Annotated in this window: 45 protein-coding genes and 1 pseudogene; 23 read left to right on the forward strand and 23 right to left on the reverse strand. The window is 32.5% G+C overall.

Annotation, left to right across the window (positions count from 1 at the left end; translation table 11 throughout):
- From hutI to NBRC110019_RS13860, 11 genes are all read right to left on the reverse strand, one after another.
- Positions 1–1,231 (reverse strand): imidazolonepropionase (gene hutI, locus NBRC110019_RS13810; protein WP_281755798.1); only part of this gene is annotated, 1,231 nt, incomplete at its 3' end.
- Between the two features lie 71 nt (positions 1,232–1,302).
- A complete protein-coding gene (gene lpdA / locus NBRC110019_RS13815; protein ID WP_281755800.1) occupies positions 1,303–2,709 on the reverse strand; it encodes a dihydrolipoyl dehydrogenase in 1,407 nt (468 codons plus the stop codon).
- Positions 2,710–2,839: 130 nt separating this feature from the next.
- The gene (locus NBRC110019_RS13820; protein WP_281755802.1) at positions 2,840–3,409 is read right to left on the reverse strand and encodes a TolC family protein; all 570 of its coding nucleotides are present in this window, start codon (positions 3,407–3,409) and stop codon (positions 2,840–2,842) included.
- Between the two features lie 150 nt (positions 3,410–3,559).
- A complete protein-coding gene (locus NBRC110019_RS13825) occupies positions 3,560–3,925 on the reverse strand; it encodes a hypothetical protein (protein ID WP_281755804.1) in 366 nt (121 codons plus the stop codon).
- 107 nt (positions 3,926–4,032) lie between these two features.
- Entirely contained in the window at positions 4,033–5,127 is a 1,095-nt protein-coding gene (locus NBRC110019_RS13830; protein ID WP_281755806.1) for an AMP-binding protein, read from the reverse strand.
- Positions 5,128–5,130: 3 nt separating this feature from the next.
- On the reverse strand, positions 5,131–6,072 hold the full coding sequence (locus NBRC110019_RS13835) for a CPBP family intramembrane glutamic endopeptidase (protein ID WP_281755808.1): 942 nt from the start codon (positions 6,070–6,072) through the stop codon (positions 5,131–5,133).
- 9 nt (positions 6,073–6,081) lie between these two features.
- The gene (locus tag NBRC110019_RS13840; protein WP_281755810.1) at positions 6,082–7,116 is read right to left on the reverse strand and encodes an o-succinylbenzoate synthase; all 1,035 of its coding nucleotides are present in this window, start codon (positions 7,114–7,116) and stop codon (positions 6,082–6,084) included.
- A 252-nt stretch (positions 7,117–7,368) separates the two neighbouring features.
- Positions 7,369–8,049, reverse strand: a complete 681-nt coding sequence (locus NBRC110019_RS13845) for a metal-dependent hydrolase (protein ID WP_281755812.1) — start codon at positions 8,047–8,049, stop codon at positions 7,369–7,371.
- A gap of 214 nt (positions 8,050–8,263) precedes the next feature.
- Entirely contained in the window at positions 8,264–10,258 is a 1,995-nt protein-coding gene (locus NBRC110019_RS13850; protein ID WP_281755814.1) for a tetratricopeptide repeat protein, read from the reverse strand.
- A gap of 70 nt (positions 10,259–10,328) precedes the next feature.
- On the reverse strand, positions 10,329–11,219 hold the full coding sequence (gene menA, locus NBRC110019_RS13855) for a 1,4-dihydroxy-2-naphthoate octaprenyltransferase (protein WP_281755816.1): 891 nt from the start codon (positions 11,217–11,219) through the stop codon (positions 10,329–10,331).
- A gap of 10 nt (positions 11,220–11,229) precedes the next feature.
- The gene (locus NBRC110019_RS13860; protein WP_281755818.1) at positions 11,230–12,069 is read right to left on the reverse strand and encodes a 1,4-dihydroxy-2-naphthoyl-CoA synthase; all 840 of its coding nucleotides are present in this window, start codon (positions 12,067–12,069) and stop codon (positions 11,230–11,232) included.
- Positions 12,070–12,128: 59 nt separating this feature from the next.
- On the opposite strand from NBRC110019_RS13860, the gene NBRC110019_RS13865 reads away from it, so the two are divergent.
- Both NBRC110019_RS13865 and NBRC110019_RS13870 read left to right on the forward strand, forming a co-directional pair.
- Positions 12,129–13,247, forward strand: coding sequence for a C1 family peptidase (locus NBRC110019_RS13865; protein ID WP_281755820.1), 1,119 nt, complete (start codon positions 12,129–12,131; stop codon positions 13,245–13,247).
- A 281-nt stretch (positions 13,248–13,528) separates the two neighbouring features.
- A complete protein-coding gene (locus NBRC110019_RS13870; RefSeq protein WP_281755822.1) occupies positions 13,529–14,353 on the forward strand; it encodes an IS5 family transposase in 825 nt (274 codons plus the stop codon).
- A 32-nt stretch (positions 14,354–14,385) separates the two neighbouring features.
- On the opposite strand, the gene NBRC110019_RS13875 is transcribed toward NBRC110019_RS13870, so the two are convergent.
- Entirely contained in the window at positions 14,386–15,846 is a 1,461-nt protein-coding gene (locus NBRC110019_RS13875) for an aminoacyl-histidine dipeptidase (RefSeq protein WP_281755824.1), read from the reverse strand.
- A gap of 85 nt (positions 15,847–15,931) precedes the next feature.
- Between NBRC110019_RS13875 and NBRC110019_RS13880 the strand changes: the two genes are divergently transcribed.
- The 16 genes and pseudogenes from NBRC110019_RS13880 (at position 15,932) to NBRC110019_RS13955 (ending at position 36,235) form a co-directional block, all read left to right on the forward strand.
- Positions 15,932–16,987 carry a DUF3810 domain-containing protein gene (locus NBRC110019_RS13880; protein WP_281755826.1) on the forward strand — a complete coding sequence of 352 codons (1,056 nt, stop codon included), beginning with the start codon at positions 15,932–15,934 and terminating at the stop codon, positions 16,985–16,987.
- A gap of 69 nt (positions 16,988–17,056) precedes the next feature.
- A pseudogene (locus tag NBRC110019_RS13885) lies at positions 17,057–17,389 on the forward strand (amidohydrolase family protein); the annotation flags it as partial.
- On the forward strand, positions 17,390–18,817 hold the full coding sequence (locus NBRC110019_RS13890; protein WP_281755828.1) for a hypothetical protein: 1,428 nt from the start codon (positions 17,390–17,392) through the stop codon (positions 18,815–18,817).
- A gap of 6 nt (positions 18,818–18,823) precedes the next feature.
- Positions 18,824–20,449 carry a TlpA family protein disulfide reductase gene (locus NBRC110019_RS13895; protein ID WP_281755830.1) on the forward strand — a complete coding sequence of 542 codons (1,626 nt, stop codon included), beginning with the start codon at positions 18,824–18,826 and terminating at the stop codon, positions 20,447–20,449.
- A gap of 46 nt (positions 20,450–20,495) precedes the next feature.
- The gene (locus tag NBRC110019_RS13900; protein WP_281755832.1) at positions 20,496–21,299 is read left to right on the forward strand and encodes a TrmH family RNA methyltransferase; all 804 of its coding nucleotides are present in this window, start codon (positions 20,496–20,498) and stop codon (positions 21,297–21,299) included.
- Between the two features lie 30 nt (positions 21,300–21,329).
- Positions 21,330–22,562 carry a M48 family metallopeptidase gene (locus NBRC110019_RS13905; RefSeq protein ID WP_281755834.1) on the forward strand — a complete coding sequence of 411 codons (1,233 nt, stop codon included), beginning with the start codon at positions 21,330–21,332 and terminating at the stop codon, positions 22,560–22,562.
- Positions 22,563–22,597: 35 nt separating this feature from the next.
- Positions 22,598–24,805 carry a RelA/SpoT family protein gene (locus NBRC110019_RS13910; RefSeq protein WP_281755836.1) on the forward strand — a complete coding sequence of 736 codons (2,208 nt, stop codon included), beginning with the start codon at positions 22,598–22,600 and terminating at the stop codon, positions 24,803–24,805.
- Positions 24,806–24,870: 65 nt separating this feature from the next.
- A complete protein-coding gene (locus NBRC110019_RS13915; RefSeq protein ID WP_281755837.1) occupies positions 24,871–25,317 on the forward strand; it encodes a Fur family transcriptional regulator in 447 nt (148 codons plus the stop codon).
- A 19-nt stretch (positions 25,318–25,336) separates the two neighbouring features.
- Positions 25,337–26,608 carry an adenylosuccinate synthase gene (locus tag NBRC110019_RS13920; RefSeq protein ID WP_281755839.1) on the forward strand — a complete coding sequence of 424 codons (1,272 nt, stop codon included), beginning with the start codon at positions 25,337–25,339 and terminating at the stop codon, positions 26,606–26,608.
- Between the two features lie 157 nt (positions 26,609–26,765).
- Positions 26,766–28,550 carry an OstA-like protein gene (locus tag NBRC110019_RS13925; protein ID WP_281755841.1) on the forward strand — a complete coding sequence of 595 codons (1,785 nt, stop codon included), beginning with the start codon at positions 26,766–26,768 and terminating at the stop codon, positions 28,548–28,550.
- Between the two features lie 208 nt (positions 28,551–28,758).
- On the forward strand, positions 28,759–29,937 hold the full coding sequence (locus NBRC110019_RS13930; RefSeq protein WP_281755843.1) for an aspartate aminotransferase family protein: 1,179 nt from the start codon (positions 28,759–28,761) through the stop codon (positions 29,935–29,937).
- Between the two features lie 101 nt (positions 29,938–30,038).
- Positions 30,039–31,439: a tetratricopeptide repeat protein gene (locus NBRC110019_RS13935; RefSeq protein ID WP_281755845.1), complete on the forward strand. Its 1,401-nt coding sequence runs from the start codon at positions 30,039–30,041 to the stop codon at positions 31,437–31,439.
- A 40-nt stretch (positions 31,440–31,479) separates the two neighbouring features.
- A complete protein-coding gene (locus tag NBRC110019_RS13940; protein ID WP_281755847.1) occupies positions 31,480–32,403 on the forward strand; it encodes a polyprenyl-phosphate transporter in 924 nt (307 codons plus the stop codon).
- Positions 32,404–33,426, forward strand: a complete 1,023-nt coding sequence (locus tag NBRC110019_RS13945) for a DUF368 domain-containing protein (protein WP_281755849.1) — start codon at positions 32,404–32,406, stop codon at positions 33,424–33,426. It begins immediately after the preceding gene.
- Complete coding sequence (locus tag NBRC110019_RS13950) at positions 33,398–34,168, forward strand: shikimate dehydrogenase family protein (RefSeq protein ID WP_281755851.1); 771 nt, start codon at positions 33,398–33,400, stop codon at positions 34,166–34,168. The genes NBRC110019_RS13945 and NBRC110019_RS13950 overlap by 29 nt, the downstream gene beginning before the upstream one ends.
- Before the next feature lie 105 nt (positions 34,169–34,273).
- A complete protein-coding gene (locus NBRC110019_RS13955; protein WP_281755853.1) occupies positions 34,274–36,235 on the forward strand; it encodes a DUF349 domain-containing protein in 1,962 nt (653 codons plus the stop codon).
- Positions 36,236–36,310: 75 nt separating this feature from the next.
- On the opposite strand, the gene yajC is transcribed toward NBRC110019_RS13955, so the two are convergent.
- The 3 genes from yajC to nusB are packed head-to-tail and all read right to left on the reverse strand — an operon-like array spanning position 36,311 to position 38,086.
- The gene (gene yajC, locus NBRC110019_RS13960) at positions 36,311–36,598 is read right to left on the reverse strand and encodes a preprotein translocase subunit YajC (protein ID WP_281755855.1); all 288 of its coding nucleotides are present in this window, start codon (positions 36,596–36,598) and stop codon (positions 36,311–36,313) included.
- 27 nt (positions 36,599–36,625) lie between these two features.
- Positions 36,626–37,096, reverse strand: a complete 471-nt coding sequence (locus NBRC110019_RS13965) for a DUF1573 domain-containing protein (protein WP_281755858.1) — start codon at positions 37,094–37,096, stop codon at positions 36,626–36,628.
- A gap of 42 nt (positions 37,097–37,138) precedes the next feature.
- Positions 37,139–38,086, reverse strand: a complete 948-nt coding sequence (nusB, locus tag NBRC110019_RS13970) for a transcription antitermination factor NusB (RefSeq protein WP_281755860.1) — start codon at positions 38,084–38,086, stop codon at positions 37,139–37,141.
- 199 nt (positions 38,087–38,285) lie between these two features.
- Between nusB and NBRC110019_RS13975 the strand changes: the two genes are divergently transcribed.
- The gene (locus tag NBRC110019_RS13975; protein ID WP_281755862.1) at positions 38,286–40,043 is read left to right on the forward strand and encodes an ABC transporter ATP-binding protein; all 1,758 of its coding nucleotides are present in this window, start codon (positions 38,286–38,288) and stop codon (positions 40,041–40,043) included.
- A 73-nt stretch (positions 40,044–40,116) separates the two neighbouring features.
- A complete protein-coding gene (locus NBRC110019_RS13980) occupies positions 40,117–40,491 on the forward strand; it encodes a PUR family DNA/RNA-binding protein (protein WP_281755864.1) in 375 nt (124 codons plus the stop codon).
- A gap of 95 nt (positions 40,492–40,586) precedes the next feature.
- Here the strand turns inward: NBRC110019_RS13980 and NBRC110019_RS13985 are convergent, their stop codons facing one another.
- Positions 40,587–40,937 carry a tRNA-binding protein gene (locus NBRC110019_RS13985; RefSeq protein WP_281755866.1) on the reverse strand — a complete coding sequence of 117 codons (351 nt, stop codon included), beginning with the start codon at positions 40,935–40,937 and terminating at the stop codon, positions 40,587–40,589.
- 195 nt (positions 40,938–41,132) lie between these two features.
- The gene (locus NBRC110019_RS13990) at positions 41,133–41,591 is read right to left on the reverse strand and encodes an Mpo1 family 2-hydroxy fatty acid dioxygenase (protein WP_281755868.1); all 459 of its coding nucleotides are present in this window, start codon (positions 41,589–41,591) and stop codon (positions 41,133–41,135) included.
- 91 nt (positions 41,592–41,682) lie between these two features.
- Between NBRC110019_RS13990 and NBRC110019_RS13995 the strand changes: the two genes are divergently transcribed.
- Complete coding sequence (locus NBRC110019_RS13995; RefSeq protein ID WP_281755870.1) at positions 41,683–42,240, forward strand: thioredoxin family protein; 558 nt, start codon at positions 41,683–41,685, stop codon at positions 42,238–42,240.
- A 76-nt stretch (positions 42,241–42,316) separates the two neighbouring features.
- Positions 42,317–42,958: a peroxiredoxin gene (locus NBRC110019_RS14000; RefSeq protein WP_281755872.1), complete on the forward strand. Its 642-nt coding sequence runs from the start codon at positions 42,317–42,319 to the stop codon at positions 42,956–42,958.
- A 540-nt stretch (positions 42,959–43,498) separates the two neighbouring features.
- Here NBRC110019_RS14000 and NBRC110019_RS14005 read toward each other — a convergent pair.
- The 3 genes from NBRC110019_RS14005 to NBRC110019_RS14015 all read right to left on the reverse strand — a co-directional run bounded on the left by NBRC110019_RS14005 (position 43,499) and on the right by NBRC110019_RS14015 (position 45,489).
- Entirely contained in the window at positions 43,499–43,867 is a 369-nt protein-coding gene (locus NBRC110019_RS14005; RefSeq protein WP_281755874.1) for a hypothetical protein, read from the reverse strand.
- A 76-nt stretch (positions 43,868–43,943) separates the two neighbouring features.
- Complete coding sequence (locus NBRC110019_RS14010) at positions 43,944–44,486, reverse strand: YfiT family bacillithiol transferase (RefSeq protein WP_281755876.1); 543 nt, start codon at positions 44,484–44,486, stop codon at positions 43,944–43,946.
- 70 nt (positions 44,487–44,556) lie between these two features.
- Positions 44,557–45,489 (reverse strand): peptidylprolyl isomerase, encoded by a 933-nt coding sequence (locus NBRC110019_RS14015; protein ID WP_281755878.1) that lies wholly within the window; start codon positions 45,487–45,489, stop codon positions 44,557–44,559.
- 187 nt (positions 45,490–45,676) lie between these two features.
- Here NBRC110019_RS14015 and lpdA (NBRC110019_RS14020) point away from each other — a divergent pair, with 187 nt between their 5' ends.
- The gene (gene lpdA, locus NBRC110019_RS14020; protein WP_281755880.1) at positions 45,677–47,068 is read left to right on the forward strand and encodes a dihydrolipoyl dehydrogenase; all 1,392 of its coding nucleotides are present in this window, start codon (positions 45,677–45,679) and stop codon (positions 47,066–47,068) included.
- An 81-nt stretch (positions 47,069–47,149) separates the two neighbouring features.
- Here lpdA (NBRC110019_RS14020) and NBRC110019_RS14025 read toward each other — a convergent pair whose 3' ends face one another.
- The 3 genes from NBRC110019_RS14025 to NBRC110019_RS14035 form a co-directional block, all read right to left on the reverse strand.
- Positions 47,150–47,680, reverse strand: coding sequence for a porin family protein (locus tag NBRC110019_RS14025; RefSeq protein ID WP_281755882.1), 531 nt, complete (start codon positions 47,678–47,680; stop codon positions 47,150–47,152).
- A 13-nt stretch (positions 47,681–47,693) separates the two neighbouring features.
- Positions 47,694–48,113, reverse strand: coding sequence for a type II 3-dehydroquinate dehydratase (aroQ, locus tag NBRC110019_RS14030; protein ID WP_281755884.1), 420 nt, complete (start codon positions 48,111–48,113; stop codon positions 47,694–47,696).
- Between the two features lie 295 nt (positions 48,114–48,408).
- On the reverse strand, positions 48,409–48,573 hold the full coding sequence (locus NBRC110019_RS14035; RefSeq protein WP_281755885.1) for a hypothetical protein: 165 nt from the start codon (positions 48,571–48,573) through the stop codon (positions 48,409–48,411).
- Positions 48,574–48,690 lie beyond the last annotated feature (117 nt).

Genomic DNA, 48,690 nt, shown 5'->3' on the forward strand with positions numbered 1-48,690 from the left:
TAAAGTTTCCTTGTATCATTACTTTATCTATAAGTTGCTCACCAAACGAATACGGCAAGTAATAAAATGAAGGTACAGGTTTAGTAATCATTACATTTGCTTTTTTACCCTTTGTAATACTACCATACTCCCTTGATAAATTCATTGCATAAGCACCATTTATAGTAGCCGCATTAATGGCCTCTTCGGGTGTTATTTTCATCTTTATGCATGCAGTAGCTACCACAAAATTCATATTTCCACTTGGCGTAGTCCCCGGATTATAATCTGAAGCCAACGCCAATGGTAATCCATTATCAATTAACTTACGAGCTGGTGTATACGGTATGCTTATAAAATAAGAACAACTTGGCAATGCTACCGGCATAGTACCCGAACCTTTTAATACCTCAACATCTGCATCATTCAATACCTCTAAATGATCTACCGATAATGCCTTGCAATCAACAGCCATCTCAATTCCATTAATCATAGTAAATTGATTCACATGAATCTTAGGCACTAAACCATATTGCTTTGCCGCTTCTACTATCTTACGGGTTTGTGCTACCGAAAAATAACCTGTTTCACAAAAGGCATCTACAAATTCGGCTAAATTTTCGGCTGCTACTTTAGGCAACATTTCATTAATTAACACATCAATATATCCTTCATGATTATTTTTATATTCAGCCGGAAAAGCATGAGCTCCTAAAAAAGTAGCCTTTATAGGTAAGGAGAACTCTTCTTTCAGGCGCTTTATAACCCTAAGCATTTTAAGTTCTGCCTCGGTAGTTAATCCGTATCCCGATTTTATTTCAACACCACCAGTTCCCATTTTCATAACCTCCATCAAGCGTAATTTAGACTGCTCATACAAATCATCCTCTGAGGTTTCTTGTAGCTTTTTAGCAGAGTTTAAAATACCTCCTCCTCTATTAGCTATTTCTTCATAACTCAATCCATTAATTCGGTCCACAAACTCCAACTCTCTATTCCCGGCGTACACAATATGAGTATGGCTATCATACCAAGTAGGTAATACAATTTTACCGGCACAATCTTCAATAGTATCCGCCTCTATAAAGGGCAAATCGCTCATTTCCCCAAAATCCTTAATTTCATCACCTTCAATCAGTAAGTAAGCATTTTTAATAGATGGTAAAATCTTCATATCAGCTCCTGCTACAAATGCTATATCTGAATCTCTAACCTGAAGTAACTCTTGTATATTTACAAATAAAGTAGTCATAATTTAGTATTTTTTATAAGACAAAAGGCTGTCTATAGACAGCCTTTTAAAATATATTTTCACAAAAAACATTACGAATGTAATGCTCTGTTATCTGTTGCAGCCAATGCAGCTTCCTTAACCGCCTCTGCGTACGTAGGGTGCGCATGGCTCATTCTAGAAATATCCTCTGCAGATGCTCTAAACTCCATAGCCGTAACTGCCTCAGCAATTAAATCGGCTACACGCGCTCCAATCATATGCACTCCTAATACCTCATCGGTAGCTTCATCAGCAAGTACCTTAATAAATCCGTCGATATCCGTACTTGCTCTAGATCTACCTAAAGCTCTCATAGGAAACTGACCTGATTTATATTTTACACCAGCCTCTTTTAATTGCTCCTCTGTTTTACCAACAGCAGCAACTTCTGGCCAAGTATAAACAACTCCAGGAATTAAGTTATAATCAATATGTGGTTTTTGACCCGCTAATATCTCTGCAACCATTACTCCTTCTTCTTCCGCTTTATGCGCTAGCATAGCACCTTTAACTACATCTCCAATAGCATAAATATTAGAAACAGATGTTTGTAAATGATCGTTTGTTTCTATTTGCCCTCTTTCTGTAAGCTTAACACCAGCAGCTTCTGCATTTAAACCATCTGTGTACGGACGTCTACCTACCGATACTAAACAGTAATCCCCTTCAAAAACAACTTCATTTCCTTTTTTATCATCTGCTTTCACAGTAACGGTATCACCCTCTCTGGTAACATCTTTTACTTTATGAGATGTATAAAATTTAAAGCCTTGTTTTTTAAGCACCTTAGTAAGCTCTTTAGACAGCGCACCATCCATACCCGGAATAATTCTATCCATAAACTCAACTACAGATACCTTTGCTCCTAAACGGCTATACACCTGTCCTAATTCAAGACCAATAACTCCCCCACCAATAATTACTAAGTGCTTCGGTATTTCTTTAAGCTTTAATGCCTCTGTAGAAGTAATTACACGCTCTTTATCTACTGAAATAAATGGTAAAGACGAAGGCTTAGAACCTGTAGCAATAATGGTATTTTTTGCCTCAATAGTTTCTGTTTCACCTTCTGCTTTCGCTATACTAATATGTGTAGCGTCTTCAAAACTACCTACTCCGCGAAAAACATCAATTTTATTCTTATCCATTAAAAAATCGATTCCCTTAGTTGTCTGATCAACAACTCCTTGTTTACGGGCAATCATTTTTTCAAGGTTCGCTTTTACCTCACCAGAAATTTCAATTCCGTGTTCTTCAAAATGCTTAATGGCATCATGATAATGGTGCGTAGAATCTAACAACGCTTTAGATGGGATACACCCAACATTTAAACATGTTCCACCAAGGGTAGCATACTTTTCTATTATTGCAGTTTTCATTCCCAGCTGAGCGCAACGAATTGCTGCTACATAACCACCGGGACCCGAGCCTATAACGGCTACATCATATTGAGTCATAATACGTTTTATTTGAAGTCTAATTTTTAACCAATCATAACAAATGTACAAATGTTTTAAAACTTATTGCAATTCCTTTCATAGGTTTCTGCTAAAAAGTTGTAGATATTACAATATTAAATTGATAACATTAGTTTTCTTCCAAAGAATCTGTTCTATATAGGTATAATACCTCTTTATTTTTAAAATTTGCATAGGCATTCACCAAGCTACTTGCTGCCTGTTGTTGAATACGTTGTGCATCTAATAACTCGGTTAATCCTGACAGTCCTGCCGCATAATTATCGGTATTCACTTCTAAATTTTCTGTAGCTTGTTGGTTATTAATTTCTGCAAAATGAATTTGCTCATACGCATTGGTAACGTTATACCAACTTTGCATAATAGCCAATTGTAACTTATCTTTTACATCATCCAAATTATTTTTAGCAATAGCAACATCCAATTTTTTCTGTTTTACTTTTTGTCTTCCGGCTCCCCACCAATCAGAAATAGGAATGGTTAATGTTCCCATAGCTACTGGTACAACCCGACTGTTGAACGTATTGTTAAAACTACCTAACTGGGTACCTGCCATACCTACTGTAAATGTAGGTAACAGGTCGGCTTTACTAAGTTTAGTTTGTAATTCTTTAGCAGTTACCGATTTTTCCATCAACTTATAATTACTATTAGAAGTTACCACAGTATCTACTGTCATATAAGTCAATTCAGGATTTTTAATAAAATAGCCCCAAAACTTCACTAAAATTAACTTCCGTATGCTTTGAGACTATTTTCTCCCGAACCCTTATTTTTGTATGCTACTATCTTAAAACAATTTTCTTGCCAAGAATCTGCAATTATATTTTTAACGATATCTGCCAACGGTATTTACCCCACTAGGCATTAAAACAATACTTTCAATATTTGAAGGGTTTAACGCTTTTAGCATTTCCATAGAACTTCTAACCCCATCTATATAAACCACATGTTCCTCTTGATTTCGCATACAAAGCTTTTGAAGTTGATAGAACTGATCATACCTTATACCTATTCCCGGTACCGTTGCATACAATGCATTGTATACATCTTGCCAACTGTTTAAAATAAACTTATCTGAAGATACTGTATAACAAGTTACAGAACCATTACAATCTTCCGTTTTCTTCTTTATCTGTTGCGCATTTACACTTATAATACCCATAAATACAAATACAAAAAAAATTGACTTCATAGTTTTGTTGTTTTAATTTTTAACTAAACTATAAAGTCAATCAATATTATTCAATACTAAATGAGTAAACCCCTATTACCAAAGAGTAAACTAGTAATATCATTTAGTTAACTCTTTTCTATCAAGGCCAATGTTTCTGTACGTATGATTTTATCATTTAATGTACGTACAAATTTTTGTAATGCTATAACCTCTTTAGGCTTTTCATATTTTTCTAAACCAGCTTCTTCTATTTGTTTTTTTACCAAAGCAACCACTTCCTCTTTAGCACACTCTACTATCAAAACAACTTTTTCTCCTAAATTTTCATCTGGCATACCAGTAACAAAATATGGCTTTTTAATAGTATCTAATTTCGCCTCAATTCTTTCTGGAAATAACTTAATACCTCCAGAGTTAATAGCATTATCAATACGTCCTAACCATTCAAATTTACGTTTAGAAAGTAGATTTACTACATCATTGGTTACCACCTTTTCATCTGAAACATTTGGTGCATCAATTACCAAGCAACTACGATCATCTGTACTTATATTTACACCCGACATGACTTTAAAGTACGTATACTCCTTACCTTTTTTAAACTTGTTTACTTTTCTTGAGGCAATATGTGTTATGGTCTCAGTCATTCCATAGGTTTCATAAATATAAGACGGAATGCTTTGTAACTCGGCTTTTAATCCTGGTGTTAATGGTGCTCCACCCACTATAATTTTTTTAACTCTGTGAAGTTCTTCTAGCGAATACTTTACCTGCATAGGTACCATGGCACAAAAATCGTATTCTTTCTCATTATATAACAAAGGATACTTATCCGGTGGCACAATATCAATCTCCAACCCTAAAATCATTGCTCTCACTAACATCATTTTACCTGCTATATAATTAGCAGATAAACAATGTAAAGCTCTATCTCCTACTTCCAATTTAAAATGGTTTCCTGTAGCAATTGCAGAATTTACCATTTTATTTTTATCCAAACGAATTCTTTTAGGAGCACCCGTAGACCCAGAAGTCTGCACCTCTACATAATCTTTTTGATCTAACCAATCCAATAAAAAGTTTCCAATCTCTCTTTCATGAGGTTTACCTTCCTTAATAAAAGTATAAGCAACATCATTCAGGTTTTCTCTTGAAAAATGGTATCCGTTTAATTTAAATCTGTTATGAATATTTTTAAAACCGGGTACTTGCATTTCCATGGTCTAATATTTTTTGTTAGTAGTTTCTTCTTTTAAAGTATGCAATTTACCAAACAATTTCTCCTTCCAACCATTCCATTTATAAATTTTAGAAAAAATAAATAAAATTAATATTTGAATAACAATAGGGATAAAGATCTCTATCCCCACTTTAGGATCTCCAATATTTTTAAATACCGAATCTGTTTGAATAACCGTCCAGTCTGCAGTCACCAATAAGGCACCAATCATATTATTAGCGGCATGAAAACCTAGGGCGAGTTCCATCCCCTCATCCATTAACGTCATTATACCCAAAGTAAACCCCGTTCCAATATAAAACACCAATACAACATCCCCCATTTGGGCAATCTCTGGGTTTCCCAAATGCATAATTCCAAATAATACAGATGTACCTATAAAAGGAATCCATTTACACATACTACTTACCCCTAAACCTTGCATTAGATATCCTCTAAATATATATTCTTCTAAACTTGTCTGAATTGGAAGTAAAAGTACCACCAAAAACAACATGACAAATTTCTCCAAATCAAAGTTAAGTATAAACACCTCAGGGTATATTTTATAGCTGATGTATACAGTTAATAAACTAGCAAGTGAGATGGTGAAAAAACTCATAAAAAACCGATTCCAGTCAAATTTAGAACGACTTGTAGTTAATTTAAGTATTGTGAATTTATGCAGGTTCTGAACCACAACAAATAATGTAAACAGTCCAATGGCAAAGCTTACAATATATAATACCAGATAAGTATTATTACCCAAAAGATTTATAATCTCATTTAAACTATGAGCCTCAACACCTAGAGTGTTTTTTTTATAAGCTATCAATAGCTGCATTGGTAGTCTACCTATAATTAGCCAAGCCACAATTACAATGACAAAACCTATTAAGTATCGCCACCATTCATGTTTGCTTTTAAGCGCTTGTTCTATATACATACTAGTATTTTATAAATTGAAGTTCCACTTACCTGAATTGGAATATATAAGTTTGCCTGATTTAACTATTAATGGACTATCAAAATTATTGGTATACAAAGCTCCCGTACCTAGCCCTTGTGGCATATTGTTATCTAAAGTAAACGTAAACTGAGCAATTGCATTTAAACCTATATTACTCTCTAAAGCACTGGTTATCCACCATTCTACTCTATTTTTTTCTGCTAATTGTATCCATTCCAAGCTTCCTTTAATTCCACCAACTAAACTAGGTTTTAAAATAATATATTGAGGCTTAATAGTTTCTATTAGCTCTTGCTTTCTTTTAAATGTAGTAATACCAATTAATTCTTCATCCAATGCTATTGGCAGTGGAGTCACCTCACATAAACTAGCCATAACATCCCAACTTCCTGCCCTAATAGGTTGTTCTATTGAGTGTAGTTTAAATGCTGATAGTCGCTTCAAATTTTCTAATGCCCTATCATGACTAAATGCACCATTAGCATCTACCCTAATTTCTATATCATCCTCAGAAAACTGTTCTCTTATATACTTAAGTAAATCTAATTCCGTTTCAAAATCAATCGCACCTATCTTTAATTTAATACAGGTAAATCCGGCATTAAGCTTATCTATAATTTGAGACTTCATATATTCCTTCTCTCCCATCCAAATTAATCCATTTATGGCTATTGGAGCCTCTTTTGAAGTAAAATCGGATGGATACAAAACATACGGATTTTCAGCATACAACGAATCAAAAGCCTGCTCTAACCCAAACTGTATAGATGGAAAATCGGACAATTCTTTATACAACACATCCAATCCTAAATGAATATTGTTACAAACCCATTGTAGCTTTTCCTCATAATCTGGTCTGTCATCAAAACTCAATGCTCTTAAAATTCCGCATTCACCAATTCCAATAGAATCTTTATCTTCTAATAAAATAAACCAGGTTTCTTTTTTAAGCAAAACACCCCTAGAGGTTCCACTGGGGCGTTTAAAATCTAATATGTATTTTTTATAAGTAGCCTTCATATTTTAAAAGCTATAAGGTACATTATTATTCAAAGTAATTACTAACTATATAGTTTATAAATATTGTATTACGTGGCTTATTTTTAAAACCATTTACTAATGATATCTTCACCTACAATTTCATCTGAAGTACACCCCTTTATTGCTATTAAGTATAATTCTATAATCATTTGAGCCTTTATCTTAACAAAGATATTATGTTAGAGACAAAGCCCATTGCAAAATGTAAATTTTCAATAATCCAATTACATTTTACACATTAATACTTGCTCCTATATTTAATAAAATCAATTCTTTCCCTTTTTGTTCAAAGGTTGATTTCGCATAATCATGGTCTATTTTAATGTATCCAAAAGTATCGTAATGACATCCTAAAATCTTATCACATTCAACAAACTCAGCAGCCACAACAGCTTCGTCTACTCCCATTGTAAAGTTATCTCCAATTGGTAATATCGCTAAGTCTAGTTTAAAAAACATAGGGATTAACTTCATATCTAACGTTAGGGAAGTATCTCCGGCTATATACACAGTTTTACCACATGAAACCAATACAAAACCTCCTGGTAAACCACCGCTTTTTCCATCAGGAAAGGTAGAAGAATGTATGGCTGTAACGTATTTTAAGCTTCCAAAATCAAATTCCCAGGTACCACCATGATTCATTGGATGTGTTTGAAACCCTTTTTCTCCATAATAAGATGCTATCTCCGCATTAGAAACAATAACAGCGTTAGTTCTTTTCGCAATGGTCTCAACATCATATACATGGTCTTGATGTGCATGTGTAACAAGTATATAATCTACCTCTAATGTATTGATATCTACTATACCATGAGTAGCTTCATTAGGTGAAATAAACGGATCTACTAATAGTTTTTTTCCTTCCGTTTCTATATATAATGAGTTTTGACCGTAAAATGTGACTTTCATTTTAAAATAGTTTATAATTAGTTCTATTCAAAAATATACATTAATAGCCATAACTTTAAAGTATCTATTTATATAATTTTGTTAATTATAAACCCCTAATTACTATTACAAAATCATAAATTTCTTTTCCTTTAGGCCTTCTTCACCCATCATAATAAAACGATTGTTCTTATGTACACCATACTGAAGCGGATAATAGATTGGCTTAATCTTTTCAGTTGTCGAACATTAATTCAAATAGAAATATTTTGTTCGAACTAAATTTATGATATCCTTTAAGTTCTTTTGTAATTACTCTTACTAGCTCTTGTCTGTGACTATTAGAATTATATGACTCCTTATTTTCTATTCCTGAATTAATAGTATAAACAAGTTGTTTACAATTATCTAATTGTGAAATCGATATTTGAATTTCAGCACCGTTATTTTTAGCTAACGCTAAAGTACTTTTGTATAGTTCATAAATTAACAGAGATAATGCCAAAACATCCTTTCCTTTAAGATACATATCTTTCACAATTATTTGAGGGCGCATCTCTGCATCTATAAAACTAGGTACTACTTTTTTTAAAAAGTCATTTAAAGAAATCGTATCCATACGTTGTTCCTCCAAAATTTTTCTATTTAAAAGTAATAAGAAATTTACATCCTGAATAAAATCGTTTACCTCTACTGTTACTTTTGACTTTTCCGAATAAGCTTCCTGATTAGGAAAATCCCAAATAATAGAAATCAATCGTTCTGTAAGATTATTAATCTCAATATAATTCTGTTTCTCGTTTTCTGCTAAACTCTCAATTTCAGATTGATTGTCTACAATAATTTCCTTTGAGGCTTCTAATTGTTTAATATTACTATTCTTTCTCCTTAATAGAAATATGATACCTATTAGTATAAACAATACTACACTACAAAAAAGGACTGTTATCTGTTGAGAAGATTGTAATTTTGAAATTTTTTCAAGTGCTACAGCCTCATTTTCTTTACTTTTCTCTAATAATCGTTTCTTTACTTTTATTTCATTTTCTTTTGTAGAAATAACAAAAGCTAGTTTAGATTGTAAAAAGGCATCAGAGGTTAGTGAATTGTATATACTATCTTTAATAAGGTTAGATTCTGTAAGAAATTCATACGATTCTTTAAAATCATGAATAGCATATTTATATTCGGAATATACTTCTAAATATTCCTGAATTATGGACTTATAAACTACACGATCAAACTCTAACGTTTCAAATAAATTTAAATACTCCTTAACCTTTTTTAAATCATTTTTTTTTAGAAAACACTTAGCCAAGAATATAACCGATTTAGCCACGCTAGAAGGCATATAATATTCATGATAATTTACTTCTTCTTCTAAAAACCGTATGGCCACATCTAAATCTCCTTGATAATAATAAGCCTCTCCTAAATTACCCTTCAACAAGGCCATTAGATGTAAAGACTTCCTATCATCATCTGCCGAAAGTTTATTATAATGACTTAAAGCTCTTCTAAAAAAAATGGTAGCACTATCAATCTTTTTTTCTTTTAAATAATACAGCCCAAGATTATTTGCATAGCTAATCAAAAGATATTCATCAGGACTCTCGTTTATGTATTCTTCAAAATACTTAGGTCGCAACATATTAATAGCCTTCTTATACATGCCCAATTTATAGAAAACATCTTCTTCTGTAATGTGGTAATTAACTAAATGATAATAAGTAGAAGATTTAGAATCTAATGTATCTCTAATCCTTTTTAGTCTTTCAAGATAATAAATACTACCTCCATAGTTAAGAGTCTTTTGATATCCATTAAATAATTCAGAATAGAGTTTAACCAATTCTTTAGAGCTAAAATAAGAGGAATCCGCTACAGCTTTTTCAAAAAATTTTAACGACGAATTAAGATTTTCTATGTTCTTATAAAAATGTCCTTTTGCAAAATTAAAGTAACGAAACTCATCGGTACCTGGCTGAATTTTCTTTTCTACTCCATTAAGAAATTCCTCTATCTCATCTTGATTAGCTTTATAGTCTAATTTACTTAAATCAAGTAACTTTTTTAATTTATCTGTAGTTGTCTTTGCATTAAGATAGGCCTCATAATCCTTAGAAGCACTTAACTTAATAGCACTTTGCCCAACAATAATTTGACTTGTAAAAAAGATACAAATTAAAATTTGATACCCATACGATATTAAACTACTTTTCGGCTTCATTAATCACAAGTTCTACTTTCTATTAAAGCTAAAACAACCTTTCTTAAAACAAATACTTCTTAAATCACTTTTATAAAAATTTACCTATCAAAAACAATAGTGACATAAAGAAAGTACTCAATGCTACTTTCTTTAATTCTTTATCTAACATTGCTGGCACTTTGTTCTTTTTAACTATAATAAGATGCGCTATTAAAGGCATAAAAGAAATCAAATATACAATTTCCCATCTACTTTCAAAAGAAATGATTGAATATAACATCATTGAAAGCATTGCCATGACAATCAGATAATAATGATAATATTTAGCAAACTGTGGTCCTATTTTTACAACAATCGTTTTTTTACCTGCTTTAATGTCATTTTCTCTATCTCTCATATTATTTAAATTAAGTACTGCTATACTTAAAAAACCAACTGACAACGCAGGTAAAATTACTTTCCAATAAAAAACATGCGTGTATAAAAAGAAAGATCCTATTACACTAACAAGTCCAAAAAAGATAAAAACAAAGAGATCTCCAAAACCTGAATACCCATATGCAGATTTTCCTACCGTATATTTTATGGCCGCAACAATACTGGAAACTCCTAAAACAAAGAACAAAGCAGAATACCCAAAATTCGCTACACCAAATGCTTTATATATTAAAACTAATGCTATTACTAAGGTAATAACACTTGTAATAATCATAGCCTTTTTCATTTGCGCCGGTGTTATTACTCCAGAACCTACCAAGCGCTGTTCTCCTACCCTATCAGCATCAGTTCCTTTTACACCATCACCATAATCATTTGCAAAATTTGAAAGCACCTGAAAACCAATGGTTGTAAGCAGGGCTAAAACAAAAACGGTAATATCAAAATATCCAAAAGAAACGGCTATTGCTGTACCTACTAAAATGCCCGAAATTGACAACGGCAGGGTTCTTAACCTTGCCGCTTGTATCCAATGTTTCATATAATCTATATTATGGAATATATTTTTTATCAAAATTTGGCTTACGTTTTTCAAGAAACGCATTTCTACCTTCTTTCGCCTCTTCTGTCATATAAGCCAATCTAGTTGCTTCGCCAGCAAATACTTGTTGCCCCACCATACCATCGTCTGTTAAGTTCATAGCAAACTTTAACATTTTTATAGAGATTGGTGACTTTTCTAATATTTTTAATGCCCATTGATAGGCAGTATCTTCAAGCTCTTTATGGGGTATCACGGCATTAACCATTCCCATTTCATAAGCATCTTGCGCTGAATAATTTCTTCCTAAAAAGAAAATCTCACGAGCCTTTTTCTGGCCAACCATTTTGGCTAAATAAGCAGAACCATACCCCCCATCAAAACTGGTTACATCGGCATCGGTTTGTTTAAAAATAGCATGTTCTTTACTTGCCAGTGTTAAATCGCATACCACGTGTAAACTATGTCCGCCTCCTACTGCCCAACCTGGCACAACTGCAATAACTACTTTCGGCATAAAACGAATTAATCGTTGCACTTCTAGGATGTTTAAACGGTGATACCCATCTTCTCCTACATATCCTTTATGACCTCTTGCTTTTTGATCTCCTCCACTACAAAATGAATATACACCATCTTTTGGAGAGGGACCTTCAGCAGATAATAAAATAACTCCTATTGACGTATCTTCATTTGCGTCATAAAATGCCTCATACAACTCTTTGGTAGTTTGAGGTCTGAAAGCGTTTCGTACTTCAGGCCTGTTGAATGCTATACGGGCTACCCCTCCGCATTTTTTATAAGTTATATCGGTAAATTCTTTTACAGTTACCCAATCTATGTTACTCATATTTTGTTAATTTGGGTAAAATTAACGTATTTCTTCCGTACCTTAAAATTAATTACTCTATGAGAAAAATCTTTTTAACCTTATGTTTTTCATTATCAATAGGTTTACTACATGCCCAAGAATATATCTTTACTCCGGTAACAGATATAGAAGCTACCGAAGTCAAAAGCCAAGATATTACAGGAACCTGCTGGAGTTTTTCTGCTACTTCATTTTTAGAATCAGAAATCATTAGACTTACAGGAAAAAAAATCAATGTTTCTGAAATGTTTAACGTACGAAACACCTACTCTACAAAAGCATGGAACTATGTTATGCGCCAAGGAAAAGCACAATTTAGTCAAGGAGCCCTTGGACATGATGTTATCAATTCAGTTAGACAAAATGGATTGGTACCAGAAACTGCTTTCTCTGGTTTAGTTTTTAACGAAACAAGATATAACCATATAGAATTAGAAGGTACTTTAAAAGCTATGCTAGATAATTATATTTTGAGCAAATCGGGTAACCTTAGTCCTAAATGGAAACTAGCTGTCGAAAATGTATTAGATGTTTATATGGGTAAAAAACCAAGCGAATTTGAGTATGAAGGAAAAACATACACTCCTGAAAGTTTCTTAAAAATGACCAAACTTAATATGGACGATTATATTACTATTACTTCCTTTACTCATCAACCTTATTATCAATCTTTTATTTTAAATATCCCTGATAACTTTTCTAATGGAGCTATGCTCAATGTTCCATTAACAGATTTCACGGCAATTATAGATAATGCCCTAAAAACAGGATACACCATTGAATGGGATACTGATGTTTCAGAAAAAACATTCTCAGCTAAATACGGTATTGCATTTATTCCTGAAAATAGCGGGGATGCCTTAAAAGGTTTAAAAGAAATAGTTTCTGAAAAAGTAATTACTCCAGAATACAGACAACAAGAATTTGAAAACTATAACACTACTGATGATCACTTAATGCATATTGTGGGGAGTTTAAAAGATCAGAATGGTACCATCTATTATAAAGTTAAGAATTCATGGGGTACAAATCCTAACAGAGTTACTAATGGAGGATATGTTTACGTAAGCAAAGCATACATAGAATTAAAATCAATCTCTATTCTAATACATAAAGATGCATTACCAAAAGATATTAAGAAAAAGTTAGGGCTATAGAATACCAAATTCTGACTAGTCCTGAAATAAAGAGAGGTTTGAAAAACAAACCTCTTTTTTTATTTAAAAAACTTAAAATCAAATTTACTACCAATACATTTCCTAAAACCTATTCAGAAGCTTCTTCAAACATCACTACTTCAAAATATATATTTAATAATGCATCCAATAACTTTAAATGAATAATTACTTATTGAAGTGATTTAAACTTTTCTTAGAATAAAGAAAAGGGTTGTAGATATTTGTGTTGCTAAACATATAATTATCAAAACCAACCCTTTATGTACAGTGTACTTGACAAAGATACAATAGAATTGGAAATAGTTGCTTATATACCCAAATCTCGTCGTGGATTTGCTGTAACGGTTCCCTTGTCAGAGATTATAAATGCGATACTTTATAAACTTAAAACAGGAGTGCAATGGTTTCAGCTTCCGGTAAAGGCTCTTTTTAAAGACAAAGTTATATGCTGGCAATCGGTTTACTATCATTATCGCAAGTGGAGTCGGTGTGGTTTTTGGAAAGCTTGCTGGATTAAATTTCTTAAACGTCATCGCTCAAAACTAGACCTTTCCAGTGTGGATTTAGATGGAAGCCACACGCCTGCTATCAGAGGTGGTGAGCAGGTTGATTATCAGGGAAGGAAGAAACGGAAAACAACCAATGCACTCTACCTGACTGATAGGCAAGGCTTGCCGTTAGCTATGTCAGAGCCTATAGCTGGAAACCATAACGACCTATATAATATTGAGGTTCAGTTTGAAGAGATTACTGCGACTTTAGAAGAAGCCAATATTTCTGTAGATGGGTTATTCCTCAATGCAGACGCAGGTTTTGACTCAAAAGACTTAAGAAAAGCTTGTTCGCAAAAGAACATCCATGCCAATATTTGTTTTAACAAACGTAACAGCAACCATGAGAGAGATGAATATTTCGATAAAGAACTTTATAGGCAACGATATGCCATTGAACGTACCAACGCATGGTTGGATGGATTTAGATCACTCCTCAATAGATACGATACAACCACCGAATCTTGGAAAGGTCTTAATTACATCGCTTTTATTGTTGTAGCATCGAGAAAATTTAAAAAGAAAAAAGTTTAAACGAGTTCATTATATACATCCAAAACACAACACTATTTATGAGGTATGTTACAAATAATTTCCGTTAGATATTTCCAAAATTTTTCACTCGAAGAAATACTTGCTCTTTCATCAGGTGAATGTGCCCCTTTAATTGTTGGACCAAAACTAATCATATCCATATCAGGATAATTCTGACCTAAAATACCACATTCTAAACCTGCATGACAAGCTACCACTCCAGGCTCTTCTTCAAACAGCTCGGTATACTTGGCTTTTAAAACTTTTAAAATAGGAGATTCAACATTGGGTGTCCAGCCTGGGTAACTTCCAGAAAAACGGACTTCGCAACCTACCAATTCAAAACATGAACGTAAAGCATTAACCAAGTCTAATTTAGAAGACTCTACAGAAGATCTCGTTAAACAGCTAATCTTTATTTTACCATCTTTAATAACAACACGTGCAATGTTATTACTAGTTTCAACTAAGTCATCCATAGAGGCGCTCATTTTATACACCCCATTGTGTGCTGCATAAATAGCCCTTGTGATTCCTTCTTGCACTCCTAATTCCATCACTGCCTCAGGTGTTGTTACCACCTCAGCTGTAATATGTAAATTAGGGTCTGTATACTTTAATTCCTTCTTAATTTCTGTAGCTAATTGATTAAATTCCAAAGCAAAAGCATCATGATGTACTTTATCTACAACAACAGTCGCAAAACTTTCTCTAGGAATCGCATTTCTCAATCCACCACCTTCAACTTCTGCAATACGTAAACCAAAATTTTCGAACCCATCAAATAACAAACGATTCATAATTTTATTTGAATTTCCATATCCACAGTGAATTTCCATACCACTATGCCCCCCTTTTAATCCTTTAACGATTATCTTATAAGCTACCGTATTTTCGGGTACAACCTCTTCATTATAAAAACGTTTTGCAGTAACATCTACACCTCCTGCACATCCTATATTAATCTCATCGTCTTCCTCTGTATCTAAATTTAGAAGTATTTGTCCTTTTAACAAACCACCTTCTAGCCCCATAGCACCAGTCATTCCGGTTTCCTCATCAATTGTAAATAATGCTTCAATATCAGGGTGCGGAATATCTGTACTCTCAAGTAATGCCATAATTGCCGCAACACCTAATCCGTTATCTGCTCCTAAGGTGGTACCATTAGCTCTTACCCAATCGCCATCCACATACATTTCAATTCCTTGTTTGTCGAAATCAAAATCAGTATCGGCATTTTTTTGGTGAACCATATCTAAATGAGACTGAAGCACTACTGGTTGTCTTTTTTCCATAGCACTTGTGGCAGGTTTTCTAATAATAACATTACCAACCTTATCTCTTATAGTTTCTAACCCTAATTTTTCACCAAATTCAGTTATAAACTGAATTACTCGTTCTTCTTTTTTAGACGGACGAGGTACCGCATTTAAATCGGCAAAGTTATTCCATAAGGCTTTAGGTTCTAAATTTCGTACTTCGGAATTCATTTTTTAGTAATTTAGTTTTAGCAAAAGTAACGATTAACAGCAACTAAATAGTTATTTTAATTATTTTTGAGGCATGTCCAAAAAAATGAAAACAATATTGGCATTATCAATTATTCCTCAGGTTATAATTGTAAAGCTTTTAGGAAAATATCCAGAATTCATAGAAGAATACTACAGTACAGGTTTTTACGTATATCTTTCAAAGTTATTCAGGTATATTTTTGGTTGGGTTCCTTTTTCAGTTGGAGACATTATGTATACCCTTTTGGGTATTTTAATTGTGCGGTTCTTTATTTTAAAAGGTTCGCTATTTTTTAAAACCACCCGTGTATTTTTAAGAGAAGTCTTTATGGCATTATCGTTAGCTTACGGAATATTTCATATTCTTTGGGCTTTAAATTATTACCGTCTACCACTACATAAAAGTCTTAATTTAAAAGATGGCTACACAACAGAAGAGCTAGTTGAATTTACAACCAAACTTATACATAAAGCCAACGAGGTACATTTGCAAATTACAGGAAAGGATTCTATTAAAGTTAACTTTCCGTATTCAAAAAAAGAAATTTTTAAGATGACTAAAAATGGATACGATCATTTATCTGAAAAATATCCGCAATTTGCCTATACCCCAAAAAGCATTAAAAACTCTCTTTATAGTACAGGCCTAACATATATGGGATACAGTGGTTATTTAAACCCTTTTACCAACGAGGCTCAGGTAAATGGTCTTATTTATAATTTTAAATTCCCTACTACATCATGCCACGAAATAGCTCACCAATTGGGCTATTCTGCCGAGAATGAGGCCAATTTTATAGGATATCTTGCGGCTGTACACAACGATGATATTTACTTTAAATATTCAGCTTATATATTTGTTCTAAGATATTGCTTAGGTGAAATGAAACGTAGAGATGAACAACAATTTAAGGAATTTAATACTCAAATTAATTATGGTATTATTCTGAATTATATTGAAGTTTCAAATTTTTGGGCTAAATACCAAAACAAAGCAGAACCAGTTTTTAAAAGTACTTATAACACCTTTTTAAAAGCAAACCAGCAAAAAGAAGGACTTAAAAGCTATAACTATGTGGTTTCTCTTTTGGTTAATTATTACAGAAACAAAGTTTTATAAAATTTCCTTATATTATGATACTTCAAGACAACATTAAGGTTTATGAAAAATTATCTATTCTTTAAAGGTATCGTTTCTTTAAATCCTAATGGAGATATGGAACGTATGAGTACTAGAAATCTACCTTTCTATGCTGGTACCTGTGCAGGATACGGTTTAAGCAAAGAAGAAGCATTAAGTCTTATCTCCATAAATGCAGCCATTATTTTAGGAATTCAAGATACTATGGGAACCTTAGAAAGTGACAAGGATGCTGCCCTGTTTATTTCAGAGGGGGATGCATTAGATATGCGAACAAATAATTTATTTAAAGCATTTATTCAAGGTAGAGATATTAGTTTAGAATCACATCAAACCGAATTATACAATAGATATAATCAAAAAATAAACGGATCTAATTAAATGAATACAAAACTATATGTAATCATTATAATACTAGCGATTGGGCTTTCAGGTATTTCATGTTCTAAACACCAGAAAAATATTGCTAGCATTCCTGTAACAAATGTATTAGATTCTTCTACTGTTATCATAAAAGTAATTACAGACAATCCTAATATTAAGGATAAAATTGTAATTCTTAACGAGAAGAAATTTTATACTGCTAACCAGAAAAATTTAGTAGAAAAACTAGAAAACAACAACCAAACCATTTCGTATTCAAAGGATCAAAAAGCGGAGTTTAAAGAAATCAGAATAGGTAAAAAAAGATTCTTCGTTTACATTACTCCAGGAGACAAGCTTACTCTAAACATAAAACATGATTCTATTAACCTGTACGGAACACATACAGCAGAATATAATTTCTTTATTGAATTAAAAAGGAAAAACCTGATTCCTCCTAACTTCAATAAAAACAGTAAAGTGTACAAAACTATTCTTGACAGTATCTATGAAAAACAAATTACGTTTTTAAATAACTATCATCTAAAACATCCCGAAATCTCAAAAACCTTTTTAGATGACACCAATAACGAATTACTTTTTCAATATTATTATTATTTATGTTTCCCACGGGGAATAAAGAATTTTTTAAAAAATCAATATCTTTCACATTTAGATGGCATTTATTCTAAATATAGAAATAATAGCGCATTTGAGGCTGACGAATATTTTAATTCTATTGATGTTTCTCTTTTTAAAAATAAAAACCTTATTAACAGTCGTCACTTTAAACAAGCGCTATCATTTTTAATTAGATTTTATTTTATAAAAAACAATACAACTTACTATTCTAAAGAAAGCTTTTTAAACGAAAAAAAATATATTGACGCTAATTTTAGTGATGATTTACACTCCTATCTTATAGGCAGATTCCTGATATCTTATAGCTATAAAAAATTTCATAATTCACTAGACAACTACCAGTTATTAAAACAAACTCTTGACAACTTCAACCAAAACTCAACTGACAAAACTATCCCGAAGCTTGTTTATGAAGTATTGAGCAAGAACGATTTCAAAAAGAACAATTTCAAACTTCCGAAAGATGTTACTACAGAAAAAATTATTTCTTCAAAGGGAGACACCCTTAGCTTTGGTGATATCCTTAATTCTAAGAGAATTATAAAGATTGTATTTACTAACGATAATAGTAAAAATATTAATCTTGACAATTCCTATTCAAAAACTGAAAGCCTAATAACTGTTTACTTAAATAAACCAAATGAAAATACTTTTAAAAATAAATCAGACTTCTTTTATTTGGTAACCCCTTATAATTCAAAAATAATAAAATACTTACAAATATTTTCACTACCTTACATAATAACATTAGACAAAAATAATAGGTTACTCTCAAAAGAACCTCTTCCTTCTGTCAAAAAATAATTTTCCATGCATGCGATTAAAAAAATATTTGTTCCCCATTATGTTTATAAAATATCTCTAATACTAATTTTAACAGGCTTACTTAGTAGTTGTATTAATAACAAAAAAACTCCTCAAGAAAAAGTAACTGCTACAAACGAGACTAATACACCAACTACTGAAAAAGTAATAGACCCAGCTAATAGTGTTTACTTTAAAGGCACTTCTAATCATACGGAAAGTTTAGAGTATTTCCATATCATGAATTTCAGTTATCTTTATGGAACAAACCAACATAACTTACATAGAGAAATAAAAAATGACACTTTACAACTAGTTTACAACGAAAGCAATGGTGCTCAACTTAAAGAAATCATGTATTTTGGAAAAGATAATTTTTTAAATTTTAAAATATTTGTTACTCCAGGAGATACTCTCAATTTTAAAATCACTAATGGTAACATGATTTTTGAGGGAACACACGCATCTGATTACAATTTCTTTCCCCAACTCAACGCAAAAAACTACGACTGGCCACACTATAAAGAAGACATTAAACTTTATAAAAAAGAAGCCAAAGAAGTGTATACTAAAAAAATTACTTTTTTAGAAGAGTACCTTAAAAACCATAAAGATGTAACCGAAGGTTTTAAGAAAACAGTTAAAGAAGAACTTTACTTTGAATACTACTACAATCTTATAGCTCCAAGATCGATAAAATCTACTTGCTTATCTGCTGTACGCGGTGCTGAAATTTATTTTAATGATGTAAATAGCGTGTTTAGTACTTTAAAAGACAATGCTAAGAATGCTAGCGGCATGGAAAATGTATTTAACACCAAGGATTATTTTGATAATATTCAATTATCTACATTTAAGAAACCAGATTTAATAACCAATGATTATTATAAAAGAGCGATTGCAGATTATGTTAGGTATTATTTTGTAAACCATGATTATTTTGAATTTAACAAAGAAAACTTTTTTGATGAAAAAGAGTTTATTGAAAAGAACTTTGAAGGTAAAGTAAAAAATTATTTGTTAGCTAAGCTTATAGCCGATTATTATAAAAAAGGATTTGGAAGAAGCAAAAAAGCAAAAACAATTCTAAAAAACACCATCGAAGAATTCAGAAAAACAACTATTGATAGTTCATACCTAGCCGAAATAAAAAACATTGAAAGTAAATTAGATTTCTTTGACTTACAATTACCCAATCCTGTACTAGAAGAAAAATTATTAACCCGAAACGGAGATACCATAACTATTAAAGAAATTCTTAATAAGGAAAAAGGAAATAAAAAAGTAATAGACTTTTGGGCAAGTTGGTGTTTTCCATGTATTAAAGAATTAAAAGAAGGTAGTAATAATAGTAAAAAACTAACTAGCTCAGAAAATGTTAGCTTTATATATATTTCTACGGACACCCAAAAAGAAGCATGGGATAACATGTCTAAAACCATGCAACCCTACTTTGCAGATAAGCATCAATATCTGCTTTTAGATAGAGAACATTCTAAACTGAGTACATTTTTTAAAGTAAAATTTATTCCCAGAACGGTAGTCTTATCTAAAAACAATTCTATTGTTTATGATGATGCACCAAGACCCTCGGATTCTTTAATGTTTAATAAGCTTATTGTAAATGATTAAGGAGTTGATGACTTAAAATAGTATTTTTGCAGAAATACTCTAGCTCGTGAAAATTATTACAAGTACACAAAATGCTTTTATTAAAGAAATACTTCAGTTAAAAGAAAAATCGCGTTTACGAAAAAAAACAGGAGATTTTGTTTTAGAAGGTCTACGTGAAATAGCGTTAGCCTTTAAAGGTAATTATACCATTGAGACGCTATTATTCTACCCTGATATTTGTGATATAAACACGTTAGAGAATATACTTTCTTACACTTCTGAAACACCAGAACTCATAGAAATATCAAAAGAGGTATATCAAAAAATAGCCTACAGAGAAACCACAGAAGGTATTGTTGGAATAGCTAAAAGTAAAGAACTTACATTAGACAATCTCAACTTTAAAAGAGAACATCCACTTATACTAGTAGCAGAAGCTCCTGAGAAACCTGGTAATATTGGCGCACTTTTAAGAACTGCCGATGCTGCAAACCTAGATGCTGTTATTATAGCCAATCCTAAAACAGATATGTACAATCCGAACATTATAAGGTCTAGTGTAGGCTGCATATTCACCAATAATGTAGCTACAGGAAGTACAGAGGAAATTATTAGTTTTCTTAAAAGTAAATCTATTGCTATTAATTGCGCGGCTTTAACAGCTTCTATTCCATACCAAACACAAGACTTTACACGCCCAACAGCTATTGTAGTAGGTACTGAAGCCACCGGATTGAGTGATGATTGGTTACAAAATTCCGAACAGAACATCATTATTCCTATGCAAGGCGAAATAGATTCTATGAATGTATCTGTTGCCGCAGCTATTCTTATTTTTGAAGCCAAACGCCAAAGAAAGTTCCATTAAATTCATCATACATTATAATAAGATTTCACCATGACCGCAACCCTACTTTTTTATATCATAATAGGATTATTAATTGTAGACTTTTTAGTTGACCAATGTATAGATACCCTTAATGCTAAAAAATATGATGACCCTATTCCTGAACCGCTACAAGATGTATACGCCCCTGAGGAATATGAAAAATCTCAAGCTTACAAAAAAGCGAAACATAAATTTGGTAACCTCTCAGGGGGTATCACATTTATAGTCACTTTAGCTTTCTTTCTTTTAGGTGGTTTTCAGTTTGTAGATAGTATAGCCCGAAGCATTACACAAAATGAAATACTAATAGCCTTGTTATTCTTTGGTATCATTATGTTAGCGAGCAGCATACTATCATTACCTTTTTCTTATTACAACACCTTTGTTATTGAAGAAAAATTTGGTTTCAACAAAATGACTAAAAAGTTATTTGTTTTTGATAAAATAAAAGGACTGTTAATTGGAGCTATCATAGGAGGCGCTATTATGGCACTTATTATTTGGTTTTATCAGTTAACAGGAGAAAAATTTTGGTTGTACGCCTGGGGATTAGTGGCTGTATTCTCTTTGTTTATGAATATGTTTTATGCCAACCTTATTGTACCTATTTTTAATAAACAAACTCCTTTAGAAGATGGAGAGCTTAAAACTGCTATTACAACATACGCAAACAAAGTAGGATTTACACTAGATGCTATTTATGTGATAGACGGATCTAAAAGGTCTACAAAAGCCAATGCCTACTTCTCTGGTTTTGGAGCAACCAAAAGAATTACATTGTACGATACTTTAATCAACGACCTAAATACTGAAGAAATAGTTGCTGTTTTAGCCCACGAAGTAGGTCATTATAAAAAGAAACACATCATATTCAATCTTATTGCTTCTACGCTTCTAACAGGTTTAACTCTATTTATTTTATCATTATTTATAAATGACCCTTTGCTTTCTGAAGCATTAGGAGTTTCTATTCCAAGCTTTCATATAGGTTTAATTGCCTTTGGTATTTTATATAGTCCTATTTCGGAAATAACAGGATTGGTCATGAATTATATTTCCAGAAAATTTGAGTATCAAGCAGATAACTATGCTAAAGAAACCTACGCTGCTGAACCTTTAATAACCTCACTAAAAAAATTATCTAAAAATAGTTTGAGTAATTTAACCCCACATAAAACCTACGTATTTGTACATTACTCTCACCCTACCCTTTTACAGCGATTTAAAAATTTGAAATCTTAAAAGTTTATACTAACTTTATCTAAAGAGAGGAATTTATGGCTGTAATTGATACTGAACAGGAAAACAAGGCAATAGCGCGTGAGTATAAAGAGTTACTAAGAATTAGTTATCAGTCACTTTCCGATGACGATAAAAAACTAATACGATTAGCTTTTGACACCGCTGTGGATGCCCACATGGAGCAACGCCGTAAAAGTGGTGAAGCTTATATATTTCATCCTATTGGAGTAGCAAAAATTATTGCTTCTGAAATAGGGTTAGACGCTACTGCAATTGCATCAGCATTACTTCACGATGTTGTTGAAGATACATCATACACGTTAGAAGATATTGAACATATTTTTAACCCTACAATTGCTAAAATTGTAGATGGGTTAACTAAAATATCAAGTTTAAGTAAAGGGAACGATGTATCGCTTCAGGCTGAGAATTTTAGAAAAATGCTACTTACCATGAATGACGATGTACGCGTTATTTTGGTAAAAATTGCAGACCGTTTGCACAATATGCAAACCATGGATTCTATGCCACCTCATAAGCAAGAAAAAATTGCTTCTGAAACCCTTTACATCTATGCACCATTGGCACACCGTATTGGGTTATATAACATTAAGACAGAGCTCGAAGATTTAGGATTAAAATATACCGATCCTAAAATGTACAATGGTATTGCCAACAAAATTGAGGAAAGTAAAGAAGCCCAAAACACCTACATTCAATCGTTTACCAATATTATTAGAGAAAGCTTAGATAAAGAAGGTTTAAACTATCAAATTAAAGGTAGATCTAAATCTATTTTCTCTATTCGTCGTAAGATGAAAGCGCAAAATGTAACCTATGAAGAAGTATACGATAAGTTTGCGATACGAATCATCTACAAATCAGATACGGCTAACGAAAAATTCCTCGCTTGGAAAATTTACTCTATTGTAACCGATCACTTCCGTCCTAACCCAGTACGTTTAAGAGATTGGATTTCATCTCCTAAGTCTACAGGTTATGAGGCTTTGCACATTACCGTAATGGGCCCAAAAGGTCGTTGGGTCGAAGTACAAATACGTAGTGAACGTATGCATGAAATAGCAGAGAAAGGATATGCTGCTCACTTTAAATACAAACACGGGGAACAAAAAGAACAAGGACTAGATGTTTGGCTAAACCGTTTACAAGATGCCCTTGAAAACCCTGAATTGAGTGCGGTTGATTTTGTAGAAGAATTTAAGTTTAATCTGTACTCTAAAGAAATTTTTGTATTTACTCCTAATGGAGACTTAAAGTCGTTGCCCAAAGGAGCTACTCCTTTAGACTTTGCTTTTAGTATTCACACCGAAGTAGGCCTGCATACACGTGGTGCTAAGGTAAACGGAAAACTAGTACCCTTAAGTCATAAACTAAAAAGTGGAGATCAGGTAGAAATTATTACCTCAGACTCAGCTAAACCTACAGTAAACTGGTTAGATTATGCTACTACAGCAAGAGCTAGAACTAGAATTAAATCATCGCTCAAAGAAGAGAAAAAAGATATTGCTGAAGATGGAAAAGAAATTCTTCGTCGCAAATTAAAACAGTTGAAAATTAATTTCAACGAAAATATTGTTAACGAACTAGTAATTTTCTTTAAGCTAAAAACCAGTCTCGATTTATTTTATAGAATTGGGGTAGGTACTATAGATAATAAAATGCTTAAAGAATATTCTAATAGCCGAAGCAATATGTTTGTAAACTTCTTTAAGAATAAAATAAGAAGACCCAATCATATTTCTGAGGACTTACATAAAGATGAAATTACCGAAAAGTACGATCTACTTGTATTTGGTAAAGAAGAAGAAAAACTGGAATATAAACTTGCTAATTGTTGTAACCCAATACCTGGAGATAATGTATTTGGTTTTATAACTATTAGCGAAGGTATCAAGGTACATAAAAAATCATGTCCTAACGCCATTTCTCTGCAATCAAATTATGCCTACAGAATATTACCGGCTAAATGGATTGATTCTACGCAACAAGAATTTACTGCGGTTATTAAATTAACAGGGATAGATCACCTTGGTTTAGTAAGTGATGTTACCAAAATAATATCTGATAACATGCATGTAAACATGAGGAATATAAATTTTGATACCGATGACGGTATCTTTTCTGGTAAAATCACTTTAAATGTTAAGAACCGAACAATTCTGAAAAAACTTATCGAAAACCTGAAAAAAATCAATGGTATTGATAAAGTAATAAGAATGTAGTAGATACTTTTTCAGATACAAAATATAAACACTATTTTTGTCGTTTGGAATTTGATGCGTGTATCATGGTAAATGAAAAAAATCAAGAGATTGTAAAAAACGTATTTACAAAGTTTTTAGAAGAAAAGGGGCATCGTAAAACTCCTGAGCGTTATGCAATTCTTCAGGAAATATACGATAGTGAAGAACATTTTGATATAGAGTCTCTTTATATTAAAATGAAAAATAAAAATTACCGTGTTAGTAGAGCTACGCTATATAATACCATAGAGCTACTTTTAGAATGTAACTTGGTACGCAAACATCAGTTTGGGCAAAATCAGGCACATTACGAGAAATCTTATTTCGACAAGCAGCACGATCACGTGATTCTTACCGATACAGGAGAGGTAATGGAGTTTTGTGACCCTCGTATACAAAGCATTAAACAAACTATAGAAGAAGTATTTAATATTAAAATACACAATCATTCATTATACTTCTATGGTACCAAAGAAAACAAAACAGAATAACATATTTTAATAAAACAAAATGGCAGTAGACTTACTACTTGGACTTCAATGGGGAGATGAAGGTAAAGGTAAAATTGTAGACGTTTTAACTAAAAACTATAACATTATAGCCCGTTTTCAAGGAGGTCCTAATGCAGGACATACATTGGAATTTGATGGTATAAAACATGTATTAAGAACTATTCCTTCCGGTATATTTCACGAAGAATCTATTAATGTAATAGGTAACGGCGTGGTTATTGATCCAGTAGTGTTTATTGGCGAGCTAGAAGGTTTAAAAAAGTTTAATATAGATATTAAAAAGAAATTAATCCTTTCTAGAAAAGCTCACTTAATATTACCAACGCACCGTTTATTAGATGCCGCTTCTGAAGCTTCTAAAGGTAAAGCTAAAATTGGTTCTACTCTTAAAGGTATTGGCCCTACATATATGGATAAAACTGGACGTAACGGGTTACGTGTAGGAGACTTAGAACTAGACGATTTTAAAGATCGTTACAGAGCACTTGCTGATAAGCATGAAGAAATGATTAGCTTTTATAAAGTTGACATTCAATATAATCTTGAGGAACTTGAAGAAGAATTCTTTGCTGCAATAAAAGCTTTAAAAGAGCTTACTTTTATTGATAGTGAAGAGTTTTTAAATAAATCGCTTAAAGAAAATAAAACAATTTTAGCAGAAGGGGCTCAAGGATCTTTATTGGATATTGACTTTGGTACATATCCGTTTGTTACCTCTTCTAACACTACCGCTGCTGGTGCTTGTACTGGTTTAGGGGTTGCTCCTAATAAAATAGGAGAAGTTTTTGGTATTTTCAAAGCATATACTACACGTGTTGGTAGTGGCCCATTCCCTACAGAGCTTTTTGATGAAGTAGGTGAAAAAATGGCTAAAATTGGTAACGAGTTTGGTGCAGTAACAGGTAGACCAAGACGTTGCGGATGGTTAGACTTAATTGCTTTAAAATATGCCGTTCAGGTTAACGGAGTTACTCAGTTAATGATGATGAAGAGTGATGTTTTAAGTGGTTTTGAAACATTAAACGTATGTACTGCTTATGAATACAAAGGAGAAACTATAGATCACTTACCTTATAACATTGAGGAAGAAAATGTGACCCCTATCTATACTGAATTAAAAGGTTGGAATGCAGATTTAACTAAAATGACTTCTGCTGACCAATTACCTAAAGAACTAACAGATTACATTGAATTTTTAGAAAAAGAACTTGAGGTTCCTATTAAGATAGTTTCTGTTGGTCCGGATAGAACACAAACCATTCACAGATAGTCTGTTTATAGTCTAGTATATAAAGACTATTTAAAAAGTAGCGTTTATTAAAACTCAAATCTACTTTTTAAATAGTCTTTTTTATTTCTATTCGTCTACTGGCATATTTCTTGTAAAGGAAAAATTGTACTTTTGAACAAAATTATTATTTAATTTCATGAACTTAAAAACCTGTTTTTCTTTACTACTGTTGTGCATTACCTTCTTTACGCTAACCGCACAAGAACAAAAAAAGAAAATAGAAATAGTAGACGGACGTAATTTTCACAAGGACGAAGAAAAGTTTCCGGGTGCATCTATATTTAATGGCGATACCAAACAAGTACGATTTAAGCATGAAGGAATAGATGTTTGGTGTGATATTGCCGTGTATTTCCAAAAAGAAAACTTCATTCAGGCTTCGGGTAATGTATATCTGCAACAGGGTGATTCTATTAAAATGAATTGCGATTACATTGAATACGATGGTAACACCAAACTAGCCGTTGCAGAAGAAAATGTGGTTTTGCGAAGTAAAGAAATGAAATTAGAAACCGAAAAATTATATTTCAACAGAGCTTTGCAGCAATGCTACTACAACAATTTTGCTACCGTTACAGACCCAGAAAATGTACTTACCAGCATTAGCGGAAAGTATTTTATTGAAACTGAAAAATTTCAGTTCAATAAAAATGTACATATCGTAAATAAAGACTTTGTACTAGACTCTGATGAATTAGACTACTACGAACGAAGTAAACACGCTTACTTATATGGCCCATCTACCGTTAACGGAGAAGACTATGTTTTTTATTGTGAAAGAGGTTTTTATAACACAGCAACCGAAAAAGGTTATGGAGTTAAAAACACGCGTATAGATTATGACGACCGTATTATTAATGGTGATAGTGTATACTTTAATAAGCTACAGGAGTATGCGGCGGCTACCAATAATATTAAAATTATAGACACTATAAATAAAGGGGTGGTTAAAGGTCATTACGGAGAAGTTTGGAAAGCAAAAGACTCCATGTTTGTAACCAAAAAAGCGGTAGCTATTAATGTGGTAGAAAACGACTCAGTATATATTCATGGTGATACTTTAATGCTTACTGGTAAAGAAAACGAACGTATTATTAGAGCCTTTAAAAATGCTAAATTCTACAAAACAGATCTTTCAGGTAAGTGCGACTCTATTCATTCTAGTCAGGTAACTGGTATAACACAATTAATACGAATTATTCCGCCCAAAATACCTGAACGTGATTTTTACAAATACAATCCCGTATTATGGAATGGTGGCAATCAAATGACGGGTGATAGTATTCATTTAGTATCTAATTTAAAAACCGAAAAATTAGACTCTTTAAAGGTTATGAACAATGCCTTTATTATTGAAAAAGATACCCTTGGTGATGGTTATAATCAGGTTAAAGGTAAAAACCTCTATGGCTTGTTCAATGACAAAAATGAGATGTATCAAATAAACATCATTCAGAATACAGAATCACTTTATTATGCCTATGACGAAACTGAGTTTGTTGGTATAGACAAATCTATTTGTAGCAGAATAGAAATAGAAATGCAAGATAATGCCATTACTTCTATCACTAACATGATTAAGACAGAGTCTACCATTAATAGAGAGGAAGACTTACCGAAAAATGCACGTAAGCTTCCCGGTTTTTATTGGCGTGGAGATGAACGAATTTACACCAAAGATGATATTTTTGATGAAAATGATTTAAATGTTGAATTGGTGAAAATTAGAGGCATTGATGATCCGATTAGCATTGATATGGAGGAAATGGGCAGAACCTCTACCCCTAATGAAGGGGAAATACCAGAATATGAAACAACTGAACCAACCCAGAAGGACTTAATCAACAAAGATAAAGCTCCTACTCTGCTAACCCCATCAGCCCCCAATAACAAGATGAAAAATCTAAAACCTCAACATTAAATTGAGGAAATAACTTAGAACAACATAGTTCGTAACGAAAAACCTTTGAGTAAACTACTTAGAGACAAGTTTCAGAACATGTAACCTCGATTATCGAGTGAACTACTTCGGGGCAAGCCCACGAAGCATTTAGTAAAGCATTGCATTTCTACTTCGAGACAAGTCTCGGAGCATTTAATCTCAATTATTAAGTAAATCTTTGTAAAGAATGAAAGATGACTTTTTAAAATATCAGGCACAGACTTCTCCACATCCTTTGTTTATGGAAGTTTCACACGCCAAAGGAAGTTATATATATGATGTTGATGGAAAAGCACACTTAGATTTTGTGGCAGGAGTATCTGCATGTACTTTAGGGCATTGTCACCCAAAAGTTATGAATGCTATAAAAGAGCAAACTGAAAAATACATGCACGTAATGGTCTATGGAGAGTTTGCACAATCACCAGCAGTGGAATTCTCTAAACTAATAGCCAAACAATTACCAGAATCATTAAATTGTACGTACTTGGTTAATTCAGGTACAGAAGCAGTAGAAGGTTCTTTAAAGCTAGTAAAACGTATAACTGGCAGAACGCAATTAATAGCTGCTAATAATGCATATCATGGCAATACTCAAGGGTCTATGAGTGTTATGGGCAACGAAAATCGAAAGCAAGCCTTTAGACCTTTATTACCTGATATTGATTTTATTGAGTTTAATAACGAAGATGATTTACTAAAAATAACAGAAAAAACTGCCGGAGTATTATTAGAGACTATTCAAGGTAGTGCCGGATTTGTACCTCCGCAAAACGACTATTTAAAAAAGGTAAAACAACGTTGTGAAGAAGTTGGAGCGTTATTAATATTAGATGAAATACAACCAGGATTTGGTAGAACAGGTACCCTATTTGGTTTTCAACAATTTAATGTTGTACCAGACATTTTAGCAATTGGAAAAGGTATGGGCGGAGGCATGCCAGTGGGAGCTTTCATTGCCTCTTACGAGCATATGCAAAAACTAACAAATGCTCCTAAATTAGGGCACATTACCACCTTTGGAGGTCATCCGGTAATTGCTGCTGCTAGTTTAGCTACTTTAAAAGAAGTACTGGAAAGTAATTTGATGGCAGAAGCCTTAAGAAAAGAAGCCTTATTTAGAGAATTACTTCAACACCCGCTAATAGAGTCGGTGCGAGGTAAAGGACTTATGCTAGCTATAATGGTAAAAAATGCCGATGTAGCCAACCATGTAATACTTAAGTGTTTTAATAAAGGACTTATCTTATTTTGGTTAATGTTTGAACCAAAAGCGGTACGAATTACACCACCGCTAACCATTTCAGATGAAGAAATAAAAGAAGGCTGTAATTACATTTTAGAGGCTTTAAACAGCTTTAACTAATAGTTGTTAACTAAATTGTTGATAATATAACAACATTTTAGTCAAAGTTTAATTTTCATATAGTAAATTTAATAACGTAGAAATCAAAAAAAGCTTCGCCTATGCAGTTTAGTTCAAATGAAGATTATAATTTGCCTTTGGCTAAATTTGAATCGATGCTAAAAACGAATAATGTTTTTTTCTTCGATTCAACCGATTTTGAACAGATCACTACTCACTATTTAGATGAGGGAAAAGTAACTAAAGCTAAGAAAGCTATACAGTTAGGATTAGAACAACATCCTACTTCGCCTGAATTAAAATTGCTTCAAATTGAAATATTAATTTTCGAAAACAAGCTCGATCTTGCGGAAAGACTTCTTAATGAGGTACAGGAACTGCAACCGGGTAATGAAGAAATTTATATTCAAAGAGCTAATATTTTAAGTAAACAAGATAAGCACTTACAGGCTATTGCAATGCTTAAAAAAGCACTTGCCATTGACAATGAAATGTCGGGAGATATCTATTCTATGATTGGCATGGAATATTTATTTATTGACAATTACAGTGAGGCAAAAAATTTCTTTATAAAATCATTAAAAGAAGATTATTTAGATTATGCCTCTTTATACAACTTAGTGTATTGTTTTGAATACCTTGAAGAGTATAGTGGTTGTATTTATTTTTTAAATGACTACTTGGAATTAAATCCGTATTGCGAGGTTGCATGGCATCAACTAGGAAAACAATATTGGAACAAGAAAATGTTTAAAGAAGCACTATCTGCTTATGATTTTGCCATTATATCAGATGACTCTTTTATAGGCGCTTATCTTGAAAAAGGAAAAGTTTTAGAAAAACTTAAGCGTTATAATGAGGCCATCGAAAACTACGAATACACATTAGAGCTAGATGATCCTACCTCATTTGCGTATTTAAGAATTGGAAAATGTCATGAAAAGTTAGGTAATTATGAACTTGCCAGACAATTCTATTATAAAACCGTACATGAAGATCCTTTATTAGATAAAGGTTGGATTGCTATTACAGATTTCTATTATAGAAATAATAATTTTCAAAAAGCTTTATACTACATAAATAAAGCCATTAGTATTGATGAGGAAAATGTACTGTATTGGAAAAGAAGTGCTGAAATCAATAAGCAATTAAGTTTATATGAAGAAGCAGATATTGCTTACCAAAAAACAGTAGAATTAGGTAATTATGAACTTGAAACCTGGGTTTCTTGGGCTGATATACTTACCCATTTAGGAGAATACAACTCGGCTATTATTACATTACTTCAAGGATTAGAATTTCACCCTGAAAGTAGTGAATTGGAATACCGTTTAGCTTCTCTATACTACTTAGAACACGACGATATTAAAGGACAATATCATCTTTTAAATGCGCTAAGACATAATTATGAAGGTTATGAATACATCTCTAAATTATTCCCTTCTATTTATTGTAGACCAAGTGTTAAGAATTTTATAACAAACTTTAAAAAGGCTTCCTGAAAAAAAATTCTATTTTTGCCGAACCGATTAAAATTTAATCATGCAAAGATCATTTTTAGGTTACCTTGTTGTTACCCTTAAAGGCATAGCCATGGGGGCAGCAGATATTGTTCCAGGAGTTTCCGGAGGAACTATAGCGTTTATTTCTGGAATTTATGAAGAACTCATAAATTCTATTAATAATATTAATTTCGATTTATTAAAAACCCTACGAAAAGAAGGTATTGCTGCAGCCTGGAAACAAGCAAACGCAAATTTCTTAGTGGCCTTAGTGGCAGGAATAGGTATTAGCGTTATTTCCTTATCTAAGGGTATTGGGTGGTTATTAGTAAACCAACCTATTTTATTATGGTCTTTCTTCTTCGGACTCGTATTGGCTAGTATTTATTTTGTAGGAAAGCAAGTCACTAAATGGAATTTAGTGGTTATTATAGCCTTAATTATTTTTGCTTTAATAGCATTTTATATTACCTCTTTACCTCCACTAAGTAAAACAGACAGTCTGTTATTTTTATTCTTTGCAGGTTCACTAGCCATATGCGCTATGATATTGCCGGGAGTCTCAGGAGCCTTTATTTTAGTTTTATTGGGTGCCTATAAAACGATTCTTGACGCAATAGATAACAGAGACTTTAAAACTATAGCAACTGTAGGCTTAGGTGCTATTTTTGGGCTACTAGCCTTCTCAAGATTACTTAAATGGTTATTTAATCATCATAGAGATTTAATTTTAGCTATTCTTACTGGTTTTATCTTGGGATCGTTAAATAAAATATGGCCATGGAAAAAAGTCTTAGAAACTGCCATTATCCATGAAAAAGAAGTTATCTTAAGAGAAAAAAGTATTTTGCCTACTTCTTTTGATGGAGACCCGCAATTACTTTTAGCTATACTATTAATGGTAGTAGGTTTTCTAACCATTATAATTTTAGAAAGGATAGCCTCTACCTCTAACAAAGAGTAAATGTATTACAAAGAACGCACTTTTAGAGACAAGTTTTTTCTTGTGACAAAAGGGCTTGCTATGGGCGCAGCCAATAAAGTCCCTGGAGTTTCTGGAGGAGTGGTTGCTTTTGTGGCCGGATTTTATGAAGAATTCATTTATAGTTTACAGAAGATAAACGGTAAGGCTTTTAAACTTTTAATTAACGGACGTTTTACTAGTTTGTATAAATATATTAACGGACGCTTTTTGGCATTACTTATTTTTGGTATGCTAGTGAGCTACTTTAGTATTTCAAAAATTCTTGATTACTTTATTGCTAAAAAAGAACTGTATGTTTGGGCAGCGTTCTTTGGAATGATTGTAGGCTCTATCTACTATATTGCAAAAGATTTTCATTACTGGAATCGCAAAACAATCATATCATTTCTTACCGGACTTGCAGTTGGTATTTCAATTAGTTTTTTAAGCCCTGCCAAAGAAAATGACAATCTATTTTTTGTATTCTTTTGTGGAATGATAAGTGTTTCAGGAATGACCCTCCCTGGGCTTTCTGGTTCTTTTATTCTCATACTACTTGGTAATTATGTATTACTTCTAGTAGATTCCGTTAATGCGCTGTACGATACTATTGGTGACCTATTTAAAGGGGATTTTAGTTTTGTTTCAGATCCGGAAAGAATAAGAATACTAGAAATATTAGGTATCTTTACTTTAGGATCTACTATAGGACTTGTTACCTTATCTCATTTACTTAATTATGTTTTAAAGCATTTTAAACATATTAGCACGGCTGTTATTATTGGATTTATCTCTGGTTCTTTAGGAGTTGTGTGGCCTTGGAAAACTGCTATATACAAAACAGATGTGCAAGGAAACTTCCTCAATGACTCCAACGGAGTAAAAATTATACAAAACTATAAGCGTTATATACCCGATTTTACTAACTTAGATACCTGGATAGCATTTATTTTTATAATTATTGGCATTGCCATTATATTAATATTGGACTGGTATGGAAAACGAACTAGAAAAAAAGTATAAGCATCTTTTTGGTTTATTAGGACAAAATATAGATTACTCTTTCTCTAGAGGGTATTTTAATCGCAAATTTGAAAACGAAAATCGAACTGATTTTTTCTATACAAATTTTGATATTCCAGAAATATCTCAATTTCCTGATATTTTAAAAACCCATAAAAACATTACCGGATTTAATGTTACCATTCCGTACAAAGAAAGCGTTATACCTTACTTGGATGATTTAGATGCTACCGCAAAAGCTATTGGTGCCGTGAATACTATTCAGGTTAAAGATGGGAAGCTAATAGGCTACAATACTGACTATTACGGTTTTTTAAAAGCTATTCAGCCATTACTAACTAAAAATCATACAAAAGCACTTATTTTAGGTACAGGAGGTGCTTCTAAAGCAGTTGCTTATGTAATGAGCTTGCTTAAAATTAAATATAAATTTGTATCTAGAAGTCCTAAACTAAAACAATTTGCCTACACAGACCTCAATAAAGAAATCATTCAGCATTATAAAGTTATCATTAACACAACCCCTGTAGGTACATTTCCCAACATAGAGGATAAACCTAGTATTTCTTACAATCATATTACCAACGAACACTTATTGTTCGATCTAATATACAACCCTGAAAAAACAACATTTTTACAGCTAGGAGAAAAAAAAGGAGCTACCATTGCTAATGGTTCACAAATGCTTTCAGGGCAAGCAGAAAAAGCTTGGGAAATATGGGGTGAAGCAAACAATTTCTGAGAATAGTAAAAAAAGTACGTAATTTTTATATTTTTTTTGTCATACTAATTTGTTGTTAGTATCTTTCATGCATACAACTATTACTCAATTTAAAACATTGCGCAAATGTTAGAAGAAAAAGACGATAACCTGCAAAACGCAGACGGACAAGAACCGATTCGTAATGAAGAAACCGTTAACGAATCTACTACAGAAGCTACTGAAGCCAATTCTACGGATCAGGAAGAAGTAGTAAACACACCCGAAAGCGAGGATGTCCACAGAGAAATTGATGACTCAAATGCAGAGGACGCAGAAGATGATGATAACCTTCAGCGACATTCTATTCCTATGGCCGATTACCATGCTATGAGCATGACTAATTTGGTAGACGAATTTGAACAGCTACTTAAAGATCATAAAGTACAGGCTATAAAAGAACATGTTGATCATATTAAGAGTGAATTCGATCTTAAATACGGTCAACTTCTTGAAGAGAAAAAAGAAGACTTTATTGATAAAGGAGGGAACGAAATTGACTTTAGTTACCACGTTCCTGAGAAGTCAAAGTTAAATAGTCTGTATAATGAGTACAAAGAGAGACGTAACAGCTATTATAAAAATATAGAACTTACCTTAAAAGGCAATCTTGAAAAAAGATTGGTAATTATAGAAGAGCTTAAAAGTCTTATAAATGTTGAAGAGAACATTAATATAACCTACAAGCACTTTAAAGATTTACAAGAGCAATGGCGTAATGCCGGACCCGTACCTAGAGCTAACTATACCGATGTTTGGAGAAACTATCAGTTTCATACAGAAATGTTTTATGATTTCTTAGATCTTAACAGAGACCTTAGAGACTTAGACTTTAAACATAATTTAGAAGAAAAAGTAAAACTTATTGAAAAAGCGGAAGAGCTTTCTGAAGAAAAAGACATTAATAAAGCTTTTAGAGAGTTACAACTTTTACATAAAGTTTGGAAAGAAGATATTGGTCCTGTAGAAAGAGAACAACGTGAAGCTATCTGGGAGCGTTTTAGTAATGCCACTAAGATAATTCACGACAGAAGACAGGAATATTACCAAAACATAGAAAAAGCATACGAACAAAACCTTGTTCGTAAACAAGAAATCATTAAGGCTATTGAAGAAATAGCTGCATCTAAGGTTACTTCACACAACCAATGGCAAAAGCTTATTAAAGAAATTGAAAAGCTAAGAGAAGACTTCTTTAGTGCTGGTAAAGTGCCTGCAAAGGTAAACGAAGAAACATGGAGTGATTTTAAAGAGTCGGTTAGAACTTTTAACCGCAATAAAAATGCTTTTTATAAGAACCTAAAAAAGGAACAACAAGACAACCTTAATAAAAAGCTTGAATTGGTGGCTATAGCAGATGCTAATAAAGGCAATGAGGATTTTGAAGTTACTACTCCTTTAATGAAAAAAATTCAGGAGGATTGGAAACATATTGGTCATGTTCCTAGAAAGCACTCCGATAAAGTATGGAAAGACTTTAAGGCAGCGTGCAACCATTACTTTAATCGCTTACACTCTGAACGTAATGCAGCTCAGAAGGTAGAGTTTGAAGCTCTAGATCAGAAAAAAGAATTTTTGGATAATTTAAAAGATTATCAATTATCTGGCGACAGCAAGAAAGATCTTACCGATATTAAGAAGTTTATTGCTGACTGGAAAGTTATTGGAAGAGTTCCTTTTAATAAACGTAACATAGAAAGTAAGTTTAATAAAATTATAGATGCCTTATTTAAAAAGCTTGATATGGACAAGCAACAAGCTGAGCTTATTAAATACGGCAACAAACTAGATCATTTAGCAAGCGACGAAAATAGCGGAAGACAACTTCAAAACGAGCACACTTTTATAAGAAGAAAAATTGATGAAGTAAAAGCTGAAATCCGTCAGTTAGAAAACAATATGCAATTTTTTACCAATGTAGATGAAAGCAACCCATTAGTAAGAGACGTTATTAAGAACATTAATAATCATAAAGAATCATTAGCCATTTGGCAAGAAAAGCTTAAAAAGATAAACTCGATGGCCGAAGATGAAAATGAACAAGAATAGAAACTATTCAAAATAAGAAACAAAAAAACCGACTATAAACAAGTCGGTTTTTTTGTTTCTAGAAAATAGAAAAAACTATTTCTTTTTCTTATCCTCTGTAGCAGGAGCGTTTAATTTACTACTCATTTCCATAGAAATAGCAGATCTTTCAAATTTAATCTTACCCGATAAAGTTTCAATAACACATGAAGCATCAGCCATCTGAACTATTTTTCCGTGCATACCACTTTTAGTAATTACTTTATCACCTACTTTTAAAGCTTGCGCAAATTTCTTTTCCTGTTTTTGTCTTCTAAATTGTGGGATTATCATAAAAACGACAAGCACAACCATTAAAAGCAACATCATATAACCTTGTTGCATCTCTCTATAATCTTAATTAATTAATTATTATTTTACAGCTGTAGTTGCTGCTTCAGGTACTTCAACAAAAGCTTTGATAGAAACACGTTCTACTCCTTTTTCTGTATTAGCATTAATAGTTATCGTTTTTGAAACCTGACCTTTACCACTACCATTATAAGTTACTTTAATTTCACCCTCTTTACCTGGTTGAATAGCTTCTGTTGGTTTTTCAGGAATTGTACATCCACAAGAACTTTTTACTTTAGATACAATTAAAGGCACATCACCTGTGTTAGTAAACTTAAAGGTATGCGTTTGCTTTTCATTCTTTTGTATGTGACCAAAGTCAAATACTTTTTCTTCAAATTTCATTACTGGAAACCTATTAGCATTAGCATCTCTTTCAGCTGCTGCTTCAACATTTTCAGCTTTCACTTTATCAACTGCCTTTTCTTCGCAAGAGGTAAAACCAATTGCTAAAACCATAGAGCAAACTAGTAATATACTTTTTTTCATACTTAAAAATATTTATTTTGATGTTAAATGTACTAATTAAATTTAGAGTAGTCCTCTTCCAACCTTATTTAATTGTTTAGACTGCTCAAAATCCTTAACTACTTTATCTAAAATTCCGTTTATAAATATACTACTTTTAGGAGTAGAATACTCTTTTGCTACCTCAAGATACTCATTTATAGATACCTTAACCGGAATAGATGGAAATTTTAAGAACTCACAAATTGCCATTTTTAATAAAATATTATCCACATCAGCAATTCTATCAGTATCCCAATTAGGCGTTTTTCCGTTGATTTGCTCCTGTAATTTCTCATCGTTTAGTACCGTCTTTTTAAGTAAGTCTACACCAAAATTTTTATCATCCTCGTCTTTAAATAATCTTGGTAAAAAATAAGATTGAGGATGCTCGTTGTTTTTTAATTTACGTAAAAATTTAAGAAATATTGTATTCACAGCAGGTAAATCATCTATCCATGTAAGTTTATGATCTTCAATATATTCATATAACTTTTCGTTAGGAGCTATAATTTCTTTATAAACATCTATAATAAATTGTTTATCCTCTTTAAAAGTAGATACCTTTTCTTTCATATAATCTTTATAAAGCTCACTGTTTAAAATATCTTTATAAATAATTTTCACATACTCATCATCAAGATACCAATTATTAAGTTTACGCTCTTCAATAGCATCTTGAAGTAACTCGTTATTTACCAACATGGTAAGCACTTCATTATACACAAACTTCTTATTCGGATTTTTATCTTCGGCGGTTGCCAAGTACTTCTTCTGAGACATGTCCAATTGCGAAGCCGCCATTTTTTGTATCTCTACCATTAAATTAATTAAAGTAAGGTAAAGCGAATACATGTTATCCATGCTAGTTAAAAGAAACCTCTCTTCCTTCTCTAAATTAATCTGATTAGATTGTGCTAATGCATAAAGCGATTGCATAACCTTTACTCTGATGTGTCTTCGTGTTAACATATAAGTAAGAACTTTAGATATTATAATTGAAAGAAATTTTCTTTCGCGGCAAAAATAATATATATTTTAAATTAGGACGTAAAATTCCTATTAATTTATACCTATCTATTTTATTAACCTAACTTTCTGTTTTGATAAACTCATAAACCCCTATATTTGCTCAGGATAAAATGCTTATTCCGAATAAGAAAAATTGTAAATGAAAGAATTAAAACATCTAAATAAATACTTCTTACAATATAAATATAAGCTTCTTTTAGGGTTAGTAATTACTATTATAGCGCGTGTTTTCTCTTTAGTAATGCCCCCTTACGTTAGAAAAACATTTAATGTAATAAAAGAAAGCTTTGATAATGATGTTCCTTCATCTGAATTCATGGGAACACTTATACAGTATATTGCTATTATAATAGGTTCAAGTATACTATCTGCTTTATTTACCTTTTTAATGAGACAAACCATCATTAATGTTTCACGCTATATAGAGTTTGATCTTAAAAACGAAATCTTTCAACAATACGAAAAGTTATCACTTAATTTTTATAAAAAAAATAGAACAGGTGATTTAATGAACCGTATTAGTGAAGATGTTGGTAAAGTAAGAATGTATGCCGGACCCGCTATTATGTACAGCATACAAACACTAACGTTGTTTGTTTGTATTATTCCTCTAATGCTATACTCTTCACCTATTTTAACACTATACACCATTATTCCGCTACCATTTTTATCGGTAATGATTTATTACATAAGCAAAGCCATACATAAAAGAACTACTGTTGTGCAAGAGTTTTTATCAGAGCTTTCTACATTTTCTCAGGAAACATTTTCAGGAGTTAGCGTTATTAAAGCGTATGGTATAGAAAACAGAATTAATGATAAAATAGAAGAATTGGCGCAAGAAGGAACTAATAAAAGTATGAATCTTACCAAAATACAAGCTTGGTTTTTCCCATTAATGCTATTTCTTATTGGTATAAGCACCATAGTTGTTATTTATGTAGGCGGTATGCTTTATATAGAAGGCAAAATAGAGAGCGTAGGAGTTATTGCCGAGTTTATTATTTATGTACAGATGCTTACTTGGCCTGTTGCAACCGTTGGTTGGGTTAGTTCTATAGTGCAGCAGGCAGCTGCCTCGCAAAAAAGAATTAACGAATTTTTACATGAAATACCAAGTGTACAAAACCATAAAACCTCCCCTACTACTGTTAAAGGTACCATTACATTTTCTAATGTATCTCTAACCTATGAAGATACTAACATTAAAGCATTAGATAATGTTTCTTTTGAAGTAAAAAAAGGAGAAACATTAGCTATTATAGGTAAAACCGGATCGGGTAAATCTACTATTCTTGATCTTATTGGTCGTATGTATGACACCTCTGAAGGAACCATTTTTATAGACAACACCCCTATTAAAGAGGTAAACTTAACCGATTTAAGAAAGGCCATTGGTGCCGTACCACAAGATGCCTTTCTATTTTCAGATAGTATTAAAAACAATATAAAATTTGGTAACTGCAATGCTACCGATGAAGAAGTAATTGAAGCTGCAAAACGAGCTTCAGTGCATAAGAATATTAATAAATTTAGCAAAAAATACGATACTGTTTTAGGCGAGAGAGGGATTACTTTAAGTGGCGGACAAAAACAACGTATTTCTATTGCAAGGGCCTTGATTAAGAATGCTCAGATTTATTTATTTGATGATTGTTTATCGGCTGTTGATACCGAGACAGAAGAGAAAATTCTAAGCAATTTATTAGAAATAGCCAATGAAACCACTACCATTATTGTAAGTCACCGTATCTCATCTGCAAAAAATGCGGATAAAATAATGGTCTTAGACAATGGAAAAATAGTACAACAAGGCACTCATAATCAACTTATAAAAACTGAGGGGTACTATAAAGAACTATATGTAAATCAACTTCACGAAAAAGAAAGTCATTAATTGTTTGCTATATTATGATTTTTTTCACATTTTTGAACAAAATACTATTCAACTAAACAAGTTAGAGGGAATTATGAATGACAAAGACTTACTAGAGAAAGATGAGATTTTCTCAAAAGTACTTAGAGCCGGTAGAAGAACTTATTTCTTTGATGTTAGAGCTACCAAAGCCGGAGATTATTATTTAACTGTTACTGAAAGCAAGAAATTCACTCACGATGATGGTTCTTTCCATTACAAGAAGCACAAAATTTATCTTTACAAAGAAGATTTTACAGCTTTTAAAGAAATCTTGTCTGAAATGACAGATTTTGTAATTAATGAAAAAGGAGAAGAAGTGATTTCTGAGCGTCATCAAAAAGATTTTAAAAAGGAATCTTTTTATGAAACAGAAGAAGCTTCTAACGGTACTGAGAAGTTTACAGATATAAGCTTCGAAGATATTTAATAGTATTTTCTTTATTATAGAAAATTACTCGTAAGAGATTTTAGTTTTAATTACATATAATAACAGCCATACAAAATTGTATGGCTGTTATTATTTTAGGATATAAATAAACCATTGTGCACAGCACTATCTGGTTTTATAAGTGTAATTTCTCCATCATCAGCTACTGCTCCAAGCAATAAGCACTGACTCATAAAATTAGCAATTTGTTTCTCAGGAAAATTTATTACCGCCACTACTTGCTTTCCTGGTAAATCTTCCTTTTTATATTTTTTAGTTATTTGAGCAGAGGTTTTCCTAACACCAATAGTATCCCCAAAATCAATCCATAATTGATAGGCTGGTTTTCTAGCTTCAGGAAAATCTTTTACTTCTAAAATTGTACCCACCGCCATTTTTACTTTAGAAAAATTGTCCCATGTTAAATCATTAGTTTCTTTATTCATTATGCACTTTTAGTTTATACATTATTTCATGAGACAAGCTTTCAATATATGCCTCATATGCGTTTACTAAAATACGTTTTTTCTTGAAACAGTTTCAAGAACATATAGTAAAGAACTATCAATGAACTTGTACAACCTTTTACTTTTTAAACTTCAATCGTAGAAGACAATATTTCATATTGTAGTTTCATTTTTTTAATTAAACATCTTGTGCATCACCCATGCGGGACCTATTAATAAAAATTGAATATCCTTTAAAAAAGACGGCTTCTTCCCTTCTATTTTATGCCCATAAAATTGACCTACCCATGCCACAGCAAAAATGGCTAAGGAAACATAAAAAAGTGGTAATATCATACCTAAATAATAATTAGCTACTAAACATACCACCGAAAAGAAAAGCATTTTTAAAGCAGTAGCAATAGACAAAAACACATAAAACAACATTACAAACAGAATGGCAATTGCTGCCCAGTTAATTAACAACGGCGACAACGTTGGAGCTATATTCCCTAAAAAACCAACCGGAATGGATAATAACATACCCACAATTGAAAAATAGATGGCCGGTACGCATATAAAGTGAATTTGTATATTAGTTTCGTTCTGGTGACTTACTGAATATTCATCAAACCATTGTTTTATTGTTTTCATTTTACTGCTTAATTTTACATTGAATTTACAATTTATAAAAAAACATTTTATCCTAAGTAAATATTATTTACTCTTAATACAATTATAAATTATGGCAAGAACACCCAGCAATATGCTTCCGTTAGGAACCATGGCCCCAAATTTTAGCTTACCCGATACTATTACCAGCAATACATTATCTCTTCATACGATAAAAGGCAACACAGCCACAGTACTTATGTTTATATGTAACCACTGCCCTTTTGTAATACATGTAAACCAAGAACTGGTAGCCCTTGCCAAAGATTATACCGACAAGGGGATTTCTTTTGCTGCTATCTCTAGCAACGATGTAGAAAATTACCCAGATGACTCCCCTGAGCTAATGAAGTCAACCGCAATTGAAGAGGGCTACACCTTCCCATACTTATACGACGAAACCCAAGAAGTAGCAAAAGCATATGATGCTGCTTGTACCCCAGACTTCTATATTTTTAATAAAGCCCTAAAACTTGTATACAGAGGTCAGTTAGATGACTCTAGACCCAGTAATGGCATCTCGGTTACCGGAAGTGACATAAGAGCTGCATTAGATGCTATTTTAAACGATACTGCTATACCCGAAAAGCAAAAGCCAAGTATAGGTTGTAACATCAAATGGAAAAATTAACGCAATTTTAGGGCTTACATTATTTATAACTCTATATAATCTACTAATTTTGTAGAATACTAAAATTAAAAAAATTATGGCTACAATTAGATTAGGAGATGCAGCGCCCAATTTTACGGCACTAACTACAGAAGGAGAAATTAATTTTTATGATTACCTAGGTGACGGATGGGGGGTATTATTCTCTCACCCTTCAGATTATACCCCGGTTTGTACTACAGAATTAGGCACTGTGGCAAAGTACAAAGATGAGTTTGAAAAAAGGAATACTAAAGTATTAGCCTTAAGTGTTGATGGATTGGAATCTCACAAAGGTTGGATAAATGACATTAACGAAACTCAAAACACTACGGTTAACTTCCCTATTATTGCCGATGAAGATAAAAAAGTATCTGAATTATATGATATGATTCACCCGAATGCAGACGCTACCTTTACCGTACGTTCTGTATACATTATAGGGCCCGATAAAAAGATTAAACTAATTATCACCTACCCTGCTTCTACAGGTAGAAACTTTGATGAATTATTGAGAGTAATTGACTCATTACAGCTTACTGCTTACCATAAAGTAGCTACACCTGCCAACTGGAAACATGGTGAGGAGGTAGTAATTAGTCCGGCCGTGTCTAATGAGGATGCTAAAAATATTTTTACCAAAGGTTTTAAAGAGGTAAAACCTTACCTACGTTTAACACCTCAACCTAATTTAAATTAAACAACATTTATCTTTAGGTTGATTATAACTACTTTATATTGCAAAATATAAAAACCCCAGTATATTTTATTTGTACTGGGGTTTTGTTTTATTTAAAAGCTAAGATAATTTTAGGTGTTATTTCTAAGTAATTCTATAGGCTAATCTAACCCTTCCATTTATCTCGCATCAATAACTTTATTTTCACTGAATACATAGGTAGAATTATAACTTTAATAACTTGTAAAGGATCAATATGCCAAAAACGTCCTATTGCAGGGGCATTCATACGATATCTAAACTCATACAAATTCAATACTAAATCATAATTTCTTTCTTGACCTTGGTATTTAAACTTCCCACCAACGTTAACTACCTTTACATCATTATACCCACAATGACTTAAGCCAAAAGAGAATAGTCTTTATTTTCTTCAAAAAGCGTTCTTGGTATAAATGTACTGTACTCTTTAAAAACTTTTCTTATCATTAAATTTAAACCTATTAGATAAAGTAATAGAACTCTACGAATGCCCCCTATGACAAGCTTAAAAAGATAAAGCTATCTTATCAAACAATTACCCTTAATCTGACAACAATAATGATCTGTATTCATACCTTGATTACTATATTTTTCTAAAGAATTAAATGATTTTATAGGTCTACTAATGGTAAATTTACTATGAACCTTATTTTTTACAAGTTTAACTTTAATTGTATCTCCTTTAGATAAAGTTCTAACGCACTTTTCAATATCCATTTGACCTTTATTTGTCTCAAAAACATATACTTTTTCAGATGCTACTTCTTGAAGAATAAAAACATATGTATAATCATTATCATCAACAATATCTTTAACTACATATTGTTGGCTTTTCTTAGAAGCTCCTATAAAAAGCAAGAGTATTACTATAAAATATTTAATCATCATAAATTGGTATTATTTATAGACTACTATTTCTCCATCCTTACTATTAGGTTCTCCTTAAGCTGAGCTAAGTTTTAAATTATCTCCACCCCATACGTAATATCAAGTTATTTATATGGGCATAATGATGTTCTCCATGCCAAGCATACATCAACGTACTTCTTTTTAAATCCATCACCCTTTTGGTCTCCGGATGTATAAATACCTTCTTTAACGCTTCTGCATTCAGTGACTTTAATAAATGCACCCAACGTTTATGCAAGGCATCTAACAACTGTAAAGAAACATTTATATCCATTCCATAATCATATAGATTAGCCCATCTGTCTTCATAATAAGCCTTAATTGTAGGCATATCTTCTGTTAAAGCCCATTTATAACGTATATAAGAATTGGCATGGCTATCGGCCAAATGATGTACAACCTGTTTTACTGTCCAACCCTCTGGGCGGTATGGTGTATCTAATTGTTCAGAAGAAAATCCGTTAACAAGCAGTCTTAATTTTTCGGGTAACAACGCTATACTTTTTACAGCTTCTTCAAACTGATTATCTGTTACCTCCATAGGCCATTCAAAATCACCTAATGGATATTTTAATGTATGTAGTTCCTCTGGTGTCATATAAACTTAAAGGTATAAAAAAAGCCCCTATAAAGGGGCTTTATATCGTACGTAATTTCTATTTACAAATTTATTTAACGTTTACCAACTCTACATCAAAAAGTAGTGTAGCATTTGGAGGAATAACTCCACCTGCACCTCTAGCACCATATGCTAAATGAGATGGAATAACAAAACGAGCCTTATCTCCTACTTCTAATAAAGCAATACCTTCATCCCATCCACTAATTACTTGTCCTACTCCTAAAGTAAAATCAATGGGTTGTTTTCTTTTGTATGAAGAATCAAAAACACCACCATCTAAAAACATTCCTTTATAGTGTACAGAAACCGTCTTACCCTTCTCTGCTTTTACTCCATCACCTTTTTGAATAATTTTATAACGTAAACCGCTTTCGGTTTTATCAAATCCAGCAGCAACTTTTTCTAAAGCCTCTTCTGCTTGTTTTTGAGCCTCAGCAATTCTTTTTTCTCTTTCTCCCTCAAACGATCTGAAAGCTTCAATAGCATTCCATTTTTCGGCCTCTTCTCCTACTCTAACAATCTCTAAGGTTTCAATTGTATCCCCTTGTTGAATAGCATCTACAACATCTTGCCCTTCTTCAACAAAACCAAAAACAGTGTGTTTACCATCTAACCAATCTGTTTTTACATGCGTAATAAAGAACTGAGAACCATTGGTTCCAGGACCAGCATTAGCCATAGATAATACACCAGGACCAACGTGCTTTAAATCTGAATGAAACTCATCATCAAACTGATACCCTGGGCCACCAGAGCCAGATCCTTCAGGACATCCACCCTGAATCATAAAATCAGCGATTACTCGGTGAAAAGTTAATCCGTCATAATAAGGTTGCCCTTGTGGTTTTACATCGTTTTCTAAATTCCCTTCAGCTAGTCCAACAAAGTTCCCAACTGTACCAGGAGTTTTATCATGAGTAAGTTTTACTAAAATAGCTCCTTTTGAAGTATTAAATTTTGCGTAAATACCGTTTTCCATTATTATTCTTTTAAATGAGGGGCAAAGATAATAAATGTTTGCTGCTTACATAACATTACCAAAGGCTTTTGTTTTATAACCACTATCTGTACTATTGAATAAGGAAATCGCTGCCTTTAAACCACGTCTTTTTAAAATGAAATGATTACCTTTGTACCCACTTTATAAGACATTTAAATTATAACATATGAGTAAGTACGATGTTATCGTTTTAGGGAGCGGTCCAGGTGGATATGTTACCGCTATACGCGCTTCGCAATTAGGTTTTAAAACCGCTGTAATTGAAAAAGAAAACCTTGGTGGTGTATGCCTTAACTGGGGATGTATACCAACCAAAGCATTATTAAAAAGTGCTCAGGTATTTGAATATTTAAAACATGCTTCTGACTACGGTTTAACAGTAGGAGAATTTGATAAAGATTTTGACGCTGTTGTAAAAAGAAGTAGAGGGGTTGCAGAAGGAATGAGCAAAGGTGTTCAGTTCTTAATGAAGAAAAACAAAATTGATGTTATCGATGGCTTCGGAAAATTACAACCTGGTAAAAAGGTGCTTGTAACTTCTACAGATGGTAGCACAACTGAATATAGTGCAGATAACATTATTATTGCTACAGGAGCTCGTTCTAGAGTATTACCGAATTTGCCACAAGATGGTAAAAAAGTAATCGGATACCGTGAAGCAATGACCTTGCCTGAACAACCTAAGAAAATGATTGTTGTAGGTAGTGGTGCTATTGGTATTGAGTTTGCTTATTTCTATAATTCTATGGGAACAGAAGTTACTGTTGTAGAATATTTACCAAATATTGTTCCTGTTGAAGATGAAGACGTTTCTAAACAATTAGAGCGTAGCTTTAAAAAATTAGGAATTAAAGTAATGACTTCTGCAGAAGTTACTACTATAGATACATCAGGAGATGGAGTTAAAGCTACTGTTAAAACAGCCAAAGGCGAACAAGTTTTAGAGGCTGATATTATTCTTTCTGCGGTTGGTATTAAAACAAATATTGAAGGTATTGGTTTAGAAGATGTAGGTATTGCTACCGACAGAGATAAAATTTTAGTAAATGACTATTACCAAACAAATATCCCTGGATATTATGCTATTGGTGATGTAGTACCAGGACCTGCACTTGCGCACGTAGCATCTGCCGAGGGTATTCTTTGTGTTGAAAAATTGAAAGGAATGCATGTAGAACCGTTAGATTATGGTAACATTCCTGGATGTACTTATTGTACTCCTGAAATTGCTTCTGTTGGTCTAACTGAGAAAAAAGCTATTGAAGCAGGATACGAAATTAAAGTTGGTAAATTCCCATTTACGGCTTCTGGTAAAGCAAAAGCTGGAGGAAACGCTGACGGTTTTGTAAAAGTAATTTTTGATGCTAAATACGGTGAATGGTTAGGATGCCACATGATTGGTGCTGGTGTTACCGATATGATTGCAGAAGCAGTTGTTGCTAGAAAATTAGAAACGACAGGACACGAAGTATTAAAAGCAGTTCACCCCCACCCAACTATGAGTGAAGCGGTAATGGAAGCTGTTGCTGCTGCATATGATGAAGTGATTCACATCTAAGAAATTCAGATTTTAGTTATATAAAAAAGCCTTATCCTTTTTATTGGATAAGGCTTTTTATTTATGTTTCGGATATTATTTTTAAAGAAAATTATGCCCTACAGAGAATTGAAAAACGGCGTTTTTAGCTTCTGAATCCATTACATCAGATAATCCAAAATTATAACGTGCCTGAACAAAGAACGATAATATTCTTGCCTCTACACCTACAGCCCCACTAAGATCAAAATCTTTTAAACTATCTGTTTCAAGAGCATCAAAATTATCACTAATAACATAACCAAACTGAGGCCCTACCATAAAACTAACATTTTTTACCATATAGAACTTAGCTAAAAGGGGTACATTTATATAATCTATATCAAAATCAATGTCCTCTAATTTAGCTCCTTGTGTAGAATACATTATTTCTGGTTGAATAGAAAAGTTATCATTTAAACCTAATTCACCAGTAACACCAATATGGTAACCTGTTTTGTCTTCAAGTCCGTCTAAGCCATCACCCGTAAGGCTAGCAAAGTTAACACCGGCTTTAATCCCTACATGTTTAGTTTGTGCATATCCACCAATAAAAATAAGTGTCAATAAAATAAATAACAGCGATTTTTTCATAATTTATATTTAATTAATTTATAAAAGATTGTATAGCCAAATTGTACCCTTTGATTCCAAATCCTACAATTATGCCGCTAGCATTAGGCGATATATAAGAATGCTGTCTAAACTCCTCTCTTGAAAAGGTATTAGAAATATGAACCTCTATCACCGGAGTTACAATTGCCTTAATAGCATCATATAATGCTACAGACGTATGCGAATAAGCCCCAGCATTTAATACGACTCCATCATAATTAAAACCTACTTCATGGAGTTTATTTAGCAACTCTCCTTCTACATTACTCTGATAATATTCTAACGCAACATCCTGAAACTTATTTTTTAATTCTTCAAAATATGCTTCAAAAGTACTACTACCGTAAATACATGGTTCGCGTTTACCTAATAAATTTAAGTTAGGCCCATTAATTATTATAATCTTCTTCATAGAGTAAATATAACAAAATGTAGCCACAAAAAAACCCAGAACTATTGTTCTGGGCTCTTTATATTAATTAAAACTAAATTCTAAACCAACATTAATTGTGCTAAAAGTATAACCATCATCACTAATACCTGTATAAGATACATTTGCTCCTAATAAATCAGAAAATGTATATCCTACTTTTGGTCTGTAGTAAACACCACAATAAGTTCCATCAGATAATCCGATTGAGTAACCTACATCAGCGCCAAGACACCTATAACTTTCAAAAATATTTTATAGAAAGAGATACAACAAACTAAACAAAATCACCTATTCTATAAACCAGTGTTAATCCATTCATAACCTCTCCATACTCTTTTCCCAAAGTTTTCATCGCTTCTTTGGTTTCGCAAAAGATTAAACTATTGCTTATACGATCGATCATATTGAGCTTTATACCCAATACTAAAAGAGGTTCCATCTTTTATATCTCGTAAAAGCAATCCCATATTTACAAAAAAAAGAAAAAGCCCTAAAGAAATAATCTTCAGGGCTTTTAAATAATTTATATATAATACCTTATCTCTTTAGCGAGAAG

It is taken from the genome of Neptunitalea chrysea (assembly GCF_027924145.1).
In the GTDB taxonomy this organism is placed as follows: Bacteria; Bacteroidota; Bacteroidia; order Flavobacteriales; family Flavobacteriaceae; genus Neptunitalea; species Neptunitalea chrysea.

What these genes read in the sequence shown, in the direction of transcription:
- lpdA (WP_281755800.1), bottom strand. Translation starts at nt 2,709, where the DNA reads ATGACTCAATATGATGTAGCCGTTATAGGCTCGGGTCCCGGTGGTTAT.
- NBRC110019_RS13820 (WP_281755802.1), bottom strand. Translation starts at nt 3,409, where the DNA reads ATGACAGTAGATACTGTGGTAACTTCTAATAGTAATTATAAGTTGATG.
- NBRC110019_RS13825 (WP_281755804.1), bottom strand. Translation starts at nt 3,925, where the DNA reads ATGAAGTCAATTTTTTTTGTATTTGTATTTATGGGTATTATAAGTGTA.
- NBRC110019_RS13830 (WP_281755806.1), bottom strand. Translation starts at nt 5,127, where the DNA reads ATGGAAATGCAAGTACCCGGTTTTAAAAATATTCATAACAGATTTAAA.
- NBRC110019_RS13835 (WP_281755808.1), bottom strand. Translation starts at nt 6,072, where the DNA reads ATGTATATAGAACAAGCGCTTAAAAGCAAACATGAATGGTGGCGATAC.
- NBRC110019_RS13840 (WP_281755810.1), bottom strand. Translation starts at nt 7,116, where the DNA reads ATGAAGGCTACTTATAAAAAATACATATTAGATTTTAAACGCCCCAGT.
- NBRC110019_RS13845 (WP_281755812.1), bottom strand. Translation starts at nt 8,049, where the DNA reads ATGAAAGTCACATTTTACGGTCAAAACTCATTATATATAGAAACGGAA.
- NBRC110019_RS13850 (WP_281755814.1), bottom strand. Translation starts at nt 10,258, where the DNA reads ATGAAGCCGAAAAGTAGTTTAATATCGTATGGGTATCAAATTTTAATT.
- menA (WP_281755816.1), bottom strand. Translation starts at nt 11,219, where the DNA reads ATGAAACATTGGATACAAGCGGCAAGGTTAAGAACCCTGCCGTTGTCA.
- NBRC110019_RS13860 (WP_281755818.1), bottom strand. Translation starts at nt 12,069, where the DNA reads ATGAGTAACATAGATTGGGTAACTGTAAAAGAATTTACCGATATAACT.
- NBRC110019_RS13865 (WP_281755820.1), top strand. Translation starts at nt 12,129, where the DNA reads ATGAGAAAAATCTTTTTAACCTTATGTTTTTCATTATCAATAGGTTTA.
- NBRC110019_RS13870 (WP_281755822.1), top strand. Translation starts at nt 13,529, where the DNA reads ATGTACAGTGTACTTGACAAAGATACAATAGAATTGGAAATAGTTGCT.
- NBRC110019_RS13875 (WP_281755824.1), bottom strand. Translation starts at nt 15,846, where the DNA reads ATGAATTCCGAAGTACGAAATTTAGAACCTAAAGCCTTATGGAATAAC.
- NBRC110019_RS13880 (WP_281755826.1), top strand. Translation starts at nt 15,932, where the DNA reads ATGAAAACAATATTGGCATTATCAATTATTCCTCAGGTTATAATTGTA.
- NBRC110019_RS13890 (WP_281755828.1), top strand. Translation starts at nt 17,390, where the DNA reads ATGAATACAAAACTATATGTAATCATTATAATACTAGCGATTGGGCTT.
- NBRC110019_RS13895 (WP_281755830.1), top strand. Translation starts at nt 18,824, where the DNA reads ATGCATGCGATTAAAAAAATATTTGTTCCCCATTATGTTTATAAAATA.
- NBRC110019_RS13905 (WP_281755834.1), top strand. Translation starts at nt 21,330, where the DNA reads ATGACCGCAACCCTACTTTTTTATATCATAATAGGATTATTAATTGTA.
- NBRC110019_RS13910 (WP_281755836.1), top strand. Translation starts at nt 22,598, where the DNA reads ATGGCTGTAATTGATACTGAACAGGAAAACAAGGCAATAGCGCGTGAG.
- NBRC110019_RS13915 (WP_281755837.1), top strand. Translation starts at nt 24,871, where the DNA reads ATGGTAAATGAAAAAAATCAAGAGATTGTAAAAAACGTATTTACAAAG.
- NBRC110019_RS13920 (WP_281755839.1), top strand. Translation starts at nt 25,337, where the DNA reads ATGGCAGTAGACTTACTACTTGGACTTCAATGGGGAGATGAAGGTAAA.
- NBRC110019_RS13925 (WP_281755841.1), top strand. Translation starts at nt 26,766, where the DNA reads ATGAACTTAAAAACCTGTTTTTCTTTACTACTGTTGTGCATTACCTTC.
- NBRC110019_RS13930 (WP_281755843.1), top strand. Translation starts at nt 28,759, where the DNA reads ATGAAAGATGACTTTTTAAAATATCAGGCACAGACTTCTCCACATCCT.
- NBRC110019_RS13935 (WP_281755845.1), top strand. Translation starts at nt 30,039, where the DNA reads ATGCAGTTTAGTTCAAATGAAGATTATAATTTGCCTTTGGCTAAATTT.
- NBRC110019_RS13940 (WP_281755847.1), top strand. Translation starts at nt 31,480, where the DNA reads ATGCAAAGATCATTTTTAGGTTACCTTGTTGTTACCCTTAAAGGCATA.
- NBRC110019_RS13945 (WP_281755849.1), top strand. Translation starts at nt 32,404, where the DNA reads ATGTATTACAAAGAACGCACTTTTAGAGACAAGTTTTTTCTTGTGACA.
- NBRC110019_RS13950 (WP_281755851.1), top strand. Translation starts at nt 33,398, where the DNA reads ATGGAAAACGAACTAGAAAAAAAGTATAAGCATCTTTTTGGTTTATTA.
- NBRC110019_RS13955 (WP_281755853.1), top strand. Translation starts at nt 34,274, where the DNA reads ATGTTAGAAGAAAAAGACGATAACCTGCAAAACGCAGACGGACAAGAA.
- yajC (WP_281755855.1), bottom strand. Translation starts at nt 36,598, where the DNA reads ATGCAACAAGGTTATATGATGTTGCTTTTAATGGTTGTGCTTGTCGTT.
- NBRC110019_RS13965 (WP_281755858.1), bottom strand. Translation starts at nt 37,096, where the DNA reads ATGAAAAAAAGTATATTACTAGTTTGCTCTATGGTTTTAGCAATTGGT.
- nusB (WP_281755860.1), bottom strand. Translation starts at nt 38,086, where the DNA reads ATGTTAACACGAAGACACATCAGAGTAAAGGTTATGCAATCGCTTTAT.
- NBRC110019_RS13975 (WP_281755862.1), top strand. Translation starts at nt 38,286, where the DNA reads ATGAAAGAATTAAAACATCTAAATAAATACTTCTTACAATATAAATAT.
- NBRC110019_RS13980 (WP_281755864.1), top strand. Translation starts at nt 40,117, where the DNA reads ATGAATGACAAAGACTTACTAGAGAAAGATGAGATTTTCTCAAAAGTA.
- NBRC110019_RS13985 (WP_281755866.1), bottom strand. Translation starts at nt 40,937, where the DNA reads ATGAATAAAGAAACTAATGATTTAACATGGGACAATTTTTCTAAAGTA.
- NBRC110019_RS13990 (WP_281755868.1), bottom strand. Translation starts at nt 41,591, where the DNA reads ATGAAAACAATAAAACAATGGTTTGATGAATATTCAGTAAGTCACCAG.
- NBRC110019_RS13995 (WP_281755870.1), top strand. Translation starts at nt 41,683, where the DNA reads ATGGCAAGAACACCCAGCAATATGCTTCCGTTAGGAACCATGGCCCCA.
- NBRC110019_RS14000 (WP_281755872.1), top strand. Translation starts at nt 42,317, where the DNA reads ATGGCTACAATTAGATTAGGAGATGCAGCGCCCAATTTTACGGCACTA.
- NBRC110019_RS14005 (WP_281755874.1), bottom strand. Translation starts at nt 43,867, where the DNA reads ATGATGATTAAATATTTTATAGTAATACTCTTGCTTTTTATAGGAGCT.
- NBRC110019_RS14010 (WP_281755876.1), bottom strand. Translation starts at nt 44,486, where the DNA reads ATGACACCAGAGGAACTACATACATTAAAATATCCATTAGGTGATTTT.
- NBRC110019_RS14015 (WP_281755878.1), bottom strand. Translation starts at nt 45,489, where the DNA reads ATGGAAAACGGTATTTACGCAAAATTTAATACTTCAAAAGGAGCTATT.
- lpdA (WP_281755880.1), top strand. Translation starts at nt 45,677, where the DNA reads ATGAGTAAGTACGATGTTATCGTTTTAGGGAGCGGTCCAGGTGGATAT.
- NBRC110019_RS14025 (WP_281755882.1), bottom strand. Translation starts at nt 47,680, where the DNA reads ATGAAAAAATCGCTGTTATTTATTTTATTGACACTTATTTTTATTGGT.
- aroQ (WP_281755884.1), bottom strand. Translation starts at nt 48,113, where the DNA reads ATGAAGAAGATTATAATAATTAATGGGCCTAACTTAAATTTATTAGGT.
- NBRC110019_RS14035 (WP_281755885.1), bottom strand. Translation starts at nt 48,573, where the DNA reads ATGGAACCTCTTTTAGTATTGGGTATAAAGCTCAATATGATCGATCGT.